The organism is Pseudoalteromonas sp. MBR-15 (genome assembly GCF_053628915.1).
The window spans coordinates 230,686-288,356 of record NZ_JBRJHH010000004.1 but is presented as its reverse complement, the minus strand read 5'-3'; the positions used below and the strand labels follow the sequence as shown (position 1 = coordinate 288,356).

Genomic DNA, 57,671 nt, shown 5'->3' with positions numbered 1-57,671 from the left:
GGTGATATTATTGTCCTTGCAGAGCATTTAATTGAGCGTCATTGCATCAGAAGTAAAGAGCCTATCGCATTATTAACTGAGCAAGCTAAGCAAAAACTGCTATCGCATGCTTGGCCGGGTAATGTCCGTGAACTTGATAATGTGATTCAGCGTGCACTGATACTATGTGATGGTAATAGCATTCATGAAGACGATATATTTATTGAAGAGCTCTTAGCGGTTAAAGCACAGACTGTAAATAGTGCACCGGTGCAAAATGCCCCTGTTTATAAAGAGCAAGTGGTTAACCCCATGCATGACGAAATTCCATCTGTGAACGAGCAGGGAAATTATAAAGATGAGCTTAAAGACAAAGAGCATCGCATTATTTTAGAAACCCTAGCTAGGTGCCAAGGAAAGCGCAAAGAGGTTGCTGAAACATTAGGGATTAGTCCACGAACACTTAGATATAAACTTGCTCAAATGCGCGACTTAGGTATTGCATTACCCGCTTAAAAGCATCCCCCTTAACTGACAAGCTCACTCCATGTGGGCTTGTTTGCTGTCAAAACTCTGACAAACAGAATAACCATCTAACACATTGATTTATAGCGTTTTATTTTGTGGCACGTTTTGTGCTTTATCTGTGTATAAGTAAACTGCATTGTCAGAGAGTATTATGAAAGTTCAAAACAGCGCATTATTTCAAGAAATGCAATCTATGGCACTTGAAGCTAGCCGTAGTCAATCCGTTAATAATTTACCAACTCAGGCTCAGCCAACATCATCGGCGCAATTTGGTGACTTACTTACAAGCGCGCTAGATACCGTTAATGGCCTGCAGCAAGAAGCAAAACAAAAAGTAACAGCACTTGAGATGGGAGACCGCAGTGTATCCCTTGCTGAAGTAATGATTGCTTCGCAAAAGTCTTCGGTTGCTTTTGAAGCAACGGTGCAAGTTCGCAACAAACTTGTTGAAGCATATAAAGAAATCATGAACATGCCTGTTTAACTAGGTAGTGGAGAATTATTGTGGCGCAATCTAATCAATCAACTGATCTAGCCCTCGCAGGCGGCGGTGTCGATACTTCAGACACGGATGATCAACAAGAGCAAAAGTCAGGCTACCTCAGTGCCCTCAATGGCGTTGATGTATTACGTCAGGTGACTTTGGTCATTGCACTGGCTATTTGTTTGGCAATCGCAATTTTTATTATTATCTGGGCTCGTCAACCAGATATGCGACCGCTGGGTAAAATGCCAACCGAAGAGCTTATCCAAACGCTGGACTTTTTAGACGCACAGAAGATTGATTATGAACTTGATGGTAATGTCATCTCAGTTGAAGAAGGCGAATACCAAAATATTAAATTATTGATGGCCCGTGAAGGTCTTGAGCAAGCGCCAAGCTCAGGCACCGACATCATCATGCAAGATATGGGCTTTGGTGTTAGCCAACGCTTAGAACGTGAACGTTTAAAACATGGTCGTGAGCAGCAACTTGCTCGCACAATCGAAGAGCTAAAAAATGTCACTCGCGCCAAAGTGCTTTTAGCAATTCCAAAAGAAAACGTATTTGCTCGTCGTGAAAAATTACCATCAGCTACCGTTGTACTAACTCTTAAACGTGGCCGTATGTTAGATGGTGAAGAAATCGACTCAGTTGTTGATATTGTTGCCTCTGCAGTACAAGGTCTTTCACCTGAGCGTGTTACGGTGACAGATCAAAACGGTCGCTTACTTAATTCGGGTTCACAAAATTCACTGGCAGCGCGTTCTCGCAAAGAATATGAAATTGAGCGCAAGCGTGAAGAAGAATACTTAAATAAAATCGACAGCATCTTAATTCCTGTCGTAGGCTTAGGTAATTACACTGCGCAAGTTGATTTAAATATGGACTTTAGTGCGGTAGAAGAAACACAAAAGCGCTACAACCCAGACTTACCTGCAGTGCGCAGTGAAACAACATTTGAAGAAAATAACATTGGTGGTCTTGCTGTGGGGATCCCAGGTGCCTTGACTAATCAACCGCCTGTTAATTCAAATATTCCTGAAGTTGCAGGACAAGGGGGCGCTGGTAGTGCAATGAACCCAAGTCGTTCGCACAAAGAAGCAACCCGTAATTACGAGCTAGATACCACTATTTCTCATAAGCGTCAGCAAACAGGTGTTATTCGTCGTATTAGTGTATCTGTTGCGGTTGACTATGTGCCACAAGTGGGTGAAAACGGCGAGACAACAATGGTTCCTCGTTCAGTTGAAGCGCTGTCAAATATCCGTCGCTTGCTACAAGGCGGAGTGGGGTTTGATATGCAACGTGGTGATGCGCTTGAAGTTGTTACTGTTCCGTTTGTACGTGAAGACACCGCTGCGGCCATAGAAGTGCCTATTTGGGAACAAGACTGGTTTATGAAGATATTGCGTTTATCATTAGGTGCATTAGTGATTATCGTACTTATCATGGCGGTTGTGAAACCTATGCTGAAACGCTTAATTTACCCAGATGATACACTTGAAGAGTATGATGAAGATGCACTTAGCTCTGGTGTAGATATTGGTGATAGTACGCTAGATATGCTAAATAAAGACTTTGACTCTGCTGCTGTAGGATTCTCAAGTGATGGTACACTACAGCTGCCAGATTTACATGGTGATGAAGATTTACTCAAAGCAGTTCGTGCATTGGTTGCTAATGAACCAGAACTGTCTTCTCAAGTAGTGAAAGCGTGGTTAACTGAAGATGACTGATCAAGAACAAAAACAACTCCCACCGGCGTTTGATGTTGATAAATTAGACGGTGTTGATAAAGCAGCGATTTTATTGCTGAGTTTATCGGAAGAAGATGCTGCGCAAATTCTAAAACACTTAGAGCCTAAGCAAGTGCAAAAAGTGGGCATGGCGATGGCTGCATTAGACGATTTATCGCAAGCGAAAATCAGCGCCGTTCATAACTTGTTTATTGAGCAAATTCAAAGCTTCAGTACCATAGGTTTCCAATCTGAAGACTTTATTAAAAAAGCGCTTACGGCCGCACTTGGTGAAGATAAGGCCGCCAGCCTAATCGACCAAATTGTGATGGGTTCGGGAGCGAAAGGTCTTGATTCACTTAAGTGGATGGACTCGAAACAGGTGGCTAATATTATTCGTAATGAGCACCCGCAGATTCAAACCATTGTGCTTTCTTACTTAGAGCCTGAGCAATCAGCCGAGATTCTGTCGCAATTCCCAGAGAAAGTGCGTCTTGATTTAACGATGCGTATTGCGAACCTTGAAGAAGTTCAACCAGCTGCATTGCAAGAGTTAAACGAGATCATGGAGAAACAGTTCGCCGGCCAAGCAGGTGCACAGGCAGCGAAAATGGGCGGCTTAAAAGCAGCGGCAGATATCATGAACTACCTTGATACCAATATTGAAGGTCAGTTAATGGATTCGATTCGTGAGCATGACGAAGAAATGTCGCAACAAATTCAAGACTTGATGTTCGTATTCGAAAACTTAATGGATGTAGAAGATCGAGGCATTCAAGCGATTCTGCGCGAAGTACAGCAAGATGTCCTTATGAAAGCGATTAAAGGCACAGATGAGGCACTGAAAGAGAAGATCTTAAGTAATATGTCTAAACGTGCAGCGGAATTACTGGCCGACGACTTAGAAGCTATGGGCCCTGTGCGTATTAGTGAAGTAGAAGCGGCACAAAAAGAAATTTTGTCTACAGCACGTCGTTTAGCTGACTCAGGCGAAATTATGCTTGGCGGTGGCGGTGGTGAGGAGTTCCTGTAAACCATGACAAAGCCTTCTTTTCATCCCGGACGCCCAGTTCATGCAAGTGACGCAGTCGATGAACTACTCGAGAACTGGCCGATTCCTGATGTAGCGCAAGATACCCGAAAGTTTGCTGGGCGCTCAACAGCTTACGGTACCCCTTTGGCTGATCTGTACCGTAAAGAGCAAGAAAAAAAAGACGTTGAAGAAGAGCCAGAAGAACCTGAATTTCCACCTTTGACGATGGCTGAGCTTGAAAAAATTCGTCAAGATGCTTTCGACGAAGGCTTAAAGCAAGGCCATGAGCAAGGTTACATTGATGGCTTTGAAAAAGGCGTGGGTGAAGGAAAAGAAGCAGGCTACAAAGAAGGTGTTGAGCTGGGTAAAGCACAAGGCCAAGAAGACATAAAACCGATTTTAGAAGAGCAACTGACTACGCTAAGAAGTTTGCTTGATAGCCTAACTCAGCCCTTATCAAAAGTGGATGAAAGTGCTGAAAAGCAACTTGTTCAACTAGCCGTTATGCTCAGCGAATCGCTTATCTATCAAGAAATAAAAACATCACCAGATGTTATTTTGCATGCACTTAAACACGCTATTGATGCACTAGCAGAAGAGCAAACAAGAGTGCGTATTCATCTACACCCAGATGACATTGCGCTGATCACCGAAAGTTACGGTGAGCAAACTATTGCAGATAATCACTGGCAATTAGTAGCTGAACCGACACTTGAACGCGGCGGCTGCGAAATAAAAACCCCGCAATCATCCATCGATATGACCGTAAAAACACGCGTCAAAGAAACATTGGAAAACTTCTTGCATAATAGTGGTATCTAACTCTTTTTAGGCTCACTATGAGTAGTCAATCAATGACCCTTAGCGACCGTTTAAAGCGGTACGAAAAGCATATTAAAGTTCCTAAACCGGCCGTTGCGGGTATGTTGACGCGCGTAGTCGGTTTGACGCTTGAAGCAAGAGGTTTGAGAGCGCCAGTAGGCAGCCAATGTAAAATAGAAACTATCAATGGGTTTGTCGATGCTGAAGTGGTTGGTTTTAACGACCAAACGCTTTATTTGATGCCAAACGACCATATTTCTGGAGTACTCCCCGGTGCAAGGGTGATCCCACAAGTTAATGAAACGGGTTTGCCTGTAGGGATGGGCTTATTAGGTCGAGTTGTTGACGGCTTAGGTCGACCGTTGGATGGGCTGGGTGCTGTTAATGCTGAGCACTACCTCAAGTTTGCGCAAAATACGATTAACCCCCTTTCAAGAAGACCAATTAGTCAGCCGATGGATGTGGGTGTTCGTGCGATAAACTCTGTGATTACGGTGGGTCAAGGCCAGCGTATGGGCTTGTTTGCAGGCTCTGGTGTTGGTAAGTCGGTGCTGCTAGGAATGATGACTCGTGGTTCAGAGGCTGACGTCATTGTTGTTGGTCTTGTGGGTGAGCGTGGCCGTGAGGTCAAAGAGTTTATTGAAGAAATACTAGGAGTAGAAGGGCGTAAACGTTCAGTGGTCGTTGCTGCTCCTGCTGATGCATCTCCCTTGATGCGTTTAAAAGGCTGCGAAAGTGCAGTAACCATTGCAGAATATTTTCGTGACCAAGGGCTTAATGTGCTGTTACTGCTCGACTCTGTAACCCGTTATGCTATGGCACAGCGTGAAATAGCGCTGGCAGTGGGTGAGCCACCGGCAACAAAAGGCTATCCACCCTCGGTGTTTGCTAAGTTACCAGCATTGGTAGAACGCGCGGGGAATGGCGGCGAAGGGCAAGGATCTATCACAGCCTTTTTTACGGTACTGAGTGAGGGGGATGATATGCAAGACCCTATTGCTGACTCGGCTCGAGCTATTCTTGATGGACATATTGTGCTCTCTCGAGAGCTTGCTGATAGCGGCCATTATCCCGCAATAGACATTGAAAAGTCGATCTCGCGGGTGATGCCGCAAGTGGTGTCAGAGGCGCATATGCAACAAGCACGTGTGCTTAAACAGGTTTATTCAATGTATCAGCAGAATAAAGATATGATCACGCTTGGAGCATATCAAAAAGGCACTGACCCGATGCTCGATCAAGCCATTAATATGATGCCAAGAGTCAATCAATTCCTACAGCAAGGCATGAAAGATGTGATCAGTTATGATGATGGCCTTCAAGGCCTTGCGCAGTTATTAGGACAAGCATAATGGCAAACAGTAAACTTGATTTATTATTAAAGCTTGAAAACGACAAAGAAGAATCATTGCGCATGGATTACTTAAAAGCACAGCAGCACTTGCAAAGTAATCAACAAAAACTGCAAGGTTTAAACAACTTTCGATTAGAGTACTCACAGCAATTGCACTTAAAAGGCCGTTCTGGTTTATCAAGCGCAGGATTTAGTCAGTACCATTCGTTTATAGCAAAAATCGAAGAAGCCATTCGCCAACAAGCTAGTACTGTTAATACGGCAAAACAAGTTGTATCGCAAAGAAAAACACTGTGGCTAAAACAGCAAGTTAAAGCAAAAGCAGTCGCTAAATTAATTGAGAAACACGCGTTAAAACAGGCTGCGATAGTGGCTAAAAATGAACAAAAAATGTTGGACGAGTTTGCCTCTAATCAGTTCTTCCAGCGTCAACTGAAAAACCCAATCTTATAACCCTGATTTTTAGGCATGCAATTTGCAGCTATCTGCTTAACAGCGTTAATTTTGGCACTTGCGGCGGCAAATTGCCTCTTTATATTTAGGTGAATTATGGCGATCAGTGATATTAATTTGCAGGTTAAAACTGAGCACGATACTGGTTTTTTAAGCAAAGAATCAGAGGCAAATGATCACGCATCAGGCCTAAGCTTTTTAACTGAATTGTCTGAAGCAAGCGAAGCGGTACACTCTAAAACTGTCGCTAATAAACAGAGCGACAATAGTAACGTAATGCAAAGTGAGGCTGAACAAGCAGGCGGTGTTGTCGCAAATAATACACAGAGCAAACAGGTTTCTGATAAGCAGACGCATGATGATGAAGCCACAGACGTTGCCCTCATCGAAGGGGAAGACAACCCACTGCTCTCACAAATTAATGCATCACACGCAATGAGCACGCGTGTAAACGTGCTCGCAGACAAACATGAATTTAGTGGGATTGTGGTTGATAAAAAGCCTACCCCAATTGATGATATTACGCCTGTTATTCCTTCGCCTTTAAGTGCGTCTTTAGCAGATGATGACGCGTTGTCGGACAGCGAAAACTCAGTTGCCAATCTATTAACTAAGTCTAAAGTTGCTACCGCGATTGACAATCAATTGAAACCGATTGGCGAATTGCCACCGAAAGATTCAGTCACGCCAATTATTGATAGCCCGTCTGTACTTGATGACACTGAAAATGCGGCAACAGTAAACACTGCCAAGCAGTCTCAAGTTATCACGGCAAATACTACTGAGCAAAATGCAGCGATGAAACAGGCTGCACAGGCTACAGAACTGTTGAGCAGTGTTAGTAATGATACGAAGGCCGCATCGTTAGGTTCAGTGGTGACTCCTAGTGGCGAAGTGCAAGAATCGCCGGTTGTAGATGCTAAGTTAGCACCGACTAACAACGCTGCTGAAAATGCGAAAAATATCGCTAGTAAGCCAGCGATAGATACTGACAATACCGTTACTAAAATGGTGGCGACGAATTCAGCTGATAGCGTGATGAGTGAGAAAGCGGCAAAAGAGTCAGTCACGAATCAATCAATTGTCAGTTTGTTGGCAAAAGTACAAAGTGGTGATGGTCAAGCGGTCAGTCAATTTGCCAAAGAATTGGCTTTAACGTCAACGCAGCAGGTAAAACTTGAGCAGCAAATTAATCAATTAAAGGCGGCAGGTGAGCTAAGCTCAAATGACGTTGATAAGATTAAAGCGCTACTTAGCGAAGCGATGAATACTCATAGTGAAAAAACACAGACACCGCAGCCGGCATTAGTCGCAGACGCAGAGAAAGCCGCACTAAGTAATGCTACAGAAAGCAAAGTGTCTGACAGTAAAGTCCCTGACAGTAAAGTTCCGGCTGCAATAGAAAAACAAATTGCCACATTAACGAAAGATGAGCAGCAAGCATTGCTTAATAAAGTAAACGCACAGTTGCAATCTTTAACACCAGGCACTCAACAATATGAAAAATTAGTGGCGGTGCAGACTCTTTTATCTGACGCGGTTACCCCCGCGAAAGCGGATGCTGTAACACCCACATTAACGGCGACAACAGAGCCTGACAGTAAAAGCCCTAAAGCTGAGCGCAGTGAGCAATTATCAGTGCTAAAAAATGCCAGCGCTGTAAACACAGACACTGAAACAACATCAAAGCTTGATACTTTACTCGACACTGAGCGCCCAAAAGAGGTGTCGACAGCACGAGTCGTGCAGCTTTTCAATCAGTTGACGGCACCGCTTAATCCCTCTCAAACAGGGGCTTATGACGCGGCCTATCAACAATATGAACAAGCCTTAGATGTGCATAGTTTTCAAACACAGGCTCAACAGCAGCCACAAAGTAAAACAGTGAGCCTTGACCCCGGGGTGATGCAAGCAATTAATATTATAAAAAGTGATGCGGCAAAAATGCTCCAAGAGCGAGTCAGTGCCCTGTTAAATATTAATAACAAAGAAGCTGAAATACGTCTTGATCCACCTGAAATGGGCAGCATGCAAATTCGTATCCGCAGTGATGCTGAGCAAGCACAAATTAACTTTGTTGTGCAAAATCAACAAGCCAAAGAAGCTTTAGAGCAATCGATGCCACGTCTGCGTGAAATGTTAGCGCAACAGGGGATTGAGCTAGGCGAAAGTAGTATTCAGCAAGGTAACCCTGAACAACAAGGCAGCCAGTCAGAGCAAGGGCAGCTTGCAGGGCATCATAATGACGAAGAGGTTCAGCAAGACGTCACGACGCAAAGCGTAGAAACTTCTCGACAACAATCGTCATCATCAATAGATTACTATGCATAAGTCCTGCTATTATAAGAAATAATACAGTTACAGAGAATGAGTTTACTGTAACGCTTAAGGAAATGATTATGGCCGAAGACGCAAATTTAGAAATAGAAGATACCGGTAAAAGTAAAAAAAAGCTGATTATAATCATTGCTGCAGTTGTTGTGATTTTAGCCGCAGGTGCGGGGTATTTTTTATTTATGGGCGATGATGCCCCACAAGAAAGCCTTGCTGATGAAACAACGGTTTCGGAAACGGCTGCTCCATCAAGCTCTGCGAAGGTCGGTTCGGCGTTATATGTCGCGATGCCGCGTCCTTTTGTGTTTAATGTGCCAGGTGCGAGTCGTGATCGAATTGTACAAATTAAAGTGCAGTTATTAGTTCGCGGTGAAGTAAACGAAGAAACAGCAAAGAAACATATTCCACTTATCGAAAGTACTTTATTAGGGGTGTTGTCTACGACCACAGCTGATGAACTTGGCACCAGTGAAGGTAAAGAGTCAGTGCGTGTGGCGGCACTAGAAAAAGTTCAAACTGCCTTAAATGATGTTGAAGGCAGTAAAGTGATTGAGCGGGTGTTGTTCACCGGCTTTGTGATGCAATAAGGGGTCAGCGTGAGCGATTTATTATCCCAAGACGAAATTGATGCGCTCTTACACGGCGTTGATGAAGTCGAAGAGGAAGATATTCACGACGGTGGTGATTCAGACGGTAATACACTTCAGTATGACTTCTCATCACAAGATCGTATTGTCCGTGGTCGCATGCCGACCTTGGAAATCGTGAATGAACGTTTTGCCCGTCATATGCGGATCAGCTTATTTAACATGATGCGCCGTACCGCAGAGGTATCAATAAACGGCGTACAAATGATTAAGTTTGGCGAGTACATCCATACCTTATTTGTACCAACAAGTTTAAACATGGTGCGTTTTCGTCCTTTAAAAGGCACCGGCCTGATCACCATGGAAGCACGCTTAGTGTTTATTTTGGTCGATAACTTTTTTGGTGGTGACGGGCGTTATCATGCAAAAATAGAAGGCCGTGAATTTACGCCAACAGAGCGTCGTATTGTGCAAATGCTACTCAAAATAATCTTTGAAGATTATAAAGAGGCATGGGCACCGGTTATGGATGTGTCGTTTGAGTACCTCGACTCTGAAGTTAACCCTGCGATGGCAAATATTGTTAGCCCAACAGAAGTGGTGGTTATTAGCTCGTTCCATATTGAACTTGATGGCGGTGGTGGTGATTTTCATATTGCCTTGCCGTATTCAATGCTTGAGCCAATTCGTGAATTACTTGATGCCGGTGTTCAATCAGATACTGAAGACACTGATTTGCGTTGGAGTAAAGCTCTCCGTGATGAAATTATGGATGTCGAAGTCGATTTATCAACTCAGTTATTAGAGGTTGATTTAACGCTTGCGCAAATTATGGAATTAAAAGCGGGTGATATTATTCCCGTTGAAATGCCTGAACACATTACGGTCTTTATTGAAGAGCTGCCGACCTTTAGAGCTAAAATGGGCCGCTCTCGAGACAATGTGGCATTACAAATTAGCGAAAAAATTAAACGCCCTGAATCAGTTAAGTCTGAACTCCATGTGTTCACTAAAGGTGGCAAAAAACTGGATTCGGATGCAGAATTAGCAGAACTAGAAGAAGATCTTCACCTCTCTGAAGGTGTCGATTTAGACTGGTAGTCGATTTATAAGGTTAAATATAATGAGTGATGATCAAGATACAATGGACGAATGGGCAGCGGCATTAGCCGAGGCCGAGGAAGCCGAAAGTGCAACAAGTAATGCCTCAGTTGCTGAGCTTGACGAGCTGAAAGATGAGAAGCATGAACTCTCAGGTGATGAAAAGCGCAAACTTGACACCATTTTAGATATTCCAGTCACCATTTCGATGGAAGTTGGTCGTTCTAAAATCAATATTCGCAACTTATTACAATTAAACCAAGGCTCTGTTGTTGAGCTTGATCGTGTCGCTGGTGAGCCACTTGATGTGTTAGTTAATGGCACCTTGATTGCGCACGGCGAGGTGGTGGTTGTTAATGACAAGTTTGGTATTCGTCTTACAGATGTGATTAGCCAAGTTGAGCGAATTAAAAAGTTACGATGAGCGCATTTATAGCTTTATCTAGTGCCAGTAGCACTGTTTTTCCTACAGCATCACCTACGGCAGATTTGCTGTCTATGGTGATGTCTTTGTTTTTAGTGTTAGTGGTTATTGTGGTATTGGCGTTTTTTGTCAAGAAGCTCAACCCTAATTTAGCAAACAGTGAAGAGTTTAAAGTTGTTCGCAGTTTACCGCTTGGCTCGCGTGAACGCTTGATGGTTATTGAAATTGATAATGCTCAGCATTTAATAGGTGTTACGCCGCACAGTATTAACTACTTGCATAAGCTAGAAACTCCCTTAAAAGAAAAAGAATTACCGGAACTTGCCAAGCGCTTCGGCAAGTTGTTGAACCCACAATCACCCCCTAATAAAAAGAATTAACGCTATGATCAAGTGGATACTTATTTTAGCTACCGTGTTATTCCTGCCATCTGTTAATGCAGAAGGCATCGATGCACTCACTATCACGACCAACCCCGATGGCTCGCAAGACTACTCGGTAACTTTGCAAGTACTTGCAATAATGACTGCGCTGAGCTTTATTCCTGCGGCAGTGATTATGATGACTTCATTTACGCGTATTATTGTAGTGCTGGCAATTTTGCGCCAAGCAATCGGTTTACAACAAACTCCTTCGAATCAAATATTGCTTGGTATGTCATTGTTTTTAAGTATCTTTATTATGGCGCCAATTTACCAGCAAGTGAATGAGAGTGCGATAGAGCCATACCTAAATGAACAAGTCACCTCAGTGCAAGCGTTAGAATTGGCAAAAGAACCAATGAAAGCCTTTATGCTTTCGCAAGTGCGCCTTAAAGATTTAGAAACATTCGCAAAAATAGCGGGTTACGATAAGTTGGATTCTCCTGAAGACACGCCTTTAATCGTGCTGATCCCCGCATTTGTAACCAGTGAGCTACAAACCGCTTTTATCATAGGTTTTATGTTCTTTATTCCATTTTTGATTGTCGATCTCGTGGTTGCGTCGGTCTTGATGGCCATGGGTATGATGATGTTATCGCCGATGATCGTCTCCTTACCATTTAAAATTATGTTGTTCGTACTGGTTGACGGGTGGAGCTTAGTAATGGGGACGCTTGCGAAGAGCTTTGGGCTTGGTGTGTAGCAATGCGTAACATAGCGTGTAACAGTTAGGAGTCATACGATGGAACCGGAAATTTTTGTCGATATTCTCAGCGACGCTTTATTTTTAGTGATCAAGCTGGTGTCAGCGATTGTTGTGCCTGGCTTGCTGGTGGGGCTTGTCGTTGCGGTGTTTCAAGCTGCAACATCAATTAACGAGCAAACACTCAGTTTCTTGCCTCGTCTACTCATTACAATCAGTGCGCTTATATTGGGTGGTCATTGGTTCACTCAAGAACTCATGGATTATTTTACGCGGCTTGTTATGTCGATTCCGGAGATTGCGGGGTAAATGGAGTTTCCATTTGCGGTCATCTTACAGTGGCTCAGTGACTTTTTACTGCCATTTGTACGCATTAGCTCCATGATTATGATCATGGCAGGCTTAGGTGCGAAGAATGTGCCAACGCGTATTAAGCTGGGTTTGGCGGTCGTAGTGACCTTTGTGGCTGTGCCTATGCTGCCGCAGAGCACGTTTACAAACCTGTTTTCGTTTGAGATGGTACTGGTTGTTATCCAACAATTATTGATTGGTGTGGCAATTGGGTTTGCTTCGGTATTATTGCTGAATACTTTTGTACTTGCAGGTCAAATATTGGCGATGCAAACAGGCTTAGGTTTTGCCTCTGTTGTTGATCCCTCGAATGGCTTGAGTGTACCCGCGGTGGGCCAGTTTTACCTGATTCTAGCCACGTTACTATTTTTTGTCTTTAATGGGCATTTGATGATGATTCAAATGGTCATACACAGTTTTGAAGTCTTGCCTATTGATGGTACTTGGTGGTCGGTTGACCACTACTGGGATATCGTTACATGGGGTGGGTGGATGTTTACCACCGCGTTAGTTCTGGCTCTTGCCCCATTGACAGCGATGCTTGTGATCAATATGTCATTTGGGGTCATGACGCGTGCTGCTCCGCAATTAAACATTTTTTCGATAGGCTTCCCTTTTACTCTTGTCGCAGGGCTTGTGATTATTTGGGCTACGTTAGGCAATTTTATGACTCAGTTTGAGTTTCAGTGGTTAAAAATGGTTGAGTTAATGTGCAGCCTTGTTGGCTGTACACCTTAGGAGCGCGCCATGGCTGAAGATTCAGGTCAAGAGAAAACCGAAGAACCCACCGGGAAAAAAATAGAAGACGCCAAGAAAAAAGGCCAAGTTGCCCGCTCTAAAGAGTTGGGAACGATGTTCGTATTAATTTTTTCGGCTATTTCATTGCTGTTGTATGGCCCTGAAATTGGCAAGGGCTTATATAATGTGATGGGGCGATTATTAAGCCTTAATCGTAATGAAACTTACGACACCACCAAAATGTTTTCAGTGTGGAGCATTGTCTCTGATGCCTTGTTGTTCCCGATGGCGATGTTTGTTTTCATTATTGTAATAGCGGCATTTATCGGTAACACGTTGCTGGGCGGCTTTAACTTTAGTTGGCAAGCTGCAGCGCCGAAAGCCAGCAAAATGTCACCGGCTAAAGGGATTAAACGTATGCTTGGTCCCCAAGCAGGCGTTGAGCTGGTTAAGTCGATATTGAAGTTTGCGGTGGTTGCAGGCTTTGCAGTATTTTTAATTAATACCTTTTTTGATGAAATATTACATCTAAGTATTGAAAGTGCGCCGGGGAATTTCATTCATGCCCTTGAGATTCTAGCTTGGATGTTTTTAGGCCTGACTTGCACGCTAATTATTATTGCAGCGATAGATGCGCCTTATCAAAGCCACAAGCATCACAAAGAACTTAAAATGACCTTGCAAGAGGTAAAAGACGAATATAAGAACTCAGAGGGTGATCCACAAATTAAAGCCCGTATTCGTCGTACTCAGCGTGAAATGTCGCAAAGGCGTATGATGCAAGACGTGCCAGATGCCGATGTTATCGTGACCAACCCGACTCACTATTCGGTTGCCCTAAAGTACGATACCGCCAAGGCAGGTGCGCCAATTGTACTTGCTAAAGGGGTCGATGAGCTTGCTATGCAAATTCGTAAAGTGGGTAAGGGTAACGATGTGCCTATTGTTGAATCACCCATGCTTACCCGTGCGCTTTATCACACCACCGAGGTGGGTCAGCAAATACCTGATCAACTGTTTACCGCAGTAGCGCAAGTGCTTGCCTATGTATTTCAATTAAAACGCTTCCAAAAAGGGCGTGGTAAACGTCCTGTTCCACTTAATAAAAAGCTCCCTATCCCAGAGGCTTATAAATATTAATTAGCCGTTTAATAACTTGGAATAGTTATTGCAAATTCCGTGTAGTGTCAATTTTTTGAAATTGTTGAATTATGGAATTTAAAGCGGTATTACAACAACTTAATAAAGATAAAAAAGAGTATGCGAAGGGGCTTGGAACACCATTACTGGTGCTGGCAGCCCTTGGCATGGTTATTTTACCTCTGCCTCCTTTTCTTTTAGATATTCTTTTTTCGTTTAATATCGCGCTTGCGCTGGTGGTGTTACTCGTTACGGTTTACACCATGAAGCCCCTTGAGTTTGGTATGTTTCCGGCCGTGCTGCTAATAGCCACAATTATGCGTCTTGCATTGAATGTTGCCAGTACTCGGGTGGTACTCCTTGAAGGTCATAATGGCGGAGATGCTGCTGGTAAAGTAATTGAAGCGTTCGGCTCGGTGGTTATCGGCGGTAACTATGCCGTTGGTCTTGTTGTGTTCCTTATTCTCATTATTATCAACTTTGTGGTTATCACCAAAGGTGCAGGGCGTATTTCAGAGGTGTCAGCGCGTTTTACACTTGACGCTATGCCAGGTAAACAAATGGCGATTGATGCTGACTTAAACGCAGGTTTTATTAGTGCAGAGCAAGCGCGTGAGCGCCGTGAAGAAGTAACGCGTGAAGCCGACTTTTATGGCTCAATGGACGGTGCCAGTAAATTCGTAAAAGGTGATGCTATTGCCGGTATTGTGATCCTTGTGATTAATATCGTGGGTGGTTTATTTGTCGGCATGATTCAACATGACTTGAGCTTCAGCCGTGCGATGGAAGTATATACTCTATTAACCATTGGTGATGGTCTCGTTGCGCAATTACCTTCATTACTTCTTTCAATTGGTACTGCGATTGTTGTAACACGTCAAAATGAGTCGCATAACATGGGCGATCAGTTTAAGTCGCAGCTAGGCAACGAAAAGTCGTTATTTATCGCTTCAGGTATTTTGATCACCATGGGCCTTGTGCCAGGCATGCCTCATCTTGCATTTTTAAGCTTGGGCGCATTGTTAGGTTACCTTGCTTACTTTACCCAACAACAAAAAATTAAAGCAGAAGCAGAAAAAGCTGAATTGGAAGCAAATGGGGGCGCGCCAGGCACCGGTGTTGCTAACAAGCAAGAGCAAAAAGAATTGGGCTGGGATGATGTACAGCAAGTAGATGTGATTGGTTTAGAAGTCGGTTATCGCTTAATTCCACTGGTTGATCAGTCACAAGGGGGAGAGCTACTTAACCGGATTAAAGGTGTGCGTAAGAAACTCTCGCAAGAACTCGGTTTCTTGGTACCGCCCGTGCATATCCGTGACAACTTAGAGTTAGACCCTAACGCCTACCGTATCACAATGATGGGTGTATCCAGTGGTGAAGGTGAGCTTAAGCATGGTGACGAACTTGCTATAAACCCAGGGCAAGTATTTGGCCCAATCAAAGGTGTTGAAACAAAAGATCCTGCTTTTGGACTCGATGCGGTATGGATTAAGCCAGACCAGAAAGATGAAGCCCAATCATTGGGTTACACCGTGGTTGATGCGGCTACTGTCGTGGCAACCCATATTAGCCAGCTATTAACAAACAGCGCAGCATTACTATTAGGTCATGAAGAAGTACAGAACCTACTTGATATGTTAGCGAAAAGTCATCCTCGTCTTGTCGAGGGACTGGTTCCTGACGTATTACCATTGACCACGGTTGTTAAAGTGCTGCAAAACTTACTTAACGAAGGGGTTGCAATTCGTGATATGCGTTCAATTGTTCAGACCCTTGTTGAATATGGCCCACGTAGCCAAGACCCAGATGTACTAACGGCTGCAGTGCGAATTTCACTGCGCAGATTGATTGTTCAAGATGCGGTTGGTATGTCATCTGAAATCCCTGTCATAACCTTGGCGCCTGAGTTGGAACAGATGTTGCATCAGTCACTTCAAAATGCAGGTGACGAAGGTGCCGGAATAGAGCCAGGACTTGCAGAGCGACTTCAGCAATCATTAAATGAAGCGCATCAAAACCAAGAAATGGCCGGCGAACCTTCGATATTACTAACGTCAGGAATGTTACGCACTGTGTTATCTCGTTTTGTTAAGTACACCATCCCAGGTTTAAGGGTAATGTCTTACCAAGAGGTACCAGACGAAAGACAGATTAAGATTGTCAGCTCAGTAGGCCAACAATAGGATAGTAAAGGGGTTGTACCATGAAAATTAAACGTTTTTTTGCTAAAGATATGCGCACCGCACTGAAAGAAGTGAAAGATGAATTAGGTGTTGATGCGGTTATTATGTCTAACAAAAAGTTAGCGAATGGTGTTGAAATTGTCGCCGCTGTTGATTATGACAAAGCAGCCCCAAAAGCCGAAGCGAAACCGGTGCCTGCACACACAGCGCCACAACAGTCGCATAACTTCGTTAAACCAGAACCTATGCGCGCTAAACCTGAGCCACAAGCCCAAGTTGCAGACAGCCTACAAGCGTTACTAGAGCGTCAAGCCCCACGCCCTCGTTCGCCAGAGCTTGCTTCAATGTTTAATCAATCTGGTATTGAAACGAGTGAACATTATCAGCCAAAAACACACAGTTTTGCGCCGCAAGAGCAGCCGCAATATTCAGCAAAACCTCGCTATCAAGAGCAAGCAGCACCGCGAGTGCAAACACAAGCACATAGCCTAGGTTTTGATGATGATTTAGACACAGGCTTCGACGATTTAGATTCACCAGCAGAACACAAAACGGCCGCACCCGCAAACCACTCAGAAATGGCGACGATGCGTGAAGAAATGAATGCCATTCGTCAATTACTTGAACATCAAGTGTCTGGTTTGATGCAGCAAGACATGGCGCGTCGTGATCCGACCCGTGCTTGTATGATTGATTGCCTAGCCGGTATGGGCATTGAGCGTGATGTTGCGGAGCAAATGGCGTGTTTTATTCCTGATGACGTTTCGCGTCAACAAGCGTGGCAAGCCTTATTGCAAATGGTTGAAAACCAAATGCATACAACAAATAATGAAATTTTACGTCAAGGCGGTGTGTACGCTTTAGTGGGTCCTACGGGGGTGGGCAAAACCACCACCGTGGCGAAATTGGCAGCCCTTGGAGCACAAAAATATGGTGCAGATAAAGTCGCGCTTATTACAACAGACACTTACCGTATTGGTGCGTATGAGCAGCTAGCCACTTATGGCCGCATTATTGGCTGTGGTGTGAAACAAGTTAAAGACGCAAATGAATTAGCTGAAGTGTTATACCATTTACGCAATAAGCGTCTAGTATTAATAGACACTGCGGGTATGAGTCAACGCGACTTACGCTTAACTGAGCAACTTAATACATTAATGCGCAATCAGCGTGTCGACATTCGCAGTTATTTAGTGTTAAGTGCAACAGCGCAAATTAACGTGCTACAAGAAACCGTTCGCCACTTTAAAAAAGTGCAACTAAGTGGTTGTATCTTCACTAAGTTAGATGAATCACTTAGTTTAGGTGAGATTATTAGTATTGCGATTCAAAATCGCTTGCCAATAGGGTATCTTACTAATGGTCAGCGTGTTCCTGAAGATATTCGCGTTGCGAATGCAGAAAAACTAGTAAAAAAAGCTGAGCAATTATATTTAAAACGAGCAAAAGCACAACATTCACGACGTCAAGCAGTAGCGTCGAACACAGTAGGGATGTATGATTAACACAGTATTAGATCAAGCAAGCGGCCTGCGCAAAATGAATCAAAATAATAATAGTGGCGTTAAAGTTATCGCTGTCACTGGCGGCAAAGGTGGTGTGGGTAAAACGAATGTGTCACTCAATACCGCGATCGCATTAGGTCAGCTGGGAAATCGTGTATTAGTATTAGATGCCGATTTAGGGTTGGCAAATTGTGACGTAATGCTTGGTTTACGTGTCGAGAGAAACTTATCTCATGTTTTATCTGGTGAGTGTGAACTGGATGAAATTCTTGTCGAAGGCCCAGCAGGTATAAAAATTGTGCCAGCGACTTCGGGCTCGCAAAGTATGGTTGAGTTAACACCGTCAGAACATGCGGGGCTTATTCGCGCATTTAGCGAGCTAAATACTGAGTTTGATATTTTAATTGTCGATACCGCTGCGGGTATTTCAGACATGGTATTAAGCTTTTCGCGTGCAGCACAAGATGTTGTTGTTGTTGTATGCGATGAACCTACCTCAATTACCGACGCTTACGCCCTAATTAAAGTGTTAAGTCGTGAGCATGGCGTTTACAAATTTAAAATAGTTGCCAATATGGTGCGCAGTATGCGTGAAGGGCAAGAATTATTTGCTAAACTCTCAAAAGTAACGGATCGATTCTTAGATGTGTCTATGGAACTTGTCGCAACCATTCCGTATGACGAGAATATGCGCAAATCGACCCGCCGCCAAAAAGTGATTGTGGAGTTATTTCCAAACTCACCAGCCGCTGTGGCATTTAAAACATTAGCAACGAAAGCAGTTAAGTGGCCAATTCCAAATCAACCGTCAGGTCATTTAGAATTTTTTATTGAAAAACTAGTAAACGGTTAACTATGACAACATCGGTGAATAAAGCGATGGGATATCAATCAGCACAGAATTTAAATGCGATTGTTGAAAAACATGCCTCTTTAGTCAAAAAAGTGGCGTGTCATCTAATTGCTCGTTTACCTGCCAGTGTGCAACTCGATGATTTGATTCAGTCAGGTATGATTGGCCTTATAGAAGCGTCGAAAAATTTTGATGCGAGTAAAGGGGCCAGTTTTGAAACATTTGCGGGTATTCGAATTCGAGGGGCTATGCTCGATGAAATCCGTCGAGGTGATTGGGCTCCCCGTTCAGTTCACCGTAATGCACGCCTTGTCGCTGAAACGATTTCGGATTTAGAGAGTATTTTAAACCGCGAGCCAAAAGACACTGAAGTTGCTGAAAAACTTGATATTACACTGGATGAGTACCATCATATTCTACATGATGTAAATTCCAGTAAGGTACTGGGTATAGAGGATTTAGGCGTTGATGAAGACGTCATCACACCTATGGGGCATGATTTAGCACTAGACAAACCGTTTAATAATGTTAAAAATGAACGGTTTAACCAGTCTCTATTGACGGCTATCCAATCGTTACCAGAAAGAGATGCACTCGTTTTGTCTTTGTATTACAACGATGAAATGAACTTAAAAGAAATAGGGCACATACTCGATGTTAGCGAATCGCGTGTGAGTCAAATACATGGTCAGGCGATGATTAAGCTCAAAGCAAAAATCAATGACTGGATTAATTAGTAGTAAGTAAATAAGGTTCAAACCTCACCGGAGGATGTTTTGGATAAAAACATGAAAATTCTTGTTGTTGATGATTTTTCTACAATGAGACGTATCATTAAAAACCTGTTAAGGGATTTAGGTTTTACCAATGTGCAGGAAGCTGATGATGGTTCAACAGCATTGCCGATGTTGCAAAATCAAGAGTTTGATTTTGTTGTAACAGATTGGAATATGCCTGGAATGCAAGGTATTGATCTATTACGCGCAATTCGTGCTGATGATAGCCTTAAACATATCCCCGTGTTAATGGTGACAGCTGAAGCGAAAAAAGAACAAATTGTTGCTGCTGCTCAAGCGGGTGTTAATGGCTATATCGTCAAACCATTCACTGCTGCGACACTGAAAACCAAATTGGAAAAAGTGTTTGAACGTTTAGGTTAATCTAAGGGGAGAGGCTTATGTCAGCACTTGCTGCGCCTCAAATAAGTTTAGAGCAAGCTCGTCAACTTGTTGAGTATCTTGAAAATGGTGAACAAGAGAAAGCTGATAAGCTGATACTTGAAACAGCATCAAAAGAACAATCAGAGTTGTTTGCTGAAGTCGGTAAATTGACACGACAACTTCATGAAGCACTAAAAAACTTCGATCTTGATACTCGACTCACAGATTTAACAACAGAAGCAATCCCGGATGCAAAGCAGCGCTTGAATTATGTTATGGAAATGACTGAAAGCGCGGCCAATAAAACGATGGATGCCGTGGAAGCGAGTTTGCCTATAGCACAACAGCTCGCTGATGAAATTGCCACGATTAAACCAACGTGGGATCGTTTAATGAATCGAGAAATTGAACTCGGTGAATTTAAAACGTTATGCCACAGCTTAGATAAGTTCATGAATAACTCGCACACCAAAACAGATGAGTTACAAGGCTTGATGACCAACGTGCTAATGGCGCAAGATTATCAAGACTTGACGGGGCAGGTAATACGCCGTGTTATCGAATTAGTGCGCGAAGTAGAAGACAGTTTAATCAATCTCTTAACTGTATTCGGCAGTCAAGACGATGGTCAAATAAAACAAGAAAAACAGGCCATAGACAAAGCACCTGCACAAAGCGATACGCTGGCAGGTCCAGAAGGGCCAATTATTGATAAAGAGTCACGCGATGATGTTGTTTCAGGACAAGATGAAGTTGATGACCTATTATCAAGTCTGGGCTTCTAAGAGGAGAGTAGCTGCATGAGCTTTGAAGTCGATGAAGATATTTTACAGGATTTCCTTGTTGAAGCAGGGGAAATTTTAGAGCTTTTGTCGGAGCAATTGGTCGAGCTTGAAAATAATCCAGATGATAAAGACTTACTAAACGCTATTTTTAGAGGCTTTCACACCGTAAAAGGTGGCGCAGGCTTTTTAAGCATGACTGAGCTTGTTGATGCGTGTCATGGTGCTGAAAATGTGTTTGATTTGTTGCGCCAAGGCGTGCGCAGTGTAACTCCAGAACTTATGGATGTTATTTTACAAGCCCTCGATACAATCAATGAAATGTTCGCGACAATTCAAAATCGTGAACAACCAGAGCCAGCAGATCAAGCCCTCTTAGACGTCCTACATAAATTAAGTCAACCACCAACAGCTGAAGAGCTCGCTGGTGAAGACACAACCGTAACAGACGAAGTAGCTGAAGAAGTCACTGTTGAGCCTGAACCGGTTGTTGATACACCCGAAGTTACTGCTGATGTCTCTAGTAATATTGATGACGACGATCCGTTTGCATTTGATATGTTATTTGATGGGGGATTGGGTGATACCCAAGCTCAACCACAAAACATAGATGAAATTACTGAAGATGAATTCGAAAGCTTGCTCGATGAGTTGCACGGTAAAGGCCAAGGGCCTGCATCAATCTCATCAGACACCATGAGCAGTGACAGCGATGATATTACCGATGATGAGTTTGACAGCTTATTAGATGAGCTTCACGGCGTTGGCAGCTTTGGTGAAGTAAAAGCCGACAAAATTACCAGCCAAGCTCCCGTTGAGCCAAGCGCTCCGGTCGAGCAAAGCACCCCTGCAGTCAGCAATGAAGGCTCTGATGATGAAATTAGTGATGATGAGTTTGAAGCATTACTTGATGAATTACATGGCAAAGGCAGTGCGCCGCAATCATTAGAGACAGATAAGCCGCAAACGCCAGAAACAACCAAAGTTGAGCCAGCAAAACCTGCGGCCCCAGTGGCTGCAAAGGTTGAGCCTGCTAAACCTGCGCCACAACCTGCAACGAGTAAGCCTGCGCCAACTGAAAAAGCGCCCGAGAAACAGGCTGCTGCTGCGGCGAAAAAAGCGCCGCCTCCCCAAGCTGAAACAACCGTGCGTGTCGACACCAAACGGTTAGACCAAATTATGAACATGGTTGGTGAGTTGGTGTTGGTGCGCAATCGCTTAGTGAGCCTTGCAAATAACACCAACAGTGAGGCGATGGGGAAAGCCATTTCGAACCTAGATGTCGTCACGGCAGACTTGCAAGGTGCGGTAATGAAAACCCGCATGCAGCCAATTAAGAAAGTATTTGGTCGTTTCCCGCGTGTTGTTCGTGATTTAGCACGCAGCTTGAAAAAAGACATCAACTTGCTATTGGTCGGTGAAGAAACCGACTTAGATAAAAACTTAGTTGAAGCCCTTGCTGATCCACTTGTTCACTTAGTGCGTAACTCTGTTGACCATGGTATCGAGATGCCTGCGGTGCGCGAAGCGGCCGGTAAGCCTCGTACAGGGACAGTTACGCTTTCAGCATCGCAAGAAGGCGATCATATTCTGCTAACCATTCGTGATGATGGTGCAGGTATGGATCCTGAGAAGCTGAAAAAAATAGCAATAAACAAAGGGGTTATCGATCACGACCAAGCGAGTCGTTTATCGGACACTGAAGCGTATAATTTAATATTTGCACCTGGTTTTTCAACCAAAGAGGAAATCTCAGATATTTCAGGTCGTGGTGTGGGTATGGATGTGGTGAAAACCAAAATCACCCAACTAAATGGCTCTGTGAACATTCAGTCTGAGCTAGGTGTTGGAACCATACTTGAGATCAAAGTACCTTTAACACTGGCAATCTTGCCGACTCTGATGGTTATTGTGGGTGAGCAAACCTTTGCTTTACCACTGGCTGGGGTGAGTGAAATTTTCCATCTTGATTTAACAAAGACCAACGTTGTCGATGGGCAACTGACAATTATTGTCCGTAAAAAAGCGATTCCATTATTTTATTTACAACATTGGTTAGTGAAAGGAGCCAATCGCCAAGAGCGTAAAGCAGAAGGTCATGTGGTTATCGTACAGATTGGTACTAAGCAAGTGGGCTTTGTCGTTGACTCATTAATTGGTCAAGAAGAGGTGGTGATAAAACCTCTCGATGCTTTACTGCAAGGTACACCAGGTATGGCAGGCGCAACAATCACTTCTGATGGTGGCATTGCACTGATTTTAGATGTACCAAGTATGCTAAAACATTACGTTGGCTAATAATAGTTAGGCTCAATAATTTTAAAGTGCAGCTAATATGCTGCACTTTATGGCATAAATAACAAGAGAGTGCTAATGGCAGTCAAAGTATTAGTTGTTGATGATTCAAGCTTTTTTCGTCGCAGAGTAAGCGAAATATTAGAGCAAGACAGCGACATTCAGGTAATAGGGTTTGCTGTAAATGGCCGCGAAGCAGTTGATAAAGCGCGTGAGCTAAAACCAGACGTTATTACAATGGATGTTGAAATGCCGGTACTTGACGGCATTAGTGCTGTTAAAGAAATTATGGCAGCAACGCCTACGCCAATATTAATGTTTTCTTCGTTAACCCGAGATGGTGCAACAGCCACGCTAGATGCACTTGACGCGGGGGCGCTTGATTTCTTGCCTAAAAAGTTTGAAGACATTGCAAGAAACAATGAAGAAGCGATTGCCTTACTACAAAATAAAGTAAAGGAAATAGGGCGTCGCCGTATTTCTCGTTTTACACGTCCTTTGACTTCACCTCGTCCGGCGTCCCCGACACCTGCAACTAGCACGCGAAGCGGCGGCATTGTTCAGCCAGATCGTAGTTTTAGCCGTTCAACTCCCGCAGCGCCTTCGCCGTCGAGTAATGTTAGAGCGTCAGGGAAGCAGTACCAAGTTGTTGCAATTGGCACTTCGACAGGTGGCCCCGTTGCGCTGCAAACAATATTAACGCAACTACCTGCTAATTTTCCGCACCCCATATTACTTATTCAACATATGCCGGCTGCATTCACGCCAGCGTTTGCTGCACGTTTAAATGGCCTGTGTAAAATCAATGTGAAAGAAGCACAGCAGGGTGACAGACTGATGCCTGGCACTGCGTATTTAGCACCGGGTGGTCAGCAAATGCTGATAGAGGGACGTGGCTCTGCACGCACACTGCGTGTGTTTGAAGATGACAGTCCGCGTATTACCTATAAACCCAGTGTCGATGTGACATTTGCCAGTGCTGCAAAAGCATTTGGTGGTGATGTATTAGCGGTAGTGCTGACTGGTATGGGGGCTGATGGTCGTGATGGTGCTCGCATGCTGAAGCAAGTGGGAGCCACTATTTGGGCACAAGATGAAAAAACCAGTGTGGTTTATGGTATGCCACAGGCCGTTGCTAATGCGGGTTTAGCCAGTGAAAACCTAGCTCTTAATGATGTTGCTACACGCTTAATACGTGAGACTGGCTGTGGATAAGCTGTCTTTTCTTGGATTAATCGTTGCTATTTGTGCCATAACCTTCGGCTACGCGCTTGAGGGAGGGGTTGTCAGTGCTTTGTTCAATGGTCCTGCCTTAATTATTGTACTTGGCGGAACTTTAGGTGCGGTCATGCTGCAAACACCAGGCAGTGTGTTTACTAAAACGCTGAAAATTAGTCACTGGGTGTTTTTTCCGCCTTACCATGACGTGGACGCCGCGATTGAGCAAGTGAAGCGGTGGTCACAAAAAGCGCGTCAAGAAGGGTATTTAGTTTTAGAGTCTGAAGCGCTTGCGCACCCAGACCCCTATGCTGCAAAAGGTTTAAGCTTGCTTGTTGATGGCGCCGGCGAAAATAAGCTCAGAGATACGCTAGAAATTGATTTAATGCTTGAACGCGAACGTCTGTTAGAAGTAAGTCGCGTGTATGAAGCAATGGGCGGCTATAGCCCCACAATTGGCATATTAGGGGCCGTGCTTGGCCTTATTCAGGCAATGCAATTTATTACTGACCCAGAAAAGTTAGGCGCAGGCGTTGCAACGGCGTTTATTGCGACGATTTACGGCGTCGGTTTAGCTAATTTATTGTTCCTGCCAATGGCAAATAAGCTAAAACAACAGATTGAACAAAAAATGCTGTATCACGAATTACTTGCTGAAGGCATTATTGCGATTGCTCAAGGCGAGAGCCCACTCAATATTGAACTTAAACTTGAGGCGTACCGTGTCGAACGTCCAAGCTTAGTCAGTGAGTAAGTTTTTATGATGCGCCGTCGTATGCGTCATACCACTCAAAAAAGCCAGCACACAGAGCGCTGGTTAGTCTCTTATGCGGACTACATGACTATCATGTTCGCTTTTTTTGTTGTTATGTACGCTATCGCTATTAGCAAGAATGAAGATTTTCAGATTTTGTCTGATTCGCTTGAGCAGGTGTTTGAAAAGTCAGCTCGCAAACAGGAGCAGGCAGGCACAGGCGTCAATGGGACGGGTATTTTAACTGACCGTGTGACCCCTGAAAACGACATTTTGTACGGTGAAAGTATACGTAAAGATGAGCAAGGCCCCGAGTTACTCGACGGTCAAAGTGAAAGCAGCAATATAGATAAAAAGCACTTAGGTAAACCCCTTGATAGCTTGCTTACCAAGTTACAATCGGCATTAATCGATGAAATTCGGGATGGTGAGGCTAGTTTAGAGCTTCATCAAGATTGGCTTATCATAGAATTGAGCTCAGGCATGTTATTTTCATCGGGTAGCGCAGTTGCACAACAACGAGCAAAGGAAGTGGTTGCTCTAGTTAAAGAGATTATTGCCCCAGTTGATAACTATATTCGCGTTAGAGGCTACACTGATAATGAAGGTATCCGTAATGAAATGTTTCGTTCTAACTGGGAATTATCTGTTGCACGTGCCACGTCTATACTTGTTGAGCTTGAAAGTTTAGGAATAAACCCTGCACGAATGGCAATTGAAGGGTATGGCCAATATTCACCGTTTGCCAGTAATGATACAGCACAAGGTCGAGCTGAAAATCGTAAAGTCGTGGTGGCATTATCTAAATACGGTTTACCGCCAGAGCCAAAGCAGAATAATGATCAACCAATGGATGTCGCACCTGAAGAGCCTGCTGAAATTGAGTTGCCAAGCAATGATAACACCATTAAAGTGATTCAATTACCCCATGGTGGGATTCGAATTACCACGCGCAATGAACAATAATAAGGTGTGATGTGAAAATTTGGACAGTAGCGAATCAAAAAGGTGGAGTAGGGAAGACAACAACAGCTGTTAGTCTTGCTGGTATTCTAGCATTACAAGGAAAGCGCGTTTTACTCATAGACACCGATCCGCATGCGTCACTTACTTATTATTTTGGCATTGATTCAGAAGAGCTGGAAGTCAGTGTTTATGATATTTTTGCCCGCGGCAATAGTATGGCAAGTGAAGAAATTTTACAGGCGCTGTGCCCTTCAACGCTTGAAAACCTTGATATAATGCCCGCGACCATGGCCATAGCAACGCTTGATAGAAGCATGGGCAACAAAAATGGCATGGGCCTTATTTTAAAAAAAGCACTGGCTAAAATTAGTGAGCATTATGACTACGCTATCATTGACTGCCCGCCAGTCCTTGGGGTGCTAATGGTTAATGCATTAGCTGCCAGTGAGCGAATTTTGGTTCCTGTGCAAACTGAATTCTTGGCATTGAAAGGGCTTGATAGAATGATGCGTACTATGGAGTTAATGCAAACTTCACAGTCGAAACAATACCAATATACAATTATCCCTACTATGTACGACAAGCGGACTAAAGCATCCCTTGAAGCCTATAAAACGTTGCAGGATAATTACAAAGACAAAGTGTGGTCTGGCGTAGTGCCGGTGGATACAAAATTTAGAGATGCGAGTTTGGCACAACAAGTGCCGATTCAATTTTGCCCTCGTTCACGCGGGGTTTTTGCATATCGCGCGTTACTTGATTTCTTAATTGCACAAGGTTAACGATGAGTAAGCATTTATTTGCCAATGAAAAAGTGATGACCCAATACTTGGGTGCCTTGCTGTGCGAAGATGAACCTGCTGAACAAAATCTAGAGCCTGTTGCAAAATTACTGGAGCAAGTAAAACAACCAAAAGTAGATATTGCTCCGCCAGAAGCGGCACCTGAACCCGAAATACCCCTAGTTGAACCGACTAAAGAGCTTGAGAAAACCGAGAACCAAGCTAATATCAAAGATATAGTCGAGAAATCTAGCAATGACATTGCAGCTAAAACGTCATCTGAACGTCAAGAAGACTATTTTGATGGTGAGTTTCAGGCTTTATTTTTTGAGGTGGCAGGGTTAACCCTTGCAGTGCCGTTAAAAGCATTAGGCGGTATCCATCAACTTGCAGAGGTAAACCAATTATTTGGTAAGCCTAAGTGGTTTAAAGGGGTCATGCTTAACCGCGATGAAAAACTGAATGTGGTAGACACCGCTCGCTGGGTTATGCCAGAAAAGTATAATGAAAAGCTAGAAGAATCACTAGATTATCAGTATTTAATCACCTTAGGTGATAGCCAATGGGGATTGTTGGCTGAAAAGCTCGTAAATAATATTACGCTTCGCAAAGAAGATGTAAAATGGCGAGCAAAATCAGGTAAGCGGCCTTGGCTTGCTGGGGTTATCAAAGAAAAAATGTGTGCCTTGATTGATGTTGAAAATTTATATCAATTGCTAGAGCAAGGCTTAGACAGCCGTGAGCAGTAACTATTATTACGGAGTAATAGCATGAGTGAAGAAAGACTACTGTCAGCGAATAAAAATGCTGATAGCAACGATGAAGTGTTACAGTGGGTAACCTTTAAACTTGAAGCAGAAACGTACGGCATTAACGTAATGCAAGTACAAGAAGTACTTCGCTATACCGAAATTGCTCCTGTACCAGGCGCGCCTTCTTATGTACTGGGCATTATTAACTTGCGTGGTAATGTTGTTACGGTTATCGATACGCGTGCACGTTTTGGCTTAATGGGTGCAGAAGTAACAGACAATTCTCGCATTGTTATTATTGAAGCCGAAAAACAAGTTATTGGTATTTTAGTCGACAGTGTGGCTGAAGTTGTTTATTTACGCAGCTCTGAAATCGACAGTGCGCCAAATATTGGCACAGAAGAGAGCGCTAAGTTTATCCAAGGCGTTTCAAACCGTGATGGTGAGTTATTGATCTTGGTTGATCTGAATAAGCTATTAAATGACGATGAGTGGGACGAGCTGAGCGCACTATAAAGCGTTTGGAAATTATATGCTGTTATACTCCTTGTTTGGTGCCTCAATCCTACTTGTATTAGTGTGTTTGGGGCTTATTTTTGTTAATAACAATAAACAATCCGCGGCTATTCAAGCAAAGCAAAAACAACTGCAAGAAACTCAACAACAACTGAGTATTCTGCGTAGTGAAGTGGCTGAAATGCGCGCAGGAATGCTAAGTATTGGCAAACGTGTTGTCGCAGTGGAAGAAAAAAGCCAAGAGCTTGAGCAACTGCAAGACGCACAAAAATATGATGATCCTAATGCGAAAATCTATTCGCGCGCGGTCAAAATGGTTGAACTGGGTGCTGATCTCGAAGAGATTATTCACGAATGTGAACTACCCAGAGCTGAAGCTGAGTTACTTATGTCGCTTCATAAACAAAAAGGTGCTTAAGAGCACCTTTTTGCCAACTTGCACTAATGCTTAATCATTTTGAGGGATTAAACCTGTCGTTAGCTGCGTTAAAAAATGTCTGATTTACGACTGCATGGGTGCAGGAGGTAGGGCAGGAGCAATTGCCGAGAACAACTAAATAACGACATTTTTGCCTTGCCATCGACACCATTTTTTACCTGATATAGATTATACCAATCCGCAAAAATACTTAATCATTTTGAGTGATCAAACCAGTCGCTACCTGCGTTAAAAATTTCTGATTTAGAACAACTAAATAACTAAATTTTTGCCTTGTTATCAACGCGGTTTTATTGCCTCAAAATAGACCACTTAATTAAGCGGAATGGTATTACTTAATGATGTGAAAGGACGTTCCTTTTTAAGCCTGAATATTTAACTTGCCTTGAAAATCTTGCCAACCAGGGGGGAATTTACCGCGTAAAACATAGGAAAAGGCAATAAGCTCAGCAATCACATAATAAAGCTCCTTCGGTATCTCTTCACCTAACTCAAGATGTGACAGTGTTTTTGCTAAATCAGCATCTTGATGAACTAAAATGCCTTTTTGTTCGCCAAGCTTCACAATTTCTTCTGCCAGCTCACCAAATCCTTTACAGGTTACTTTTGGCGAGTTTCCAGCTTCGTAGAGAAGACCAATGGCTGACTTATGTGTGTATTGTTCGCTCATTGAATATTAAACCTTTATGTTGATGATGGCATGCGATTTATAAAATGCCTGATGAGTCGTTGCACCTTGTTTTAAACTTAACTCTCCTACATTTAAACCATGACTAGCGAGCTTATGGCGCAGTGTATCTAAATGCGGGTGCGCTAGAGCGGTTACCTCTTGCGACGATGCAAGCAATTGGCAATCGACCGCGGTATCCATAACCTCAGCCGTTACTTGCAGTTTACCAAGCGTTGCAAAGTCAAAGTTTAACCTAACAAACCACACATTCTTGCTCTCGAGTTTATTTTTACTGGGTTTTTTGTATTGCCCAAGACTTATCTCTGTTTGCCCTGTTTCTGGGGGGAGTTTCATGGGTAAGAAAAATTGCGCGAGGGCGCTGGCATCTTGTTGCTGGTTAATCGGTGTTGCTTGCACTTGAGTGAGCGCTGTTTTTACTTGGCTTATTTCTGCGGCCATGGCTTGCAAGCTAGGTTGTTGAAGCTGTTCGAGTAACTTATTACTGTTCACGGCTTTAAAGTTAGGTACTAACACTTGTAAAAGTGCATCAAGCCCTGTTTGATTATTAAAACTAAGATTTGTAGGGGCTTGGCTTACGATGGGGGCCGCGAGTGTGGTTATAGCTAATTGTTCAAGCCCTTGAGTAAAACTGGCTTGTTGGCTTTGAGGTGTCAAACTTGAGGGCCTTATAATGCTCAGTAACTCACGCTCAATGGTTGAAGGGTGTACATTTTGATTTGATATCATTCTATTAAATGTTTGATTCACCAATCTATTTAAATCGACTGAGGGGGATTTGTTCTGCTCACTTAGTTCATTGATTTTTTGACTCAGCTGTACAGGAAGATCACTGACTGCGCTACTTTTGGTGTTAGGTAAAGGCAGTAACTTTGCAATTAACGCCGCCTCTAAAGGCCTAATGGGTTGTAGTGGTTGCGCTAAGTTAGGCTCTTTCAACGCTAAATAAGGTGGCTGCATTTTTAATGTATTACCCGCATCTGTCAGCAGTTTGTCTAACTTGGGGTGTGTCAGCGTTGGTTGCGTTTTGAGACTTGCTACATTACTTGGCGGCTGGGTTAGTGTCACTTGGTTTGCTGCAACAGATTTAGCGTGAGGCTTTATTAATGGCGACTCTGTCCCCTGAGTTTTATTAGCCTCAGCGGGGATTAGTTTTTGTAATTCAATTGCTTGTTGACTATTGATGCGTGGAAAAACACTTGCTTTAATCAATTGAAATAGCTGAACAAGTGGCGCCGATTTAGTAAAGCTAACAGGCAGCATCGGGTTTTCGGCCAGCGCTCGTATTGTAGCTGTTGTCCCTGAAGTGTTGGCTAAGGGGGCATGAGTCTTTGGTGCATCAGCCACAGCGGTTGCTGATATTGACTGATGGAATCGTGTTTCGTTTGGCCTGTTATTTTCAAAAGCCGCGAGTTTTACAATATCGAGTCGTTTAGCATTAAAGCCAAGCTGACTGATTGAGTCGGTTTTAGTATTCAATGCAGCATCAAGTGAATTATTTGTGGCTTTATTTGCAGCGGGTAGTTTTTCGAAATAACGAACAGCATCGGTTATGCGCGTTTTTAGGTCGGCAAAATTGCCTTTTAACCATGAGCGAATCGGTGAGTCTGTTGTGCTTAGTGGCGTTAATTCAACATGCTGTTTAGGGGAAGCATTACGCTGGCTTTGCAGTGCTTGAATAAAGGTCTCTGCGAGAGAATTTTTAAGTGTTATTTGCTGTGCAGACGCTTGGTTAATAAGCGTGATAGTGTCTTTAATTGCTTTAGGTGTCATTATTAAACTAAGCGGGCTTAACTGCCATTGAGCTTGAATATTTTTTACTTGCTTAGAGGGCAGTGTATTTAATGGCACCGTTAAGGAGGACGTTGGCTTTTCAGGTAAGTTCAACTGCACTTGTTGCCCAGATAGCTTTAGGTTTAGCTCAGGTGTGAGTTTTGCCAAAAGTTCTGCGACCTTTTGCTGGCTAATACTTTGTTGGTGAAGTGAATCACCAAAACGGTTAATGATTGTCAGCGAAAACTCGTTGTGTTTATTGCTGGCAGGCACTATCACAGCCTTGAGTGGGGTTTCTGTTTTTAAGAGTGCTGCAAGGGTGTTATTGAGTACAAATTCAGTGTTGAGTACGGGTAATTGTAAAGCCGGCTTTGTTGCAGCAAGGTTTGCAGGTAAGGGGGCTGTTGTATGTGAGTCACCCTGTGTTAACAGATTAAGTAAAGCGTGTAACTGAGGCGCTTTACTCAGCGTCATTGTTACGGGTAAGGGTGATATTGTCAGTAGTTTACCATCGCTGCTTAATTGAATGGTTGCGGCTAAAAATTTCTCAAGTTGTGGGTTCGCTTGTTCTGTCGATAAGCGTAAGGTTTGCCAGCTGTTATTAATTAATACATCCATTTGCACAGTATGTTTAGTTACAACAATATTGCGTGCTGTTAAGTGCTGTTCTGTGAGTGCTTTTAACGCGTCGTTGGGGTGTTGTTGACCAGCCGAATGTATGCCTTTTGGATCAAGGTTTAGGTGAGTGGTGAGAGTCAACTGGCTTTGTTTATTCATTATTTTAGATCAAATATAAGTTAATCGTTATAAAGCAATATTCGTATTACCCTATCATTATGGTAGACTAACGCCTAATTTTGGGTATAGAGAATCATCATCTTGTTACACATTAAGGCCGTCACCTGCATCAAGCAAGATCGTTGTTTGTTTGCGGATCTTAATTTCAGCTTGAAATCGGGGCAAATTATGCAGTTAGCTGGTCCGAATGGGGCTGGTAAAACATCATTATTGCGTATTATTGCTGGTTTCGCTATGCCAGATGAGGGCGATGTTTTATGGCAAGAGCGCTCAATTGCAAAATACTACGATGAGTATGCGCAATCGCTTTTATTTATCGGTCATAAAACAGGTGTGAATAGCCAACTGACGGCGCTTGAGAATGTGGCATTTTGGCTAAAGATTAATGGTTACGATACACCGCAAGATCTCTATCCTATCTTAGCCAAAATTGGTTTAGTAGGACTTGAAGATGTGCCAGTACGCATGCTCTCCGCAGGACAGCAACGTCGTGTGGCTTTAGTGCGACTATGGCTAAACAGTGCAAAGTTATGGATTTTAGATGAGCCATTTACAGCACTTGATAAAAGCGGTGTGGCATTTTTACAAGCACGATTCGTTGAACACTTAAATGCTGGTGGGGCTATTCTTCTCACTACGCACCAAGATTTAACGACACAGTTTAGTGACCTTAAAACGGTGACTTTGGAGTATCGCCACTGATGGTAAAGCAGCACTCTTATTGGCAACTGTTCTCTGCGGTTTTTTCAAAAGATCTTAAATTAGCGTTTCGTCAGCGTGCTGAAATCGTTAATCCTATTCTATTTTTTCTGATTGTTATCACTCTTTTCCCACTGGCGATTGGACCTGAACCGGGTTTATTAGCACGAATGGCACCGGGTATTATTTGGGTCGCCGCATTACTTTCAACCATGCTTGGTTTAGACAAACTTTTTCGTGATGATTACCACGATGGCACATTAGAGCAGCTTATAGCTTCGTCATACCCGTTACCTTTGACAGTATTAGCTAAAGTGGCTGCTCATTGGGTGATTACAGGGCTGCCTTTGGTATTAATGACGCCAGTTTTCGCTTTGTTATTAAATTTAGAAAGTTCAGCACTTCTTGCTACAGTGCTAACCCTGTTATTGGGCACACCTTTGCTAAGCTTTATAGGCGCAATCGGTGCTGGACTCACGGTGGGTTTACAAAAAGGCGGCATTTTAATGAGTTTACTTGTGTTGCCTTTGTATATCCCAGTATTAATTTTTGCAACATCTGCTATCGACACCAGTTCAATGGAGCTTGCGTATAGTGGACAGCTTGCAATCCTTGGCGCCATGCTAATCGTTGCGATTTTAGCTGCGCCAATTGCCATATCGTCAGCATTGAAAGTGAGTGTAAGTTAATATGTGGAAGTGGTTACATCCCTACGCAAAAGCAGATCGTGCTTACCAATTGTGTAACACCTTACTGCCTTATTTCGCCGTCGTGACGGTGGTGTGTATGATTGTTGGATGGGTCTGGGGGCTGGCTTATGCACCTGCAGATTACCAACAAAAAGACAGCTACCGAATTATTTTTATCCATGTCCCATCAGCAATCTTATCGATGGGTGCTTATTCCTCTATGGCGATTGCCGCAGTGATCGCATTAGTATGGCAACTACGTAATGCTGAACTTGCAGTGATTGCAATTGCGCCTGTTGGAGCGTGTGTAACAGCAATCGCATTAATCACCGGAGCAGCCTGGGGTAAACCTATGTGGGGCGCTTGGTGGGTGTGGGATGCACGCTTAACGTCAGAGCTTATTCTGTTATTTTTATACTTAGGTGTGTTGTCGCTATACCATGCTTTTGAAGATAAGAAAGCCGCAGGGCGAGCCGCGTGTATTTTGGCCATTGTTGGGGTAATAAACCTCCCTATCATTCACTTCTCAGTTGAGTGGTGGAACACCCTTCATCAAGGTGCCACAATCACAAAGTTTGATACAAAAGCGATTGATCCAAGCATGTTTTGGCCATTAATGGTGAATATTGTTGCGTTTGCTGCCTTTGTCGGGACTGTGACGTTGATCCGTCTTAAAAATGAAATATTACAGCGTGAAAAGCACCGTCCGTGGGTGCGTCAAATGCTTGAGCGAGGTTAATCATGCAGTTTGATTCTTTTGCAGATTTTATTGCCATGGGAGGCTATGGCTTTTATGTGTGGTTGTCATTTGGCAGCTGTGCATTAATTTTACTTGGTATTTTAGTGAGTTCGTTAAACGATACGAAACGTATTTTCTCTTCAGTTAAGCAGCAAGCACAACGAGAAGAGCGCATTAAAAAAGCGAAGCAAGAGGCAGGGCAATGAATCCAAGACGTAAAAAACGCTTATTAGCTGTTGTCGCCATCATTTTCGGTGTGGGCGCAACGATTGGTTTGGTGCTATATGCACTACAAGAAAACATTAATTTATTTTATACGCCGAGTGAGCTTGTTGATGGTAAAGGCCCTAACAAAGAAAAGCCGCACATAGGTCAAAAATTGCGTATTGGCGGTATGGTTGTGCCAGGCTCTGTTGTGCGTGATGAATCAAGCCTTAAAGTCAGTTTTAAACTGATTGATACAGGCCCAATGGTGACAATTAATTACCAAGGCATCTTGCCAGACTTATTTCGTGAAGGCCAAGGGATTGTAGCCCAAGGGGTGCTTGTGAATGCCAACGAAATTGATGCGTTTGAAGTACTCGCTAAGCATGATGAAGAATACATGCCTGCGGAAGTTGCTGAAGCAGTGAAAGGTATCAAGCACGAAAAACCGACCTATAACTTAGAAAGCGGTAATTAATATGATCCCAGAACTCGGTTATTTTTCACTCACACTGGCCATGGTGCTCAGTGTCTTATTGTGTATTTTTCCATTGTGGGGTGCTCATACTGGTAATTTACGCCTGATGCGTGCTGCGCCCTCACTGGCAGTGGGCCAGTTTGTGTTTGTACTGCTCTCTTTTGCTGCGCTTATTTATGCCAGTTTAACTGATGATTTTACCGTTTCGTACGTAGCCTACCACTCAAGTAGCACCTTACCTTGGTATTACAAAATTACCTCGACGTGGGGGGGCCATGAAGGCGCTATTTTGTTGTGGTTAGTGATGCAAGCAGGGTGGACTGCGGTTGTTGCAATGCGTTCTAAATCATTGCCTTGGGTATTACGTGCGCGTGTACTGGGTGTTTTAGGCTTTTTAGGCGTGGGCTTTATGCTTTACACCTTGTTAATGTCGAGTCCATTTGAACGATTACTGCCTTATTTCCCAGTTGAAGGGCGAGATTTGAATCCACTTCTTCAAGACCCTGGCATGATTATCCACCCGCCATTACTTTACATGGGCTATGTGGGTTTATCAGTGTCATTCGCGTTTGCGATTGCTGCACTCCTTACCGGCAAGCTTGATAATACGTGGGCAAAATGGTCTCGACCTTGGACAATGACAGCGTGGGGCTTTTTAACGTTTGGTATTACTATCGGCAGTTGGTGGGCATACTCAGAACTAGGCTGGGGTGGCTGGTGGTTCTGGGATCCAGTGGAAAATGCCTCGTTAATGCCGTGGCTTGTTGCCACCGCGTTATTGCACTCATTATCGACCACAGAAAAGCGTGGTGTATTTAAGTCGTGGACAGTACTACTGGCAATAGCTGCGTTTTCATTGAGCCTATTAGGCACCTTTATTGTGCGTTCAGGCATTATTGTTTCTGTGCATGCGTTTGCCTCAGACCCTAATCGCGGTATGTTCATATTGGCCTTTTTAGCGATTGTTGTTGGTGGCGGGTTGAGCCTGTATGCACTGCGCGTTTCTCAAGTGAAAAGTGAAGGGCGTTATAAGTTTGCATCACGCGAAGTGGCACTGTGGCTTAATAATATCTTTCTCGTTGTAGCGACTTTAATCGTTCTGTTAGGTACGTTGTTACCTATGATCCATAAAGAGCTTGGTTTAGGCAGTATCTCTATTGGTGAACCATTCTTTAACAAAATGTTTGCTATTTTACTTGTTCCATTCGCTATTTTAATGGGAATTGGGCCGCTACTACGATGGAAACAAAATAAGTGGTCAATGCTACAAAATAAGCTTGCGTTATCAGCAGTGGTCAGTGTTGTTGCAACTGCTACATGGCTGTACTCAAGCTATGATGTTGTGGCGCCAATCACGTTTATAGCCACAACGCTGGCGATATGGATTTTTGTCACAACGCTTGTTGATTTAGTGTCAAAAGTGACTATTCACACGACCTTGTCTGAGGGCTTTAAACGTCTAGGCTTGAGTTATTGGGCAATGGTATTGGGTCATGTTGGTTTAGCATTTGTAATTGCAGGCGTTACCTTAACCTCAGCGTACTCAGTTGAGCGCGATGTATCGATGAAGCCGGGTGATAAAGTCGCGCTTAATGAATACCAGTATCGTTTTGACGGTGTTAAAGCAATCCGTGGTGCGAATTACAGTGGTCATGCAGGTGTGGTGACCGTGTTTAAAAACGACAAGCAAGTAACCGTCTTACATGCAGAAAAACGTCGTTACGACATTGGCATGCAATTTATGACAGAAGCTGCGGTTGATGCAGGGTTTACTCGTGACTTGTATTTAGCGCTTGGTGAGCAACTTAGCCAAGGCGCGTGGTCGTTGCGTATTTACCACAAACCGTTTGTTCGTTGGATGTGGCTCGGTGGTGTTTTAATTTCACTCGCGGGTTTCTTAGTCTTAGGCGATAAGCGTTACCGTCAAAAATCATTGAATGAGGAGGCCGCAGCATGAACCGAAAGTTGTTAGCATTAGCGCCTTTGCTGGTTTTTGTTTTACTGTGCGTATTTTTGTACCAAGGCTTATTTGCTAATCCACGTGAGTTGCAAACAGGGCGCATTGGTCAAGCGATGCCTACTTTTAATTTGCCTGATTTAATGGATGAGTCTAAACGTTGGACAGACACTGATTTAAAAGGTGAGGTGTATCTTCTTAACGTATGGGGCACATGGTGCCCAACCTGTTTGGCTGAATTAGGCTACTTAACTGAGCTGAGAGAACAAGGCGTTAAAATTATCGGCTTGTACTATGAGCAAGGTTATGACCCTGACTTTGACGGTCAATTTGATATTAATGCGTTACGTGACGATGTCACGAGTATGCTCAATCGTGCTGGCGACCCATACCAGTTTAATATTTTAGACTTAAAACGCACCTTGGCTCTCGACTTAGGTGTATCGGGTGCCCCCGAAACCTTTTTAGTTAATAAACAAGGTACTATTTTACTTCACCATACTGGCGATATTAACCCGCGTGTATGGCGAGCTAAGTTTGCACCGTTAATGCAGGAGCTACAGCAATGAGGTGGGTGATTTTTTTAGTAAGCTTGCTGATCACGGTGAGTGCTTTTGCAGAGCAAGATAAATATCAATTTGATAATAACGAACAAGCAGCGCGTTTTAGTGAGTTAACGAAAGAGCTGCGTTGTCCTAAGTGCCAAAATCAAAATATTGCCGATTCAGATGCCGTTGTGGCAAAGGATCTCCGTGATAAAGTGTTGGCGCTCGTTAAAGATGGCAAAACCAAAGAGGAAGTGATTGATTACATGATTGATCGCTATGGCTATTTTGTTCACTACGATCCACCTGTTACACCAGCAACTTTAGTGTTGTGGGTGTTACCTGTATTGATTGTGGTGCTGGGTTTTGGCTTTATTGTTTTGCGTCAACGTAAAGCGTCAGTTAAACAAACTTGGACAACAGAAGACGAAGCGTTACTCGCTAAGTTAATTGAACAAAATCAACGTCAGGAGCAAAACTAAATGGCATTAATGTGGGCTTCTTTTGTTTTACTCACACTGATTGCATTGCTGTTTGTTGTGGTGCCGTTTTTTAAACGCGAACGTATTCAACGCCTTGATCACAATGCAAACTCGGAATTGATCCGAATTTATTACCAACGTTTAGAAGAATTGAAAGCTGATTTAGACAACCAGCGTATTGATAAAAATATGCACGGTGAATCGGTTATTGAGTTAAAGCGTCGTTTATTAAACGAGCTTTCGCCAGAAAAAGCACTGAATAGTAAAGGTAATAATCGTATTTTTGCACTAACCGGAGCCGTGTTTTTAATTACATTAACGGTTATTTTCTACAGCTACACCGGCAGCCAGCAACAGATTAAAGGCTGGCACGATGCCATGGCAAACTTAAAGTCATATGGTGAGCGTGCAGTAATGCAAAGTGGTGAGCCTTTGACAGCAAATGAGCTACAAGCGTTTGCGTTAGCACTGCGTACTAAGCTTGATCAAAGCGGTGACGATGAAGTGGCTTGGATGCTGCTTGGACGTGTTGCTATGTCGTTGAATGAGTTCGACATGGCGATGCAGTCATTTGATAAAGTGTTGAAAATGAATCCTGATAACAAACAAGTGCTGATCAGTTACTCTCAGGTACTTTTAATGGAAGGCAGTGACGCAAACATGTCACGTGCTGCAAAAATGTTATCTCGCGTGCTCAAGGCTGAACCCACCAATATCGATGCTATTTCATTGTTAGCACTTATTGCGTATGAGCGTAAGGATTGGTTGCAAGCTAAAACTGCATTCGAAGTGTTACTTGCTAGTATGGAGCAAAATGATCCCCGTTATCCAATGATTGCGGAGCGTATTGCTGAAATTGATGCACATTTAAATAATGAGCAACAAGTCGCAAGCGCTGGTGCAGTCAATGATAGTAACAGCGAGATTAAAATCACGGTCAATTTAGATGAATCACTTAGCAATAAACAACCTGAAAATGGCACTTTGTTTATTTTCGCAAAAGCAGCCAGTGGTCCACAAATGCCATTAGCTGTTGTGAAAATGACCGAGTATAGCTTTCCACTTGAGGTGACCCTCAGTGATAGTAATGCCATGGTTGATGGTTTAAATTTATCGAGTGTCGATAAAATTATTTTAACCGCGCGTTTATCAAAAGATGAGACTGTGGTAACTTCTAGCGGCGAGTTGGAAGGCAATTCGGATGTCTTAGAGCGTAAAAACGTTAAAGAATACGCGTTGCTAATTAATGAGTTAATACCGTAAGGATAGCCGATGTTTAGGCACAGTATATTTTTTATCTTTTTTGTAGTGCTAGCAGGATGCGCACAAATTCCTGAAGAAAAAGTTGATGAGCGTGACCCGTTACAGTCATTTAACCGTCCAATGTACGATTTTAATATGGACGTACTCGACGCGTACATTCTTCGCCCTGCAGCGGTTGGTTATGTGGCCGTTACGCCTATGCCTGTTAGACGCAGTATTGTGAATTTTACCGATAATATCACTGCACCAACAGACATGGTAAATGCGGGTCTTCAAGGCAAGCCTGGTAATATGGGAATTAGTCTGGCACGCTTTTTAGTCAATTCAACGGTCGGTTTGTTGGGTCTCTTCGATGTTGCTTCATCACTGGGGTTAGAGATAGTGGATGAAGATTTTGGCCAAACACTGGGTGTTTGGGGAGTTGGTGATGGTGCCTACTTAATGATCCCAGGCATGGGACCAAGTACAGCCCGTAATTTAACTGGTGATGTTGTCGATAACGTCGTATTACCAGAAATAGCCCTGACTACACCGCAAACCGTCTTGGTTTTTGTTTTAAAAGCAGTGGAGGCCCGTGCCTCATTGATAAACCAAGAAAGTTTATTAAATGAGTCGCTCGATCCGTATATCTTCGTAAAAGATGTCTATTTTCAGCGCCAGCTCTATGAGCTTCACGATGGCAATCCCCCCATCGAAAAAGAGCCTGATGACTTTGATGAAGATTTCTTAGAAAATCTTTAAAAAGTATCCCATAAAAAATGCCAGCATGAATGCTGGCATTTTTTATGGAGATGAAGCGGGGTGGTATTAGTCGCCAAACACAGCCATTTGTTCATTCGCCCAGTTAACAGCGTCATGGTATGCATCGGGAACTTCTTCAGGCTTCAGACCAAGTGCTTGCTGTATTTCATTGGCGTTTTGCCAATTAGCTTGCTCATATTGTTTTACCAGGCGTAAATAACTGGCTAAAAGGCCTTCGTCTTTAAGAAGCGCAACTTTAATGTCGTTTGCCAACGGCAACTTATTCATTACGCTAGACATCTCTTCATCTAAAATAGCGTCCATTAAGGACATCATACCGGTTAAAAATGCCATTCCTGTATCACGGAATTTTCCGTGACTGATTGCCAATAACTCTGCAAATCGAGCACGAGTGAGTGATAATCGAATAAGCTCTGCAGGCTTATCAGCAGCCACTTGTGCAGCAAAAAGTAGCGATAAGAAGCGTTTAATTTCTTCACTGCCCAATACAATAAGTGCTTGTTTAATAGTGCTTATTTCTGCACGGCGTTTAAACGCGGCTGAGTTTGAGTAACGTAATAATTTATAAGATAAATTAACATCACGCTCAAAGACTTCAGTGATTTTCTTAAGGTTTAGATCAACACTCGATGTTTCGTATAAAAGCTCAGCAAGTGCCATCTCTGAAGGAGGCAGCGTTTTACTTTGTACCATTTCAGGTTTTGAAAAAAAGAAACCTTGGAAATAACTAAACCCTAGGTCGAGAGCAAGTTGATACTTTTCGTGGGTTTCTACTTTTTCAGCAAGTAATTTTATATGAGGGAAAGGCTTTATTGCCTCAATTACCTCTTTAATTGACTCGGCCTCGGAGCTTAAAAAGTCGATTTTAATAATATCGATAAACGGATAAAAATGACGCCAAACAGGTTGATGAATATAGTCATCAAGGGCAAGTGTATAGCCTTTTTCTTTTAAATCTTTGACTAAAGCAAGCAGGCGTTTTCCAGGTTGAATTGTTTCAAGGATTTCGACAACAACGTGGTCTTTACCTAATAACAGCGGATAGCCTTTTTGTAAGGTGTCTAAAGTAAAGTTAATAAAAGCGGGTTTATTGTCGGTTAAATCTTCTAAGCCGAAATTAAACTGGCTCCCTTCAATAAGCCGTGAAGTTGCTTCATCGCCATCGATGTCTGGAAACACATTATCTACACCATCCCGAAAGAGGAGCTCGTAGCCTATGAGTTTCTTTTCCTTATCTAAAATCGGTTGGCGCGCAGCGTAAAAATACATAATTGAAGCAAGTCCACATCTGTTAATTCATTTCCTTCCCGCAATATATTGCATTGAGCTTAAAATAGCATTAGTTAAATAAATTTTATGCGGGAAACGTAATTTTATTCTCTTGTTCAAGACCTTAAGACTAAGATAAATTGTGCTTAAATTCTATAACTTGAATTAAATATCAGAAAAATTGTTAGCAAACCGTTGTTATTGTAAATTATACAGCTCATCGGCTTAATTGGAGTTGTGGGGCACAAGCATGATATAGTCGTGTGTGATACCGGCTTTTATCCCAATAATGTCTTAAAACTAAGTAACTTGCGAGTCATTATTTGGATTAGAAGCCTACATTGATTAATTTTTGGAGGCTGATTTGGAAACAGGAATGATAATTTCGTTAGCATTGTACTTCATTGTTATGTTGGGAATAGGGCTTTATGCCTATAAGCAATCAACTGACGATGTATCGGGTTATATGCTAGGTGGGCGTAATTTATCACCCAGTGTAGCTGCGTTATCGGCAGGTGCGTCTGACATGAGTGGTTGGCTGTTAATGGGCCTGCCAGGTGCAATGTATTTATTTGGTTTAAGTAAAGTTTGGATTGCAATAGGGCTCGTATTAGGTGCTTGGGCAAACTATTTCCTCGTAGCGCCGCGATTACGTGTGTATACCGAAAAGGCGAATGACTCGATTACTATCCCAGACTACTTCGCTAATCGATTCGATGATAATAAGAATATTCTTCGCGTTATTTCTGCCATTGTGATCATTGTTTTCTTTACTCTTTATACCTCATCAGGTGTTGTTGCCGGTGGTAAATTATTCGAAAACTCATTTAATATGAGCTACGAAATGGGGCTCTATATCACCACGGGTGTTGTGGTTGTGTATACCTTGTTTGGTGGATTTCTTGCAGTAAGTTTAACGGATTTTGTGCAAGGCTGTATTATGTTTATTTCGTTATTAGCTGTGCCTATTGCGACTTTTACAATGCTTGATCAGCCTTTCATGGATACCTTGGCTAATGCTCGCTACGACCTCTTATTAAGCTCACCCAAAGAAACAGAAATTCATGCACTTAACATGATGGATTGGTTTGCAGGTGGCTCGACAATTGCGATTATTTCGGCAATGGCTTGGGGCTTAGGTTATTTTGGTCAGCCACATATTATTGTTCGCTTTATGTCAGTGCGCTCTGTTAAAGATATGCCTACCATGCGTCGTATTGGTATGTCTTGGATGACATTGTCTGCAATTGGTGCTGTATTTACTGGTTTATTCGGTGCGGCTTATATGCTTGAAAACCAAATGCCAATCGACGATAAAGAAACAATTTTCTTAGTTTTATCTGAACTCATTTTCCACCCACTGATCGCAGGTTTTCTCCTAGCTGCAATTTTAGCAGCGATTATGAGTACTATTTCTTCGCAGTTATTAGTGTGTTCGAGCTCTTTGACTGAGGATTTTTATAAAATTTACCTGAATCGCGACGCGTCTCAAAAAGAGTTGGTATTAATTGGTCGTGTTAGTGTGATGTTGGTTGCCGTTTTTGCTATCTACTTAGCTTATGACCGTGATAACTCTATATTAGATTTAGTGAGCAATGCATGGGCAGGGTTTGGTGCTGCATTTGGACCGTTAGTGTTGCTTAGCCTTTATTGGAGACGAATGAACCTACAAGGGGCAATAGCGGGAATGGTTGTGGGCGCTGCGACAGTGCTGTTTTGGATTTATGCACCGATTACGATTGATGGTGAAAAGTTAAGTGCCATTATTTATGAAATTGTACCGGGCTTTATCTTATCAAGTATTGCCATTGTGGTCGTTAGCTTGAATACATCAGAGCCAAAACAAGAAATTACACAATTATTTGATGAAGTTGAATCGTCACTTTAGGACGCTAAGTGTCATTCTTTAGAATGTAATTAAAAAGGGCAACATAAGTTGCCCTTTTTTGTGTTAATTTTTTTAACTCTACTTTAAGAGTGACCGGTTACTTTGATGAATAATATCCGCTGCTAAAGTAAGGGATATTAACTGGCTGCTTTTTCTTTTATATCAGCGACTTTATCTGTGTCAGCTGATTTGACTTTTTTCGGTTTGCTAGGCAGTTCTTTAGCGCCTTTTAGTACAGCCATAAATTGGTCTTTTTCTTTTGCTATTTCAAGGGCTAGAGATTCAATTTGTTGCTCACTTAATGGTACATCTACCTTCTCAAGCATGAGCTCTAACGACTCAGCGATGTCGAGCATTTTATCGTACGCATCAGCTTCTTTTTTGGTAGTAAACGTCATGCGCTCGACTCCGTTTCTTTCTACAACATATTTAACAACAACAGCCATGATTTCTCCTGCATTCAAGCGTGGCATTTGCAGCGTGTAATCGCTACTTTGATTACTGTTTTTATATACAGTAATCGTTTGGGGCCGAATTTGCAAGCTGCGTGTGTGTATTTTTTATGACATTAATTTGACAAAAAGGCATAAATTGACTTTATTTAGTTTGTCACCAAATTAGTGACGAATGTAATGGAATTAGTGTTCGGTGACGAGACTATTTAACAGTCCACGTAAGGACATCATGGAGGAAACAATGAAGTTATTATCAAGTTTACTATTTGCAGCAAGTCTTGCATTACTGCCGGCGACTCAGGCACTCGCTGAAAAACCAGCTGAGTCAGTGCAAACAAAAATTCAAAAAGTGAGTATCAATAAAGCCACTGTAGAGCAACTTTCTCAGTTACCTGGCATTGGTAAATCGAAGGCTCAAGCCATTGTTGAGCATCGTAAGAATCAAGGCCCATTTAAATCAGTTAAGCAACTGAAAGAGGTTAAGGGGATTGGTGATAAATTATTCGCTAAAATAGAAGGAAAAATTTCGCTTTAACTAAATAGTAATTTAAACAGGGCGTCTATTCGCCCTGTTTAAACTCTTGTATCGCTTTTCGCAGGTGAGGTTGAGCGAACATATTTTCAACCGGCGTTGTGATTAATGGGTAGCTTAATCCCGCTAATAATAACCAAGGTAAAAGCATCCAACCTTCAAAGTAGGCAAGGCCTAGAAACAAGGGCGCTAAAAATGCCAGTTTGCACACAGATAAAACGATTTTATGCATTGGGCTTAAGTGGCTCAGTGCAATTGCTATTATCTGCTGACGCTGCCTTACTTTAAAGGTCTTTAATTCAGGAATTTGACTGCTAAAAAAGTAAATCATTACAGTGACTTTTTGACTAGTAAGCGGCTTGCTAAAACCCCGACAAAAACAATTGAATATGCGGCAAAGATGACTTCCATCCATGCGGGCATACTCATTGACGCAAATTGCCAATCAATGTTGCCACAGTCTCCTGTTGCTGCGAAAAAGTGCGGGATCCATTCATGTAGGGGCATGAAACTAGGAAAATTTGGCTCAAACGCACAGCTAAATGCAAATGGATCTGTGTTGTTTTGCATAGCAATGTGCTCTTTTGCGATAAAGTAGCCCCAAATGGCAGAGACTCCCCACGTTGCAAAGGCGATTAATCGGTAGGTTACAGCGTGTGGGTTTATTGCTCCAATGATACCCGCGGCTAAGAGACCAAGCATCGCTGTGCGTTGGTATATGCACATAATACAGGGTTCTAGACCCATATTATATTGAAAAAACAGGGCTGTTATTTCAAATGCGAGTGCCGTTAAGGCTAATAATACCCAAGGGGTTCTTTTGTTTGCTAACTCAGCTAACCAACTCATGAAAAATCTCATTTCTAATTGTTTTCAAGATTATGCTTAGGGACTGCGCAGGGTGCAAGTGCCTGCGATGAATATTCGTAAAAACAACGCAGATAAATAGTAAAGGAGCCAACGGCTCCTTTACTTAATGTGTATGAATGAAGGTTAAACACTCACAGCTTGTAGAGATTCACTTTGATAACAACCCAGTACGCGTGTGTATTGGGTATGCTCTTTTAGCTCTTCTAGCGCTTGTTTTACATGTGCATCATCTAGGTTTGCTTCTAAATCAACGTAAAACACTTCTTCCCATGGATTTCCTGGCACTGGTCGAGACTCTAGTTTTACAAGGTTAATTTGATGGTGTTTAAATATCATTAAGGCATCTGCAAGCGAACCTGCTTGCTGTTTAGTTGCCATAATCAAACTTGTTTTAGTGGGGATTTGTTTAGAGACTTGCAATGGTTTACGTGCAACAACAATAAAGCGGCTGTGGTTTTCACTTTGGTTTGCAAGTCCAGACTTAACAACCTCGAGGCCAACATTTTTACCCGCTTGAGCAGAGCCAATGGCCGCACTATTCGGGTTCTCAACTGCGGATTGTAGCGCGTGAAATGTCGAATCACAGGTTTCATGTTGGATATCACCGAGCCCTTGCACAAAACGACTGCACTGTGCGAAAGGTTGTGGATGCGCATATATTTTATTGATGTGTGAAAGCTCAGTGCCCGGTATTGCAAGTAAACAATGCTCAACACTGTGAGTGACTTCACCTACAATAGAAACTTGGGCGTGTTGTAATAAATCAAAGACTTCATTGATACTGCCCGAACTTGTGTTTTCAATTGGTAACAAGCCAAAGTCGGCTTGGCCATTTTCAACTTTCCCCGTGATTTGCTCAAAGCTCGAGCAGCCTATTTCTATGACCTTACCCGGGCGGCGGCTAAAGTATTTATGACACGCTAATTGGCTGTATGAGCCCTGACCACCTAAATATGCCACACGATGCGTTTCGCTCATTGCATCTGGGTTCAGGCTTTTTTGTAACATGGCCTGTTGATTTAATACGGAGTCTTCCAAAATAGTCTGGAACACATTATTAATGTAGTAGGCGTCTAACCCCAGCGACTTTCCATAGCTTATTAGCTTTTCAAGCAATGCTTGTTCGCGGGCTTCATCGCGAATGGGTTTATTGTTGGCAATTTTATATTCAACAACACTGTGACTAATACGTCGTCGTTTTGCGAGTAATACTAATAAATCGGAATCTATTTCATTGATATCGTGTCGTAACGCATTTAATGCATCGTTGCTCATGTTGGTTTCCTCATTCCAAAACAGTGCACAAACAAAAAAGCCTCCCAAGAGGGAGGCTTTAGCTATTCGGTGAATTTATCTCGCAAACAGTTAAGCCTCCTCTATCTAAAGAAGCTAAAAAACGAAAAATAAGTGCGAGAAATAATGTGTTTCATCCAGTTAATGTAAGAAGTGTCGTTTATAAAGTCAACAGCATATCGAAGGAATTTGCAAAACACATGGATTAGTTATGAAAATTCATCAATCTTCATAAAAAATTTATAAATCTAAAAATGAATCTGGTATATTTGTTTTTGGATAATAAATAATAACAATTATTAATAAGGTAGTCCTGTGGTGTATCGACGCCCGCCATCTCGTTTTGGTGTGAATTCGTTAAGTATGAAGCTATCGCTGCTGATTTCTGCAATTTGTTTAATTGCGGGTATTTGTGCAGCGGCATTAATGCTTAAATCAGAAGAAAAACAGCTCGTTTTTGAAGAACACGAACTTTTAAAGCATTCGAGTGAACGCTTAAGTCGTCAATTTAACGGCTTGATAAAAACAAAAACAAATATTGCTGAACAAGCGAATAATGTCGTTACTAGCCAGTTATTACTTAACGAGTCTCACTTGCAAAGTAATCACAATGCCGATATTAAATTTGCTGTTGATGGCAGCATACGCAGTACGTCTGCAGATGGACTCTCCGCCGCTTTTATTCCTCAAGATAACTATTCCGCTTTTTATAAAAGGCTGATTAACGATTCCGAGTCATTATGGAAAATAGTGTCACCGACACTTATTCAAGATTTCTTTAATTTTTATTTAGTCAGTAAAGATAATTTTATACGTATCGCGCCACCAAACTGGGCACTCAATGTACCTGCTGAGTTTGATTTTACAAAAGGCGAAACATTTAACTACGCACAAGAAGCATTAAACCCAAGCCGAGAAGCAGTCTGGTCAAAAGTTTACTACGACACCATTTGGCATAAATGGGTGGTGAGTGTATTGGTTCCGGTTTACCACAATAATGAATTTTTTGGTGTCACAGGCAGTGATATTGCGCTAGAAACCTTACTTGCTCAATTACCAATAGGTGATCGCGAGCAACATTTATTTGTGTTTGATGCAAAAGGACAGTTACTTGCGCATCCCGACTTAGATAAATCGACATTAGAAGAATATGGTCGCGAAGGTAAAAAACTACTGACAAAAGACTTTGTTAATGCGGATTTACAAACGCTCGTCTCAGAGACTATTCGTTCTAAATTACCTGAATCTGCAAATTCATTTGTGCAAGGCGGCGAAACACACATTATCAATATTCGTAAAGTAGAAGGCCTTAACTGGTACATTGGTATTTATAAAAAGCGTTCTTCGGCGTTGTCTGCCTTAGAAGAGTTAAAAGTTAAGTTTTTTGGACTGTTTATTTTATATGCCATCTTAGTCGCACTGTTGTTACATCAAGCGCTTTACCAGCTTGTTCTGCGCCGTATCCACTCGTTAGTTAATGCCGTTGTCAGCTTTGGCAAAGGGCAATTGCAAACAGAGTTTCCGTACGCAAATAAAGATGAGATTGGCACCCTCAATGGCTCATTTAAAGATATGGCGATAGAAATCAGAAAGCTAATTGATGGTTTAAATCAGCGTATCAGTGAAAAAGAAATTGCCGAAAAAGCGGCTAACCGATTATCAAAAGCGGTGGCATTCTCTGGAACCGGTGTTGTCATCACCAACCAAGATTTTGAAATTGAGTACGTCAATCCGAAAATGGTTGAGATGACTGGGTTTGAAGAGCGCTACTTTATTGGCTCGCCTTTAATGAGCATCATATCGCAAGAAATGGCCATTTTGGTTGACGACATAGATGTTGATTTAAGAAGCCGAAATTATTGGCGTGGCGATACACTGTTACAAGCCAATGAGCGCCAATCTGTATGGGTGTCATTAAGTATTTCGCCGATTCGTGAAGATGGCGGAAAAATTACCAGTTATGTTGCATCAGCGCAGGATATTTCGTTTGTAAAAGAAAGCCAACGTAAGATGGAGCAGTTAGCTTATTTCGATACACTAACCGGACTTGCCAACCGAACGTTCTTTAGAATGCAACTACGTAAATCGATGGCGCTTGCAGAGCGTGGGCATTATGCGTTTGCGTTATTTTATTTTGACCTAGATGAATTTAAGCGAATTAACGACACTTTAGGTCACGATGCTGGCGATCAGTTATTGGTCGAAGTGGCTAACCGTTTGAAAAAACGTTTACGCACAGAAGATACGATTGCCCGACTCGGGGGCGATGAATTTGCCGTACTGTTAAGTGGTATTGAGCATCAAACACATGCAATGGAAGTGGCAAATACGATTCAAAGAACGCTCAATGAGCCAATCAAACTTGGTAATAATGAAGTGATTATCAGTGCGAGTATAGGCATTACAATGGCACCATTTGATAGCCAAGAAGAAGATCAATTACTTAAACATGCCGATTTGGCTATGTATGAGGCGAAAGCAAAAGGACGAAATACTTTCCACTTCTACAGCCAAGAATTAAATGCCGCTGCGAATGAACGGTTGTTCATTGAAAATGAGCTACGTAATGGCATTCGTGAGCGTCAGTTTGAGGTTTATTATCAACCTCAAGTTGATAGCCGAAACCAGCAAGTGGTTGGCTATGAAGCGCTTATTCGTTGGTTCCACCCTAAAGAAGGCATGATCCCACCGACTAAGTTTATTCCGATTGCAGAGGCAACCGGTTTAATTGTTGAATTAGGGGCGTGGGTTCTTCAAGAAGCGTGTGAGTTTGCTGCGCGCTTAGCGAGTAAAAACCTAAAAAATAATATTTCAATCAACTTATCGGCACGCCAGTTTAAAGACGCTAATTTGGTTTCGACACTCGATAAGATCATTAAACAAACAGGGGTTGAGCCTAAGCGACTTCATTTAGAATTAACTGAAAGTATGTTGATGGGGCATGTTGAAGCGGCAATTTTGCAGTTGCATCAGCTTAAAGCATTGGGCGTATCAATCTCTATTGACGATTTTGGCACAGGTTATTCATCGCTGAGTTACTTGAAACGTTTTCCTGTTGATATTCTCAAAGTCGACCGCTCATTTGTAAAAGATATCCCTGAGGATACCAATGACATGGAAATCACCGCGGCGATTATTGCTATGGCGCAAAAGTTAAAGCTTAATGTTGTTGCTGAAGGTGTCGAAACGATAGAGCAAGTTGAGTTTTTACAAAACAACAACTGCTATATTGTACAGGGTTACTATTACAGTAAGCCGGTGTCTGAAGCGCAGCTGCCAGCACTTTTTGAGCGCTTAAGCCATATAGAAGACGTTAATTAAAAGGGGGCTTTTTAGCCCCCTGCGATTTTAACTTTAAATTTGAGCGCTTCGAGAATCGCTTTAAGCTTTTCTCGGTCGTCGCCTTGAACCTCAATAATACCGTCTTTTACTGCACCGCCTTGGCCCATTTTACTTTTAATGGTTTTGGCGAGCTTTTTAAGATCATGTTGTTCAGCGTCAATGCCAACAACAAGCATGACACCTTTGCCTTTACGTCCTTTGGTTTGACGTTCAATGCGAAGGAAGCCATCTTTAAACACCTTACTTTGCAAAGGCTTTGTTTCTTTAGGTTGCTCAATGCGTCCAGTGGCTGTTGAATAAACTAGATTATTATCGCTCATAGTGGATCTCGTTATAAAAGCTTGCCTAAATGATAACAAATTTCCTCTTAAGTGTTTTAATTTTTGGCTTATTTCTTCTAAGCAGTTATATTTAGATATGTCTTAGAAAAGATTTGTTTATTAGGAGTTTATTATGAGTTTGACGCGCAGCACTTCTGCTGATGGCGCTATTTTAACTGTACAAATCAAAGGAAAGTTTGATTTTAATCTGGTGCAATCTTTTCGTCAGGCATACGCTGACTTAAGCGATAACATAAATAAGATTGTAATCGATTTAAGAGAAACTGATTACATGGATAGCTCTGCGCTGGGTATGTTACTAAATATGAAAAAAAACCTTACGGGAAAAGTTGATAATATTCAAATTAGTAATTGTCAGCCGCAGCTAAAAAAGATTCTGCAAATTTCTCGTTTCGATAAAAAGTTCGACATTGATTAATGCTTAATATCCTGGTTGTTGACGATCTTGCTCTAAATCGTCGCATGTTAACCGTGATGTTAGAGCAACAAGGCTATCGAGTTTATAACGCTGAAAATGGCTTGATGGCGCTAAAATTACTGGCAGAGCACAGTATTGATATTGTGCTACTTGATGTCATTATGCCGGTTATGGATGGCTTTGAAACAGCTGCAATAATAAAAGAGCGTTTTAGCCAAGTTTATCTCCCCATTATTTTTATTACGTCGCTTGAAGACGAAGCCAGTTTTGAACGTTGTTTAGCGGTAGGCGGAGATGATTTTCTTCATAAGCCGTTTCAAGAAGTGATTTTAAACGCAAAAATTAAGGCGCACAGCCGAATAAGAAACTTAAGCCAAAAGGCGCGAGAACAAAATTTACAACTTGAGTATCACCAAAATCAAGTTGAACGCGAACACGAAATCGTTGAGCATATCTTTAATAATGCGTTAGAAAATCAAAAGCTATTTACGCAACACCTCGATTTTCATCTTTCACCCGCTGCCATGTTTAATGGTGATATGTTCCTCGTCGCGCAAAGTCCCATAGGCAGTTTATATTGCATGCTTGGGGATTTTACCGGCCATGGCTTAGCGGCTGCAGTTGGGGCCCTGCCAGTATCACGGGTGTTTTATACCATGGTGAGTAAAGGCATGTCAGTGAGTGATATTGCTGCTGAAATTAATGCTGTTTTGGCTAATTTATTACCTGGGCACATGTTCTGTGCTGCGACAATATTAGAGCTTAGCCATTCTGGACGCAGTTTATCTGCGTGGCTTGGCGGCTTACCTGACACCTATATCATTAACGATAAAGGCGAAATTACACGTACCTTAGAGTCCCAGCATATGGCACTGGGAATACTTGAGGGAGATGAATTTGAACGCGGTCTAATACATATCGAAGTCGAGCCAACCTCACGCGTTGTGATGGCTACCGATGGCATTATTGAAACGGCCAATCCTCAAGGTGATTTTTTTAGCGAGACGCGTTTTAAAGAAGCCTTGTGTTCAAAAGAAAACATTACAACAGCGCAGGTGTTAGAGCGGGTAAATAAATTTGCGCAAGGTAACGAACAACAAGACGATTTGAGTTTAGTGCTATTAAATTGTTTACCTGTTCCTGAACCAGAACAAGCGGCAGAGCCTTTTTCTCCTTTACCGTTTAATTTTTCTTTGAGCCTGAATTCAAAACAAATAAAAAGCACAGATCCGGTGTTAGAGGTTGTGGATGTGCTCACCCAAGTAGCGGGCTTGAATGCGCATCGCGCAAATATATTTTTAATATTGTCTGAGGCATACAATAATGCTTTAGATCATGGGGTGTTAGGCTTAGATTCTGAGATTAAAAATCAAGAAGATGGTTTTTTAGTTTATTACCAAGAAAGAGACACCGCACTTGCCACTCTAAGCGACGCTTTAATTATTATTGATATTCGTTATTGCCCAGATAACTTAGCGTTGTATTTTACGGTGTGTGATTCTGGAAATGGCTTTGCTAAGGCGCATGCCTCAGATCAAAGCTTAACGCGAGAGCATGGTAGGGGGTTAAGTTTACTAGGTGAAATAGCCTCTCATATTTCATTTAATGCCGCTGGGAACCAAGTCGAAATTTGTTATCAATTATCCTCATCAAGCACTAGCTCACACTAACAACGCATGTTATGATTCTGCCATTATAGATGTTTGGATGGCTAAATGATTTCAACTTACTTATCAATTGCGCAGCTTGATTTACCAGAAAACCTTGTTGCTGAGCAATTATCGTATCTAGAACAATACCTAGCAGATGCAGAGTTACCTGAAGTACGCTGGCAGTATCAAATTCCTGAATTAGGTGAAGGTGGTGCCTGTAGTCTGTTTGGTTATTTACAGGATGAGCCATTCAAGCTGAGTGATTTTGTCGCTAATAACGCAGAGAACACTGCTAAGCTGGCAAAACTACAACAAATTATTGATTTTGTTGTTGAAAAAACTCAGGTGGACTGGTTTGGTATTTATCAAGCGACAGCAACGGATGAAGGTAAGCAGTTATTAAAATTAGTTTACCATGGTGCCCCAAGTCGTCCTTTGTTTCCTATAACAGAGGCCTTTGCTAAAGGCAGTAACAATGTGCAAGTCGCGTTATCTAAGCGTGGCCGAGTTATTAACAATGTTGCTGATTACCTTGCCAAGGGGGGTGAATATTATACGTGTGATCCCAACGTGAAAGCAGAGACATGTTTGCCGCTACTTTCACAACAAAATGAGTGCTTAGGTATTATTGATGCTGAAGCATTTAATAATGATTTCTTTGATAAGCAAACCCTTGCTTTACTGGTGGCTTGTTGTATCAAAATTCCTCAACTCTTGGTCTAATTTAACTAGTAATTAGGCTGGGTTTTTATGTTAAGCTAGTGGCAACGCTAACCCCTATAAAAAGAGATAGTCAATGTTCTCAGAATTAAAACCATTACCAACAGACCCTATTCTTGGCCTAATGGCGGCCTTTAAACAAGACACAAATCCAAATAAAATTGATTTGGGTGTCGGTGTTTATAAGGATGAGCAAGGCAATACGCCTGTACTTAAAGCGGTTAAAAAAGCGGAAGCGTTTCGTTTAGAAAACGAAACCAGTAAATCGTACATTGGCTTGGCGGGTAACTTAGATTACTGCCAAAAAATGGAAAACTTATTACTGGGCGAGCATCCAGCACTATTAGCAAACCGTGTACGCACAGCACAAGCACCCGGTGGTACAGGTGCGCTTCGCGTTGCGGCTGAATTTATCAAGCGTTGTAACAAAGACGCGACAGTGTGGGTAACAACGCCAACATGGGCAAACCACATTAGCCTATTTGAAGCGGCTGGTTTAACAGTTAAAGAATACCCTTATTACGATTACGAGAATAAAGACCTGTTATTCGATGAGATGATCAATACCTTAAAGCAAGTGCCAAAGGGTGATGTTGTGTTATTCCATGCATGTTGTCATAACCCAAGTGGTATGGATTTAAATGCAGAACAATGGAGCACGGTTGCAAACCTTGCTGTCGAAGTTGGTTTTACACCTCTTATCGATATCGCTTACCAAGGGTTTGGTTCAAGCTTAGAAGAAGATGCTGCAGGCTTACGTAAGTTAGCAGCAGCCGTCGATGAGATGATCATTTGTTCTTCTTGCTCGAAAAACTTTGGCTTATACCGTGAGCGTATTGGTGCATGTTCTATCATCGCCAAAGATGCGGCAACGGCCGATGTGTCAAATTCTGTGCTATTAAGCGTTGTGCGTAGTATTTACTCAATGCCTCCTGCTCACGGTGCTGATATTGTAAGCACTATTTTAAGCAGCACTGAACTGACACAAATGTGGCATGATGAGCTTGATGAAATGCGTAACCGTATTAATGGTTTACGTACTCTAATTAAAGAAAGCCTCGCAGCGAAAGGCATTGCGCAAGATTTCTCATTTATTGACCGTCAAAACGGGATGTTCTCTTTCTTAGGCATCAATAAAGAGCAAATTGATCGTTTACAAAAAGACTATTCAATCTACATCGTTGGCTCTAGCCGAGTAAATGTTGCTGGTATCAGTGATACAAACATTGACTACTTTGCTAACGCAGTTGCTGATGTATGCAAATAAGACATTAATGTATGTCAAAAAAAAACCGCACGACGTGCGGTTTTTTTCTATCTGCTGTTTCGCTAATGTAGCCAGCGAATGGCACTGTTGAGCATACTGTTATAGCTATCAAGCGGTGCGCCGATACTGGCAATGAGTATTGTATCTGCTCGCTCACCTCGGTTTATATGTCCAGCAAAGCGTTCGTCGCTGAAATCTTCAGCGCCAGTGCCAAAGGGCTGTTCATCAGATGGGACAATAAAGACTGTCATTGGGCCAAAATCAGATTCAAATACTAAATGCAGGCCTTTTTTACCTTGGAAATCACAAAACGTAAGGTACGTTACTTTACCTGGTAGCTCATCTAAGTGCCCGCCGATCGTGGCAAACTTTTTGTTCACATAGGCAAGATCAATTGCCTCGTGTTTATCAAGCGATCCAATCTCATGGTATAAATGTGCAAAAGCATGTTCACCGACACTGTAGAGAGTATGTTGTTTGTTGGTGACAAAGAAAATACTTACGGCAATCAAAAACGACGCTGCTGCGGCTAAATAAAGGCGCTTAAAGGCGAATCGAGATTTTGCCTCAATAATTGTGTCAAGTGGTTGCTCAGCCGTTTGCTCCTCAGCCGTTTGCTCTTCAGCACGCTGCTCCTCAGCGGCATAGGTGTTTTCAATAATGCGTGCGGCAAGGTTTTCGGGCACGGGTACATTTAATGCGCTGTGAATTTCATCATCAAGTGCTCGCACATCATTAATAAATGCGTGTTTTTCTGTGTCCTGCTCGGCAAACGTTTCAAGGTCCTTATCAATCGTGCTTGGTTCGGCTAGGATGCGGCGGCGAAACTCGAGTTCATCCATTACTTTGATGCTCCTCTAAGTTGGTCATCATCACTGCTTAAAGCCTCTTTAAGCTGGTTTCTGGCACGAAAAAGACGTGTCATAACGGTATTTTTATTTAAATCGAGGATCTCGGCAATCTCATCGCCAGAACACCCCATTACAACTTGTAAGAGTAATGGTTCTCGATATTCATCTGCTAACTTTCCAATCTGTCGTTGGATCACTGTTTGTTCCATTTCAGCGTCTAAGGTTGTGCTTCTTTCATCTACTAGCGTCTCGTTTTCAACGTCGGCGTAGTCAAATTGTTTACGCTCAAAACGACGGGCGTTTTCGCGCCTTAGTATGGTTAAAAGCCAGGGTTTAACCGCGTGCTGATCTTGAAGCGAATCCAAGGCACGCCAAGCTCTCAGGAAGGTTTCCTGCACTAAGTCTTCGGCAACACTTTGATCACGACACAACCAATATGCAAAGCGAAAAAGCTCACTGTGGTAGATATGAACCAGCGCTTCATATCGCTTCTGTTTTTCTGTCATAGTAATTAAGACCTGCCTATCAGAAAAAAAATTTCTGATATTATTTATTATTTTTAATAACAGCTAACCTCAAGATTAGCTGTTATTTTTCATTATTTTATTACTATTAATTGATTTTAATCGTAAAGATTTTTCAATGTCTGATTTTGCGCCGCCGATTTAGGGTGTTTTTCAGCCTGGTTAAGCTGATTAACAATCAGCACTAAATCAGGTTTTTCATGCGATGAACTATAGAGTTTTGCTCGTAATTTGGCAATTTCAGTGTTTAATGATTCATCGTTTAGTGTGGCTAACAGTGAGTCTAAAGCCCCCGTTGTTTTTCCTGTGTGGTGTTTTGCATAGCGACTTAATGCACTATAAAACGCAGTGTATTTACCTTGCTTAGCTAACTTTTTAAGCTCGGGTAATAAGGATGAAGTCGTCGCTGAAGTGTGCGTTGACTCTCCTGTTGATTGAGGGCGTTTTTTAAAATACAGCACCAGTGTCACTAACCACAGTATGTAACCGGCAACGGCAATAATTATCAGCCAAGTTGGCGTACTTAACTGAGTAACGACAGCTGGTGTGCTGTTATTTAAGCTAGGCGTGGCTGCTTGCTCTGTAGGCGCTGTAACAGCTGCTTGAGGTGGCGTGAGCGGGTTAGTGCTTGGTACGACGGTAATCGAGCGTGCAGGGATTGTTGCATAGCTTATACGATTAATTTTAGTGTTGAACCAAGGCAGCTTGATTTCGGGCAGTGTATACGTTCCCGGGGTTTGCGGTAATAAAGCATAAGAGGCTGTTTGCTGAGAAATGACGCGGCCATCGCGAACAAGGTGATTGTTCTCTTTTTCGTCAGGGTAGCTTCTAAAACCTTGCACTTGCGGCATATCGATATCAGGAAGCTGCTCTTTAGTCACGCCCAGTGCCGTTAAAGTAATGGTGCGCGTAATCGGGGTGCCAACTTCTACAGTGTCATCTTTTGGTTGCCATTGCTCATCAAGGTTAACCAGCTCACTTGGCAACCAAGCACCAGAATAGTTATCAGGAATCGGTTTGATTTCTGCGTCAATATCTTCGCCCATCGCAGAGATTTCCATTTGGCGATAGTTTTGACGAATACGGCCATTAAACACAGGGGCTGTTATGGTGTGAATGCCACTTTTTTGTGGTTGCACTAAGTATTCTCGGGTGATCACTAAATACCGTTTACCGTCAATCAGTTCATAGCTTTCTGATTGTTTGTTAATAGGGGTTAGTTCAGCATCTGCCATGACTGGTGTCGTTAGGTTACCATCGAGCAGTTCTTTGTTATTGTCTAAGTACAGTTTAACTGTGTAAACACCTGCTTCTTGAACATATAAGTTGTTTGGCTTGAGGCTGGTTTTTATAAACGCATCTTTATTTTGCTCTGACGATTGGCTGCGTTTAGAAACGCTAAGTTGAATTGGTTTTGAACTTACACCTGCGACCGTAAAAGCAGGAATAGTGTAGGTGCCTTCCTTACGCGTCATGAGTTTTACAGACCAATTAGTTTGTTTACTAATTTCGCCGTTAATAATGTTTGTGCGTGAGCTCACACTGGTTGGCCCAACGACAAAGTCTTTTAATAATACAGACGTGTCGGGTTGTTCACTGTTAATCGTGTCGTCTGCAGAAATAGTGAGGATAAAAAATTCGCCCGCAAGGACGGGGTTTTTATCAACACTGGCCTGTAGTTGGGTGGCGGCCCAAAGCGGCGCTGCCGCGATTAGCAATAAACAACATAATAATCGCATTACCATGATTTTTCGGCTCCTCGTGGACGACGTTGATAGTTTCGTTTTTGTGCTTCTAACTGCATTTTATTTCTTAATAAGATAGCGGGATCATCGGGAACTTTACGCAGCAACTGATTCAGTTGCTGGGCTTTCTCTTTTTCTTCATTTGTTAGTTCAGCCGCTTGTGCCTGCATAGCTTGTTGTTCAGCTTCTTTTTTAGCTTGTTCATCACTTTGCATCGGCTCTGGCTGCGCGTCTTTTTGCTCGGGTGTTTGCTCAGGCTTTTGTTCACCAGAGTCGGATGGTTGCGCTGATTCAGATTGCATTTCAGGTTTATTTTTTTGCTCGCTATTTGACTCGCTTTGCTCACCTTTCTGATCCGATTGTTTATCTTGCTCAGAGGGTTGTTCACCTTCTTGTTGCTCGCTCTGTTCGCTGTTTTCACCTTGCTGCGAATTATCGCCTTGTTGCTTTTGCTGGTCGTCTTGCTGACCATCCTTGTTTTGTTGGTCAGAATTTTGCTGTTGATCTTGTTGTTGCTGTTGTTGATTTAATAACTGCTCAACAAGTGCTTGATTTTCTTGTGCCTCAGTAAAATCATCTTGTAACTGTTGGGCTTGCTTATAGGCATCAATGGCTTGTTCTAGCTGCCCAGCTTTAGCCAGAGCATTACCGTAGTTATAAAGGCCTGTTGCAGACTTGTCTTGGCTAAAAGCATCAACCGCAGCTTGGTAATTACCTTGCTGATAAAGTGCGGCTCCTTTTAGCTGGGTGTTATCTGTATTAACGGCCTGATCAAACTGCTTTTGCTGATAAGCATCCAAAGCGCGTTGATCTTGGTTTTTAAACACTGCTGGTAACTCTGCGGCGTGTATTTGCTGTTGTGGTAGTAGCATAATAAACATAAAACCAAGCACTAGGCTGCTGCCCCGGATTAAAAAGAGTGCCAGTGGCATTAAAATCAGTAAGCCATAAATACCTGCATCGATACGCCATAACGTTTGGCTTTGTTTTTCGTCTTTGAGACGCTCTGCGTTGGCGCTGGGGGCGAAGGCTT

Annotated in this window: 59 protein-coding genes (2 of these 59 only partly in view); 47 read left to right on the top strand and 12 right to left on the bottom strand. The window is 42.6% G+C overall.

Annotated features, from left to right (window positions below; all coding sequences use genetic code 11):
• The 30 genes from ACSSVW_RS08030 to ACSSVW_RS07885 form a co-directional block, all read left to right on the top strand.
• Positions 1-495, top strand: partial view of a sigma-54-dependent transcriptional regulator gene (locus ACSSVW_RS08030; RefSeq protein ID WP_075593866.1) — the 3' portion only. Its footprint begins 912 nt before the window's first position; the window shows 495 of its 1,407 coding nt (coding positions 913-1,407); the start codon falls outside the window, past its left edge; the stop codon is at positions 493-495.
• A 163-nt stretch (positions 496-658) separates the two neighbouring features.
• Positions 659-991, top strand: coding sequence for a flagellar hook-basal body complex protein FliE (gene fliE / locus ACSSVW_RS08025; RefSeq protein ID WP_036970144.1), 333 nt, complete (start codon positions 659-661; stop codon positions 989-991).
• 20 nt (positions 992-1,011) lie between these two features.
• Complete coding sequence (fliF, locus tag ACSSVW_RS08020) at positions 1,012-2,727, top strand: flagellar basal-body MS-ring/collar protein FliF (RefSeq protein ID WP_065978746.1); 1,716 nt, start codon at positions 1,012-1,014, stop codon at positions 2,725-2,727.
• Positions 2,720-3,760 (top strand): flagellar motor switch protein FliG, encoded by a 1,041-nt coding sequence (gene fliG, locus ACSSVW_RS08015; protein WP_036970138.1) that lies wholly within the window; start codon positions 2,720-2,722, stop codon positions 3,758-3,760. Before fliF ends, fliG begins: the two co-directional genes overlap by 8 nt.
• A gap of 3 nt (positions 3,761-3,763) precedes the next feature.
• On the top strand, positions 3,764-4,582 hold the full coding sequence (fliH, locus tag ACSSVW_RS08010) for a flagellar assembly protein FliH (protein WP_036970135.1): 819 nt from the start codon (positions 3,764-3,766) through the stop codon (positions 4,580-4,582).
• Between the two features lie 17 nt (positions 4,583-4,599).
• Positions 4,600-5,934 carry a flagellar protein export ATPase FliI gene (gene fliI / locus ACSSVW_RS08005; RefSeq protein ID WP_036970132.1) on the top strand — a complete coding sequence of 445 codons (1,335 nt, stop codon included), beginning with the start codon at positions 4,600-4,602 and terminating at the stop codon, positions 5,932-5,934.
• On the top strand, positions 5,934-6,389 hold the full coding sequence (gene fliJ, locus ACSSVW_RS08000) for a flagellar export protein FliJ (protein ID WP_454179120.1): 456 nt from the start codon (positions 5,934-5,936) through the stop codon (positions 6,387-6,389). The genes fliI and fliJ overlap by 1 nt, the downstream gene beginning before the upstream one ends.
• A gap of 96 nt (positions 6,390-6,485) precedes the next feature.
• The gene (locus tag ACSSVW_RS07995; RefSeq protein WP_454179119.1) at positions 6,486-8,720 is read left to right on the top strand and encodes a flagellar hook-length control protein FliK; all 2,235 of its coding nucleotides are present in this window, start codon (positions 6,486-6,488) and stop codon (positions 8,718-8,720) included.
• Positions 8,721-8,788: 68 nt separating this feature from the next.
• Positions 8,789-9,310, top strand: a complete 522-nt coding sequence (gene fliL / locus ACSSVW_RS07990; RefSeq protein ID WP_036970126.1) for a flagellar basal body-associated protein FliL — start codon at positions 8,789-8,791, stop codon at positions 9,308-9,310.
• 9 nt (positions 9,311-9,319) lie between these two features.
• Positions 9,320-10,411, top strand: coding sequence for a flagellar motor switch protein FliM (fliM, locus tag ACSSVW_RS07985; RefSeq protein ID WP_074988675.1), 1,092 nt, complete (start codon positions 9,320-9,322; stop codon positions 10,409-10,411).
• 22 nt (positions 10,412-10,433) lie between these two features.
• Complete coding sequence (gene fliN, locus ACSSVW_RS07980; protein WP_036970120.1) at positions 10,434-10,835, top strand: flagellar motor switch protein FliN; 402 nt, start codon at positions 10,434-10,436, stop codon at positions 10,833-10,835.
• Complete coding sequence (fliO, locus tag ACSSVW_RS07975; protein ID WP_421419412.1) at positions 10,832-11,215, top strand: flagellar biosynthetic protein FliO; 384 nt, start codon at positions 10,832-10,834, stop codon at positions 11,213-11,215. Before fliN ends, fliO begins: the two co-directional genes overlap by 4 nt.
• A 4-nt stretch (positions 11,216-11,219) precedes the next feature.
• On the top strand, positions 11,220-11,960 hold the full coding sequence (fliP, locus tag ACSSVW_RS07970) for a flagellar type III secretion system pore protein FliP (protein WP_454179118.1): 741 nt from the start codon (positions 11,220-11,222) through the stop codon (positions 11,958-11,960).
• Between the two features lie 39 nt (positions 11,961-11,999).
• A complete protein-coding gene (fliQ, locus tag ACSSVW_RS07965) occupies positions 12,000-12,269 on the top strand; it encodes a flagellar biosynthesis protein FliQ (RefSeq protein ID WP_036970111.1) in 270 nt (89 codons plus the stop codon).
• Entirely contained in the window at positions 12,270-13,049 is a 780-nt protein-coding gene (gene fliR / locus ACSSVW_RS07960) for a flagellar biosynthetic protein FliR (RefSeq protein ID WP_065978751.1), read from the top strand.
• A gap of 9 nt (positions 13,050-13,058) precedes the next feature.
• The gene (gene flhB, locus ACSSVW_RS07955; RefSeq protein ID WP_421419413.1) at positions 13,059-14,189 is read left to right on the top strand and encodes a flagellar biosynthesis protein FlhB; all 1,131 of its coding nucleotides are present in this window, start codon (positions 13,059-13,061) and stop codon (positions 14,187-14,189) included.
• Positions 14,190-14,260: 71 nt separating this feature from the next.
• Positions 14,261-16,372 carry a flagellar biosynthesis protein FlhA gene (gene flhA / locus ACSSVW_RS07950; RefSeq protein ID WP_036970103.1) on the top strand — a complete coding sequence of 704 codons (2,112 nt, stop codon included), beginning with the start codon at positions 14,261-14,263 and terminating at the stop codon, positions 16,370-16,372.
• Between the two features lie 20 nt (positions 16,373-16,392).
• The gene (gene flhF / locus ACSSVW_RS07945) at positions 16,393-17,877 is read left to right on the top strand and encodes a flagellar biosynthesis protein FlhF (protein ID WP_454179117.1); all 1,485 of its coding nucleotides are present in this window, start codon (positions 16,393-16,395) and stop codon (positions 17,875-17,877) included.
• On the top strand, positions 17,870-18,730 hold the full coding sequence (locus tag ACSSVW_RS07940; protein ID WP_036970099.1) for a MinD/ParA family ATP-binding protein: 861 nt from the start codon (positions 17,870-17,872) through the stop codon (positions 18,728-18,730). Before flhF ends, ACSSVW_RS07940 begins: the two co-directional genes overlap by 8 nt.
• 26 nt (positions 18,731-18,756) lie before the next feature.
• Positions 18,757-19,467, top strand: coding sequence for an RNA polymerase sigma factor FliA (locus ACSSVW_RS07935; RefSeq protein ID WP_036971668.1), 711 nt, complete (start codon positions 18,757-18,759; stop codon positions 19,465-19,467).
• A gap of 39 nt (positions 19,468-19,506) precedes the next feature.
• Positions 19,507-19,890 (top strand): chemotaxis response regulator CheY, encoded by a 384-nt coding sequence (gene cheY / locus ACSSVW_RS07930; protein WP_016708035.1) that lies wholly within the window; start codon positions 19,507-19,509, stop codon positions 19,888-19,890.
• A 17-nt stretch (positions 19,891-19,907) separates the two neighbouring features.
• Positions 19,908-20,675 carry a protein phosphatase CheZ gene (locus ACSSVW_RS07925; RefSeq protein ID WP_036970081.1) on the top strand — a complete coding sequence of 256 codons (768 nt, stop codon included), beginning with the start codon at positions 19,908-19,910 and terminating at the stop codon, positions 20,673-20,675.
• Positions 20,676-20,690: 15 nt separating this feature from the next.
• Positions 20,691-22,970 carry a chemotaxis protein CheA gene (locus tag ACSSVW_RS07920; RefSeq protein ID WP_454179116.1) on the top strand — a complete coding sequence of 760 codons (2,280 nt, stop codon included), beginning with the start codon at positions 20,691-20,693 and terminating at the stop codon, positions 22,968-22,970.
• Between the two features lie 75 nt (positions 22,971-23,045).
• Positions 23,046-24,182, top strand: a complete 1,137-nt coding sequence (locus tag ACSSVW_RS07915) for a protein-glutamate methylesterase/protein-glutamine glutaminase (protein WP_118844095.1) — start codon at positions 23,046-23,048, stop codon at positions 24,180-24,182.
• Entirely contained in the window at positions 24,175-24,939 is a 765-nt protein-coding gene (locus ACSSVW_RS07910; protein WP_065978755.1) for a flagellar motor protein, read from the top strand. Before ACSSVW_RS07915 ends, ACSSVW_RS07910 begins: the two co-directional genes overlap by 8 nt.
• A 6-nt stretch (positions 24,940-24,945) precedes the next feature.
• A complete protein-coding gene (locus ACSSVW_RS07905; RefSeq protein ID WP_454179115.1) occupies positions 24,946-25,905 on the top strand; it encodes a flagellar motor protein MotB in 960 nt (319 codons plus the stop codon).
• Positions 25,906-25,916: 11 nt separating this feature from the next.
• Complete coding sequence (locus tag ACSSVW_RS07900; protein ID WP_036970071.1) at positions 25,917-26,687, top strand: ParA family protein; 771 nt, start codon at positions 25,917-25,919, stop codon at positions 26,685-26,687.
• Positions 26,688-26,689: 2 nt separating this feature from the next.
• Positions 26,690-27,436 carry a chemotaxis protein CheW gene (locus ACSSVW_RS07895; RefSeq protein WP_454179114.1) on the top strand — a complete coding sequence of 249 codons (747 nt, stop codon included), beginning with the start codon at positions 26,690-26,692 and terminating at the stop codon, positions 27,434-27,436.
• Between the two features lie 21 nt (positions 27,437-27,457).
• The gene (locus tag ACSSVW_RS07890) at positions 27,458-27,955 is read left to right on the top strand and encodes a chemotaxis protein CheW (RefSeq protein WP_036970065.1); all 498 of its coding nucleotides are present in this window, start codon (positions 27,458-27,460) and stop codon (positions 27,953-27,955) included.
• 16 nt (positions 27,956-27,971) lie between these two features.
• Positions 27,972-28,373, top strand: coding sequence for a DUF2802 domain-containing protein (locus ACSSVW_RS07885; protein ID WP_036970062.1), 402 nt, complete (start codon positions 27,972-27,974; stop codon positions 28,371-28,373).
• A gap of 382 nt (positions 28,374-28,755) precedes the next feature.
• Here ACSSVW_RS07885 and ACSSVW_RS07880 read toward each other — a convergent pair whose 3' ends face one another.
• Positions 28,756-29,064 carry an EscU/YscU/HrcU family type III secretion system export apparatus switch protein gene (locus tag ACSSVW_RS07880; RefSeq protein ID WP_036970060.1) on the bottom strand — a complete coding sequence of 103 codons (309 nt, stop codon included), beginning with the start codon at positions 29,062-29,064 and terminating at the stop codon, positions 28,756-28,758.
• 6 nt (positions 29,065-29,070) lie between these two features.
• On the bottom strand, positions 29,071-31,632 hold the full coding sequence (fliK, locus tag ACSSVW_RS07875; protein WP_454179113.1) for a flagellar hook-length control protein FliK: 2,562 nt from the start codon (positions 31,630-31,632) through the stop codon (positions 29,071-29,073).
• A 102-nt stretch (positions 31,633-31,734) separates the two neighbouring features.
• Here fliK and ccmA point away from each other — a divergent pair, with 102 nt between their 5' ends.
• The 10 genes from ccmA to ACSSVW_RS07825 are packed head-to-tail and all read left to right on the top strand — an operon-like array spanning position 31,735 to position 39,450.
• Positions 31,735-32,355 carry a cytochrome c biogenesis heme-transporting ATPase CcmA gene (gene ccmA, locus ACSSVW_RS07870; RefSeq protein ID WP_454179112.1) on the top strand — a complete coding sequence of 207 codons (621 nt, stop codon included), beginning with the start codon at positions 31,735-31,737 and terminating at the stop codon, positions 32,353-32,355.
• On the top strand, positions 32,355-33,041 hold the full coding sequence (ccmB, locus tag ACSSVW_RS07865) for a heme exporter protein CcmB (protein WP_036970055.1): 687 nt from the start codon (positions 32,355-32,357) through the stop codon (positions 33,039-33,041). Before ccmA ends, ccmB begins: the two co-directional genes overlap by 1 nt.
• A gap of 1 nt (position 33,042) precedes the next feature.
• On the top strand, positions 33,043-33,780 hold the full coding sequence (locus ACSSVW_RS07860) for a heme ABC transporter permease (RefSeq protein ID WP_036970052.1): 738 nt from the start codon (positions 33,043-33,045) through the stop codon (positions 33,778-33,780).
• A gap of 2 nt (positions 33,781-33,782) precedes the next feature.
• The gene (ccmD, locus tag ACSSVW_RS07855) at positions 33,783-33,986 is read left to right on the top strand and encodes a heme exporter protein CcmD (RefSeq protein WP_036970047.1); all 204 of its coding nucleotides are present in this window, start codon (positions 33,783-33,785) and stop codon (positions 33,984-33,986) included.
• Positions 33,983-34,462 (top strand): cytochrome c maturation protein CcmE, encoded by a 480-nt coding sequence (gene ccmE, locus ACSSVW_RS07850; protein ID WP_036970044.1) that lies wholly within the window; start codon positions 33,983-33,985, stop codon positions 34,460-34,462. The genes ccmD and ccmE overlap by 4 nt, the downstream gene beginning before the upstream one ends.
• Position 34,463: 1 nt before the next feature.
• A complete protein-coding gene (locus ACSSVW_RS07845) occupies positions 34,464-36,419 on the top strand; it encodes a heme lyase CcmF/NrfE family subunit (protein ID WP_454179111.1) in 1,956 nt (651 codons plus the stop codon).
• Complete coding sequence (locus ACSSVW_RS07840; protein WP_421419418.1) at positions 36,416-36,988, top strand: DsbE family thiol:disulfide interchange protein; 573 nt, start codon at positions 36,416-36,418, stop codon at positions 36,986-36,988. The genes ACSSVW_RS07845 and ACSSVW_RS07840 overlap by 4 nt, the downstream gene beginning before the upstream one ends.
• Positions 36,985-37,446 (top strand): cytochrome c-type biogenesis protein, encoded by a 462-nt coding sequence (locus ACSSVW_RS07835; protein WP_036970035.1) that lies wholly within the window; start codon positions 36,985-36,987, stop codon positions 37,444-37,446. The genes ACSSVW_RS07840 and ACSSVW_RS07835 overlap by 4 nt, the downstream gene beginning before the upstream one ends.
• Positions 37,447-38,709, top strand: a complete 1,263-nt coding sequence (gene ccmI / locus ACSSVW_RS07830) for a c-type cytochrome biogenesis protein CcmI (RefSeq protein WP_454179110.1) — start codon at positions 37,447-37,449, stop codon at positions 38,707-38,709.
• Between the two features lie 9 nt (positions 38,710-38,718).
• Positions 38,719-39,450, top strand: coding sequence for an MlaA family lipoprotein (locus tag ACSSVW_RS07825; protein ID WP_036970030.1), 732 nt, complete (start codon positions 38,719-38,721; stop codon positions 39,448-39,450).
• Positions 39,451-39,516: 66 nt separating this feature from the next.
• Here the strand turns inward: ACSSVW_RS07825 and ACSSVW_RS07820 are convergent, their stop codons facing one another.
• Positions 39,517-40,740, bottom strand: coding sequence for an EAL and HDOD domain-containing protein (locus ACSSVW_RS07820; protein WP_036970026.1), 1,224 nt, complete (start codon positions 40,738-40,740; stop codon positions 39,517-39,519).
• A 376-nt stretch (positions 40,741-41,116) separates the two neighbouring features.
• On the opposite strand from ACSSVW_RS07820, the gene putP reads away from it, so the two are divergent.
• Positions 41,117-42,628 carry a sodium/proline symporter PutP gene (gene putP / locus ACSSVW_RS07815; protein WP_065978762.1) on the top strand — a complete coding sequence of 504 codons (1,512 nt, stop codon included), beginning with the start codon at positions 41,117-41,119 and terminating at the stop codon, positions 42,626-42,628.
• 137 nt (positions 42,629-42,765) lie between these two features.
• On the opposite strand, the gene ACSSVW_RS07810 is transcribed toward putP, so the two are convergent.
• Entirely contained in the window at positions 42,766-43,074 is a 309-nt protein-coding gene (locus ACSSVW_RS07810) for a YebG family protein (RefSeq protein ID WP_454179109.1), read from the bottom strand.
• Positions 43,075-43,324: 250 nt separating this feature from the next.
• Here ACSSVW_RS07810 and ACSSVW_RS07805 point away from each other — a divergent pair, with 250 nt between their 5' ends.
• A complete protein-coding gene (locus ACSSVW_RS07805) occupies positions 43,325-43,618 on the top strand; it encodes a ComEA family DNA-binding protein (RefSeq protein WP_065978764.1) in 294 nt (97 codons plus the stop codon).
• Positions 43,619-43,643: 25 nt separating this feature from the next.
• On the opposite strand, the gene ACSSVW_RS07800 is transcribed toward ACSSVW_RS07805, so the two are convergent.
• The 3 genes from ACSSVW_RS07800 to ACSSVW_RS07790 all read right to left on the bottom strand — a co-directional run bounded on the left by ACSSVW_RS07800 (position 43,644) and on the right by ACSSVW_RS07790 (position 45,760).
• The gene (locus ACSSVW_RS07800) at positions 43,644-43,946 is read right to left on the bottom strand and encodes a DUF6170 family protein (RefSeq protein ID WP_036970014.1); all 303 of its coding nucleotides are present in this window, start codon (positions 43,944-43,946) and stop codon (positions 43,644-43,646) included.
• A complete protein-coding gene (gene dsbB, locus ACSSVW_RS07795; RefSeq protein WP_074988668.1) occupies positions 43,946-44,464 on the bottom strand; it encodes a disulfide bond formation protein DsbB in 519 nt (172 codons plus the stop codon). The genes ACSSVW_RS07800 and dsbB overlap by 1 nt, the downstream gene beginning before the upstream one ends.
• 144 nt (positions 44,465-44,608) lie before the next feature.
• Entirely contained in the window at positions 44,609-45,760 is a 1,152-nt protein-coding gene (locus ACSSVW_RS07790; RefSeq protein ID WP_036970008.1) for a chorismate mutase, read from the bottom strand.
• A 333-nt stretch (positions 45,761-46,093) separates the two neighbouring features.
• Between ACSSVW_RS07790 and ACSSVW_RS07785 the strand changes: the two genes are divergently transcribed.
• Entirely contained in the window at positions 46,094-49,099 is a 3,006-nt protein-coding gene (locus ACSSVW_RS07785) for a bifunctional diguanylate cyclase/phosphodiesterase (protein ID WP_118844097.1), read from the top strand.
• A gap of 11 nt (positions 49,100-49,110) precedes the next feature.
• Here ACSSVW_RS07785 and ACSSVW_RS07780 read toward each other — a convergent pair whose 3' ends face one another.
• Positions 49,111-49,440, bottom strand: coding sequence for an SUI1 family translation initiation factor (locus ACSSVW_RS07780; protein WP_036970005.1), 330 nt, complete (start codon positions 49,438-49,440; stop codon positions 49,111-49,113).
• A gap of 133 nt (positions 49,441-49,573) precedes the next feature.
• Here ACSSVW_RS07780 and ACSSVW_RS07775 point away from each other — a divergent pair, with 133 nt between their 5' ends.
• The 4 genes from ACSSVW_RS07775 to ACSSVW_RS07760 all read left to right on the top strand — a co-directional run bounded on the left by ACSSVW_RS07775 (position 49,574) and on the right by ACSSVW_RS07760 (position 53,518).
• Complete coding sequence (locus ACSSVW_RS07775) at positions 49,574-49,879, top strand: STAS domain-containing protein (RefSeq protein ID WP_036970002.1); 306 nt, start codon at positions 49,574-49,576, stop codon at positions 49,877-49,879.
• Positions 49,879-51,549 carry an ATP-binding SpoIIE family protein phosphatase gene (locus tag ACSSVW_RS07770; protein ID WP_065978766.1) on the top strand — a complete coding sequence of 557 codons (1,671 nt, stop codon included), beginning with the start codon at positions 49,879-49,881 and terminating at the stop codon, positions 51,547-51,549. The genes ACSSVW_RS07775 and ACSSVW_RS07770 overlap by 1 nt, the downstream gene beginning before the upstream one ends.
• Before the next feature lie 45 nt (positions 51,550-51,594).
• Complete coding sequence (locus ACSSVW_RS07765; protein ID WP_036969998.1) at positions 51,595-52,254, top strand: GAF domain-containing protein; 660 nt, start codon at positions 51,595-51,597, stop codon at positions 52,252-52,254.
• Positions 52,255-52,327: 73 nt separating this feature from the next.
• The gene (locus tag ACSSVW_RS07760; RefSeq protein ID WP_454179108.1) at positions 52,328-53,518 is read left to right on the top strand and encodes an amino acid aminotransferase; all 1,191 of its coding nucleotides are present in this window, start codon (positions 52,328-52,330) and stop codon (positions 53,516-53,518) included.
• A gap of 62 nt (positions 53,519-53,580) precedes the next feature.
• Here ACSSVW_RS07760 and ACSSVW_RS07755 read toward each other — a convergent pair whose 3' ends face one another.
• The 4 genes from ACSSVW_RS07755 to ACSSVW_RS07740 form a co-directional block, all read right to left on the bottom strand.
• The gene (locus ACSSVW_RS07755; RefSeq protein WP_454179107.1) at positions 53,581-54,360 is read right to left on the bottom strand and encodes a DUF3379 family protein; all 780 of its coding nucleotides are present in this window, start codon (positions 54,358-54,360) and stop codon (positions 53,581-53,583) included.
• Positions 54,360-54,914, bottom strand: coding sequence for a sigma-70 family RNA polymerase sigma factor (locus tag ACSSVW_RS07750; protein ID WP_454179127.1), 555 nt, complete (start codon positions 54,912-54,914; stop codon positions 54,360-54,362). Before ACSSVW_RS07750 ends, ACSSVW_RS07755 begins: the two co-directional genes overlap by 1 nt.
• Before the next feature lie 77 nt (positions 54,915-54,991).
• Positions 54,992-56,638 carry a BatD family protein gene (locus ACSSVW_RS07745; RefSeq protein WP_421419425.1) on the bottom strand — a complete coding sequence of 549 codons (1,647 nt, stop codon included), beginning with the start codon at positions 56,636-56,638 and terminating at the stop codon, positions 54,992-54,994.
• Positions 56,632-57,671, bottom strand: the 3' portion of a protein-coding gene (locus ACSSVW_RS07740; protein WP_182396194.1) for a VWA domain-containing protein. 829 nt of this gene lie beyond the right edge of the window; only the last 1,040 of its 1,869 coding nucleotides appear in the window; its start codon lies beyond the right edge, outside the window; the stop codon is at positions 56,632-56,634. Before ACSSVW_RS07740 ends, ACSSVW_RS07745 begins: the two co-directional genes overlap by 7 nt.

Bases quoted from the DNA above. Each gene is read 5' to 3' on its own strand.
- ACSSVW_RS07920 (WP_454179116.1), top strand. From the start codon at position 20,691: ATGAGCTTTGAAGTCGATGAAGATATTTTACAGGATTTCCTTGTTGAA.
- ACSSVW_RS07845 (WP_454179111.1), top strand. From the start codon at position 34,464: ATGATCCCAGAACTCGGTTATTTTTCACTCACACTGGCCATGGTGCTC.
- ACSSVW_RS07880 (WP_036970060.1), bottom strand. From the start codon at position 29,064: ATGAGCGAACAATACACACATAAGTCAGCCATTGGTCTTCTCTACGAA.
- ACSSVW_RS07755 (WP_454179107.1), bottom strand. From the start codon at position 54,360: ATGGATGAACTCGAGTTTCGCCGCCGCATCCTAGCCGAACCAAGCACG.
- fliO (WP_421419412.1), top strand. From the start codon at position 10,832: ATGAGCGCATTTATAGCTTTATCTAGTGCCAGTAGCACTGTTTTTCCT.
- ACSSVW_RS07860 (WP_036970052.1), top strand. From the start codon at position 33,043: ATGTGGAAGTGGTTACATCCCTACGCAAAAGCAGATCGTGCTTACCAA.
- ACSSVW_RS07800 (WP_036970014.1), bottom strand. From the start codon at position 43,946: ATGATTTACTTTTTTAGCAGTCAAATTCCTGAATTAAAGACCTTTAAA.
- dsbB (WP_074988668.1), bottom strand. From the start codon at position 44,464: ATGAGTTGGTTAGCTGAGTTAGCAAACAAAAGAACCCCTTGGGTATTA.
- ACSSVW_RS07810 (WP_454179109.1), bottom strand. From the start codon at position 43,074: ATGGCTGTTGTTGTTAAATATGTTGTAGAAAGAAACGGAGTCGAGCGC.
- ACSSVW_RS07925 (WP_036970081.1), top strand. From the start codon at position 19,908: ATGTCAGCACTTGCTGCGCCTCAAATAAGTTTAGAGCAAGCTCGTCAA.
- ACSSVW_RS07935 (WP_036971668.1), top strand. From the start codon at position 18,757: ATGGGATATCAATCAGCACAGAATTTAAATGCGATTGTTGAAAAACAT.
- flhA (WP_036970103.1), top strand. From the start codon at position 14,261: ATGGAATTTAAAGCGGTATTACAACAACTTAATAAAGATAAAAAAGAG.
- ACSSVW_RS07770 (WP_065978766.1), top strand. From the start codon at position 49,879: ATGCTTAATATCCTGGTTGTTGACGATCTTGCTCTAAATCGTCGCATG.
- fliI (WP_036970132.1), top strand. From the start codon at position 4,600: ATGAGTAGTCAATCAATGACCCTTAGCGACCGTTTAAAGCGGTACGAA.
- ACSSVW_RS07745 (WP_421419425.1), bottom strand. From the start codon at position 56,638: ATGGTAATGCGATTATTATGTTGTTTATTGCTAATCGCGGCAGCGCCG.
- ACSSVW_RS07885 (WP_036970062.1), top strand. From the start codon at position 27,972: ATGCTGTTATACTCCTTGTTTGGTGCCTCAATCCTACTTGTATTAGTG.
- ccmI (WP_454179110.1), top strand. From the start codon at position 37,447: ATGGCATTAATGTGGGCTTCTTTTGTTTTACTCACACTGATTGCATTG.
- ACSSVW_RS07905 (WP_454179115.1), top strand. From the start codon at position 24,946: ATGATGCGCCGTCGTATGCGTCATACCACTCAAAAAAGCCAGCACACA.
- ccmD (WP_036970047.1), top strand. From the start codon at position 33,783: ATGCAGTTTGATTCTTTTGCAGATTTTATTGCCATGGGAGGCTATGGC.
- ACSSVW_RS07820 (WP_036970026.1), bottom strand. From the start codon at position 40,740: ATGTATTTTTACGCTGCGCGCCAACCGATTTTAGATAAGGAAAAGAAA.
- ACSSVW_RS07760 (WP_454179108.1), top strand. From the start codon at position 52,328: ATGTTCTCAGAATTAAAACCATTACCAACAGACCCTATTCTTGGCCTA.
- fliN (WP_036970120.1), top strand. From the start codon at position 10,434: ATGAGTGATGATCAAGATACAATGGACGAATGGGCAGCGGCATTAGCC.
- flhF (WP_454179117.1), top strand. From the start codon at position 16,393: ATGAAAATTAAACGTTTTTTTGCTAAAGATATGCGCACCGCACTGAAA.
- fliG (WP_036970138.1), top strand. From the start codon at position 2,720: ATGACTGATCAAGAACAAAAACAACTCCCACCGGCGTTTGATGTTGAT.
- ACSSVW_RS07890 (WP_036970065.1), top strand. From the start codon at position 27,458: ATGAGTGAAGAAAGACTACTGTCAGCGAATAAAAATGCTGATAGCAAC.
- ACSSVW_RS07805 (WP_065978764.1), top strand. From the start codon at position 43,325: ATGAAGTTATTATCAAGTTTACTATTTGCAGCAAGTCTTGCATTACTG.
- ccmE (WP_036970044.1), top strand. From the start codon at position 33,983: ATGAATCCAAGACGTAAAAAACGCTTATTAGCTGTTGTCGCCATCATT.
- ACSSVW_RS07995 (WP_454179119.1), top strand. From the start codon at position 6,486: ATGGCGATCAGTGATATTAATTTGCAGGTTAAAACTGAGCACGATACT.
- putP (WP_065978762.1), top strand. From the start codon at position 41,117: ATGATAATTTCGTTAGCATTGTACTTCATTGTTATGTTGGGAATAGGG.
- ACSSVW_RS07835 (WP_036970035.1), top strand. From the start codon at position 36,985: ATGAGGTGGGTGATTTTTTTAGTAAGCTTGCTGATCACGGTGAGTGCT.
- fliK (WP_454179113.1), bottom strand. From the start codon at position 31,632: ATGAATAAACAAAGCCAGTTGACTCTCACCACTCACCTAAACCTTGAT.
- flhB (WP_421419413.1), top strand. From the start codon at position 13,059: ATGGCTGAAGATTCAGGTCAAGAGAAAACCGAAGAACCCACCGGGAAA.
- fliH (WP_036970135.1), top strand. From the start codon at position 3,764: ATGACAAAGCCTTCTTTTCATCCCGGACGCCCAGTTCATGCAAGTGAC.
- ACSSVW_RS07915 (WP_118844095.1), top strand. From the start codon at position 23,046: ATGGCAGTCAAAGTATTAGTTGTTGATGATTCAAGCTTTTTTCGTCGC.
- ACSSVW_RS07840 (WP_421419418.1), top strand. From the start codon at position 36,416: ATGAACCGAAAGTTGTTAGCATTAGCGCCTTTGCTGGTTTTTGTTTTA.
- ACSSVW_RS07825 (WP_036970030.1), top strand. From the start codon at position 38,719: ATGTTTAGGCACAGTATATTTTTTATCTTTTTTGTAGTGCTAGCAGGA.
- fliL (WP_036970126.1), top strand. From the start codon at position 8,789: ATGGCCGAAGACGCAAATTTAGAAATAGAAGATACCGGTAAAAGTAAA.
- ACSSVW_RS07940 (WP_036970099.1), top strand. From the start codon at position 17,870: ATGATTAACACAGTATTAGATCAAGCAAGCGGCCTGCGCAAAATGAAT.
- ACSSVW_RS07780 (WP_036970005.1), bottom strand. From the start codon at position 49,440: ATGAGCGATAATAATCTAGTTTATTCAACAGCCACTGGACGCATTGAG.
- fliR (WP_065978751.1), top strand. From the start codon at position 12,270: ATGGAGTTTCCATTTGCGGTCATCTTACAGTGGCTCAGTGACTTTTTA.
- fliQ (WP_036970111.1), top strand. From the start codon at position 12,000: ATGGAACCGGAAATTTTTGTCGATATTCTCAGCGACGCTTTATTTTTA.
- ACSSVW_RS07895 (WP_454179114.1), top strand. From the start codon at position 26,690: ATGAGTAAGCATTTATTTGCCAATGAAAAAGTGATGACCCAATACTTG.
- fliJ (WP_454179120.1), top strand. From the start codon at position 5,934: ATGGCAAACAGTAAACTTGATTTATTATTAAAGCTTGAAAACGACAAA.
- ACSSVW_RS07775 (WP_036970002.1), top strand. From the start codon at position 49,574: ATGAGTTTGACGCGCAGCACTTCTGCTGATGGCGCTATTTTAACTGTA.
- ACSSVW_RS07765 (WP_036969998.1), top strand. From the start codon at position 51,595: ATGATTTCAACTTACTTATCAATTGCGCAGCTTGATTTACCAGAAAAC.
- fliE (WP_036970144.1), top strand. From the start codon at position 659: ATGAAAGTTCAAAACAGCGCATTATTTCAAGAAATGCAATCTATGGCA.
- fliP (WP_454179118.1), top strand. From the start codon at position 11,220: ATGATCAAGTGGATACTTATTTTAGCTACCGTGTTATTCCTGCCATCT.
- ACSSVW_RS07790 (WP_036970008.1), bottom strand. From the start codon at position 45,760: ATGAGCAACGATGCATTAAATGCGTTACGACACGATATCAATGAAATA.
- ccmB (WP_036970055.1), top strand. From the start codon at position 32,355: ATGGTAAAGCAGCACTCTTATTGGCAACTGTTCTCTGCGGTTTTTTCA.